This window comes from Bacillus sp. 01N45 (genome assembly GCF_056399205.1).
In genome coordinates, this window is the sequence record NZ_JBFTQW010000006.1 from 346,029 (window position 1) to 389,816 (window position 43,788).

Genomic DNA, 43,788 nt, shown 5'->3' on the forward strand with positions numbered 1-43,788 from the left:
GAGATTTACTATTAGAATTAAAAGCGGAAGGGTGAACAGAGTGAGCATAAGCAAGGATTTTATTGTCGTAAAAGGTGCTAGAGCACATAACTTAAAAAATATTGATGTAACCATTCCGAGAAATCAGCTTGTTGTTGTGACGGGATTGTCTGGTTCAGGGAAATCATCATTAGCGTTTGATACGATTTATGCAGAAGGGCAGCGCAGATACGTAGAATCGTTATCTGCGTATGCGCGTCAGTTTTTAGGACAAATGGATAAGCCGGATGTAGATACGATTGAAGGATTGTCACCAGCGATTTCAATCGATCAAAAAACAACGAGTCGTAATCCACGTTCAACAGTCGGAACGGTCACGGAGATTTATGATTATTTACGTTTATTATTTGCGCGAATTGGTACGCCAATTTGTCCGAATCATGGTATTGAAATTACGTCACAAACAGTAGAGCAGATGGTAGACCGTGTACTTGAATATCCTGAACGTACGAAATTACAAGTGTTAGCTCCTATCGTTTCTGGGCGTAAAGGTGCACATGTGAAAGTGCTTGAAGATATTAAGAAGCAAGGGTATGTTCGTGTACGTGTTGATGGTGAAATGTTAGATGTATCTGAAGATATTGCGCTAGATAAAAATAAGAAGCATTCGATTGAAGTTGTAATTGACCGTATTGTTGTAAAAGAAGGGATTGCAAGCCGTCTTGCGGATTCTCTTGAAAGTGCATTAAAGCTTGGCGGGGGCCGAGTGTTAATTGATGTAATGGGAGAAGAGGAACTTCTATTTAGTGAACATCATGCTTGTCCGCATTGTGGTTTTTCAATCGGAGAATTAGAGCCGCGCATGTTCTCATTCAACAGTCCATTCGGGGCATGTCCTTCTTGTGATGGACTTGGTTCAAAGTTAGAGGTAGATTTAGAACTTGTCATTCCGAATTGGGATTTATCATTAAATGAACATGCGATTGCACCTTGGGAACCGACAAGCTCACAATATTACCCGCAGCTTTTACAATCTGTATGTAATCATTACGGCGTTGATATGGATATGCCTGTGAAAGATATACCGAAAGATTTATTTGATAAAGTGTTGTACGGAAGCGGAGAAGAAAAAGTTTATTTCCGCTATGTAAATGAATTTGGTCAAGTAAAGGAAAATGAGATTTTATTTGAAGGTGTTATTCCAAATATCGAACGTCGTTATCGTGAAACGAGTTCTGATTATGTTCGTGAGCAAATGGAAAAGTATATGGCAGAGCAAGCTTGTCCGAAGTGTAAAGGTGGACGCTTAAAGCCTGAGAGTTTAGCTGTTTTCGTTGGTGATAAAACGATTGCTGATGTAACGAAGTATTCTGTTCAAGAAGTACAGGAATTCTTCTCGAATGTGGAGCTAACGGAGAAGCAACAAAAAATTGCTCATTTAATTTTAAGAGAAATCCAAGAGCGCGTTGGGTTCTTAGTGAACGTCGGTTTAGATTATTTAACGTTAAGTCGTGCCGCAGGAACTTTATCAGGTGGTGAGGCGCAGCGTATTCGTTTAGCGACGCAAATCGGTTCTCGTCTGACTGGCGTACTTTACATTCTTGATGAGCCTTCTATCGGTTTACATCAGCGCGATAACGATCGTCTTATTCGTACGTTGCAAGAGATGCGTGATTTAGGGAATACGTTAATTGTCGTTGAACATGATGAAGATACGATGATGGCTGCTGATTATTTACTTGATATCGGACCTGGTGCAGGTATTCACGGTGGTCAAGTTGTATCAGCGGGTACGCCAGCTGAAGTGATGCAAGATGAGAATTCGCTAACAGGGAAGTATTTAAGCGGTAAAGAGTTTATTCCGGTTCCACTTGAAAGACGTAAAGGTGACGGACGTAAAGTGGAAATTATCGGTGCAAAAGAGAATAACTTAAAGAATGCAAAGATGTCATTCCCGCTTGGTACGTTTGTAGCGATAACGGGTGTATCTGGTTCCGGTAAAAGTACGATGATTAATGAAGTACTATATAAATCATTAGCACAAAAGTTATATAAAGCGAAAGCGAAGCCAGGTACTCATAAAGAAATTAAAGGTCTTGAGCATTTAGATAAAGTAATCGATATCGATCAATCGCCAATCGGGCGTACACCACGTTCTAATCCAGCGACGTATACAGGTGTATTCGATGATATTCGTGATGTGTTTGCACAAACGAATGAAGCGAAAGTGCGCGGATATCAAAAAGGACGTTTCAGCTTTAATGTAAAAGGTGGACGTTGTGAAGCGTGCCGTGGTGATGGAATTATTAAAATCGAAATGCACTTCTTACCAGACGTATACGTTCCGTGTGAAGTTTGTCATGGTAAACGTTATAACCGCGAAACGTTAGAAGTGAAGTATAAAGATAAGAACATTTCTGAAGTGTTAGGGATGACAATTGAAGATGGAGTAGAGTTCTTCGCTAATATCCCGAAAATTAAGCGTAAACTTCAAACGCTTGTAGATGTAGGTCTTGGTTATATGAAATTAGGACAGCCAGCTACGACGTTATCTGGTGGTGAAGCGCAGCGCGTGAAGCTAGCTTCTGAATTACACCGTCGTTCTACTGGGCGTACGTTATATATTTTAGATGAGCCAACGACTGGTTTGCATGCACATGATATCGCGCGTCTTCTAGAAGTGCTGCAACGCCTTGTTGAAAGTGGCGAGACAGTTCTTGTTATTGAACATAATTTAGATGTAATTAAAACAGCTGACTATATCGTTGACCTCGGCCCAGAGGGCGGAGATAAAGGTGGGCAAATCGTTGCTTCAGGAACGCCAGAGCAAGTAGTAAAAGAAGAACGTTCGTATACAGGTAAGTATTTAAAAGAGATTTTAAATCGCGATAAAGCAAGAATGAAAGAGAAAATAAAAGAAGTAGAGTTATCTCAATAAGTGTATTACGAAAAACCGAGTGGAAATGACACTCGGTTTTTCGTTCATAGGGGGAAAAGATGGAGTTTACAGATGTTTTAAGAAAGAAAAACATGAAGGTAAGAGAGTTTCAAAGTTGGGGTGTTTATTTTCGGAAGCGCTGGGAGGATAACTTTGCAAATCATGTAAGTGATGAGGAAAAGGAAGACATCTTTCTGTATGGTGATAAGTATGCATGTGGGTTTCTTTGGCACATATTTAGTTATGAGAAAAAGAAGTGTTTAAAGGGTGAAGAAGCGGAGAATGCGTTTCATAATGAAGTGAAAAAGGATTACTATATATTCTAACAACATTGTGATGATGTACTGCTAATAAAAGATACGAGTTTATTACATATGGAGGATATATTGTGTGAGAGGGACGATATGTATAAAGGCGATATCTATATTGTAGATAAAGAGTTCACTTGGACTTTTGTAAAAACTCATGAACATAGATGGTATGGCCCTTATTTTGCGAGGAAATGTTAGTAGGTATACAAGCAGGAAGAGTAGAATAAGTTGATATAAGTGTTTGTATGATACTTGCGTTTATAATCTATTAGCGTATGATGAAATATATATGTCAAAAGGATGTGTAAGAAAATGAGATGGATTGTATCACTTCTTGTAAATAGCGTTGTGTTAATCGCTGTATCGGGACTTTTAAAAGGGATTGCGCCAGACGCGTTTTACGTAGCAAATATACAGACTGCAATTATTGCGAGTATTATCTTAGCTGTTTTAAATGTGTTCGTAAAACCGTTTTTAATTTTAATTACGCTACCAATTACTCTTGTAACTTTCGGGTTCTTCTTAATTGTTATTAATGCGATTACGTTAAAAATAGCAGATTCATTATTAGGAGATGCGTTTAATATATCAGGGTTTGGTGTAGCAATCGTTGCGGCAATTTGTATTTCAATTTTTAATATGATTATTGAAAAGGCAATTGTGGAACCTTTATATGAAAAAAAGAGAAAATGACAAAAAGAAAAACATTTCATGATGTGTATGAAATGTTTTTTTCTATTTATTAGAAACCGTATTTCTTGTTTCCAGAAAAAAATGGTACAATATCCGGTAGAATGGAATTTTACATCAAATGAGACTGAACCCGCAGCGGAGTGGAGGTTTATACATATGCCGAAAGTAAGGACAAAAGATTTAATTGAACAATTTCAATTGGAGTTAATAAGTGGTGAAGAAGGAATTCATCGTCCGATTGATACAAGTGATTTATCACGACCTGGAATTGAAATGGCAGGATTTTTCACATATTATCCAGCTGATCGCGTGCAGCTTCTTGGAAAGACGGAGCTTACGTTCTTTGACACATTAACGTCAGAGCAAAAACAAGAGAGAATGAAAGCGCTTTGTACTGAGGAGACGCCATGTATTATTATAACTCGGAATCAAGATGTACCAGATGAATTATTGCAAGCATCACGTGAATCAGGCATGCCTTTATTACGTTCTGCTCAAACGACAACAAGATTATCAAGTCGTTTAACAAATTATTTAGAAGGTAAGTTAGCACCAACAACAGCTGTACATGGTGTGTTAGTAGATATTTACGGTGTTGGTGTTTTAATTACAGGTCAAAGTGGTGTCGGTAAAAGTGAGACAGCTCTTGAGCTTGTAAAACGTGGTCACCGTCTTGTTGCGGATGATAGTGTAGAAATTCGCCAAGAAGATGAAGACACATTAGTAGGAAGCTCACCAGATTTAATTGAGCATTTATTAGAAATTCGTGGTCTAGGTATCATTAACGTTATGACGTTATTCGGTGCAGGGGCAGTGCGAAATTATAAGCGTATTACACTTGTTATTAATCTTGAAATTTGGGATCAAAAGAAAAATTACGATCGCTTAGGTCTTGATGAAGAGAAGATGAAGATTATTGATACAGAGCTTACGAAGATTACACTTCCAGTTCGTCCTGGTCGAAACTTGGCTGTTATTATTGAAGTAGCAGCGATGAACTTCCGTTTAAAAYGTATGGGAGTCAATGCAGCACAACAGTTCTCTGAACGATTAATGAGTGCGATTGAGTTAGGAAATCAGGAGTAAACTTTGGAGAGGGAGGTCATACATATGCTGTTAGGTTCTGTACCACAGCTTGACCGTGTAGCGATCCAACTTGGGCCGTTTCCTGTATATTGGTATGGGATTATTATCGGTACAGGCGTGCTATTAGGTCTTTGGCTAGCAACTCGCGAGGGAGAAAGACTAGGTATTCCAAAAGATACATTTGTTGACCTTGTATTAATTGCAGTACCGATCGCTATTCTATTTGCGAGAATGTACTATGTTATTTTTGAATGGGAATATTACGCGCAAAACCCGAGTCAAATTATTAATATTCGTCAAGGTGGCTTGGCGATTCATGGTGGTTTAATCGGGGCTGTTATTACAGGGATTCTTTTTGCGAAACGACGCGGGGTTTCATTCTGGAAGTTGGCTGATATTGCTGCGCCAAGTATTTTACTAGGACAAGCAATTGGTCGATGGGGAAACTTTATGAACCAAGAGGCGCATGGTGATGAAGTAACGAGACAGTTTTTAGAAGGACTTCATTTACCGGATTTCATTATTAATCAAATGTATATTGAGGGTGTGTACTATCATCCAACGTTTTTATATGAATCATTATGGAATTTTGCAGGTGTCATTTTATTACTTGCATTACGAAAAGTGAATTTACGACGCGGGGAATTATTCTTCACATATTTAATTTGGTATTCAATAGGGCGCTTCTTCGTAGAAGGCTTACGTACAGATAGTTTAATGTTAGGACCACTTCGTATCGCACAAGTAATGTCAATTGGACTTGTTGTTATTTCTATTATTTTCATTATCGTGAGACGAAAAATGGGGCAAGCTGATAAAAGATATTCGGAAAATTAGAGAAAAGTAGCATCTTATTATAAGATGCTGCTTCTTTCATATTCAGGAAAGAGAAAGGACTAAGGCAATGAGAATAAATACAGTGTTATTTGATTTAGATGGAACTTTAATTAATACAAATGAACTTATTATTTCTTCTTTTTTACATACGTTACATACATATTATCCAAGTCAATATAAGCGTGAAGATGTATTGTCATTTATTGGCCCTTCTTTACATGATACTTTCAGCAAGATTGATGAAAACAAGGTTGAAGAGATGGTTACATGTTATCGTCAATTTAACCATGATCATCACGATGAATTAGTGGAAGAATATGAAACTGTATATGAAACAGTTCAAGAGTTGAAGAAGCAAGGTTATAAAGTTGGTATTGTTACAACGAAAGCGAGACAAACAGTTGAGATGGGATTAAAGTTGTCAAAGCTTGATGAATTTTTTGATGTGGTCGTGACAATTGATGATGTGGAGCATGTGAAACCACATCCAGAACCACTTCAAAAAGCGCTTGAGTTATTAGATGCGAAACCGGAAGAAGCATTGATGGTTGGGGATAATCACCATGATATTGTTGGCGGACAAAATGCGGGCACGAAAACAGCTGCTGTCTCATGGACGTTGAAAGGTAGAGCGTATTTAGAGGCTTACAAGCCGGACTTTATGTTAGATAAAATGAGTGATTTGCTATCGATTTTGTCTGATATGAACCGTTCATAAAGGTCCAAGTAAGTTAGTAGGGGTCTGTTTCCCTACTAACTTACAGTTTCACTTTTTAGTAGAGGAGCGAGTTAAGTGCGACGGACAACGCGCTATCCTGTTTCGGGAGAAAATTCATTATGGAATGTGTATAAAACAGTTTCTTTTTGGAAGGTAATGAAAAACTTTATTATTATCCAAATTGCGCGTTATACACCATTTTTATCCGTCAAGAATTGGTTGTACCGTACATTTTTACGGATGAAAGTCGGAAAGAAAACATCAATTGCGCTTATGGTAGTGCCGGATATTATGTTCCCAGAAAAGATAACTGTGGGAGAGAATTCAATTATCGGCTATAATACAACGCTTTTAGCACATGAATATTTAATTCGTGAATATCGACTTGGAGAGATCGTCATAGGAAATGAAGTGATGATTGGAGCAAATACGACTATATTACCAGGTGTGAAAATTGGGGATGGCGCGATTGTTTCAGCTGGCACACTTGTTCATAGAGATGTCCCAAGTGGTGCTTTCGTGGGTGGAAATCCAATGCGTGTTATTTATACGAAAGAAGAAATGGATGCTAGAGAAGGTTGATGCTAAAAATGTAACATTTCTCTTCTTTTTTAATGAATAAAAAGGAAATAATTGAGTATAATATACTGTTTTGTTTTTTACGGAATCGTTTATACTTATAGATAGAAGAATGTGTGAACGAAGAAAACAAAAAACTGGAGGATATATGGGGAAAAATCAAGGAATATATAAGGAGAACGGACAAGTTATCTCTTTTAATCAATTATCGGACTTCTTTTATAAAAAAGGGATGAGGGCTTACAAAGGACAGAAATTGCAAGATGCAATTAAATATTTTCGAAGAGCGGCACAAAGTGAGAAGGAGCCGTTTATTTTATGCCAATTAGCAACAGTATTATCTGAGGCTGGTGAATATCAAGAGTCGAATCAAATCTTCTTTAAGCTTGTTAGATCTAATCCAGAACTTGAACAATGCTATTATTTTATTGCAAATAATTATGCATATATGGGGCTATTTCAGCAGGCGAAAAAGTATGCGGATCGCTATTTAGAAGTTGCAGAAGAGAAGGAATTTGTAGAAGATACATTAGAATTACTTGAAATTATGGAAGAAGAAGCGATGGGTGAGGAAGAGATTGAGGATGAAGACGATCTAATTGTTATGCAAGAAGAAGCGAATCGTTATATTCGTAACGGACAATTGGAAGAAGCAATTGCTACATTGGAAATTGTTACAAAAGATTATCCGGAATTTTGGTCGGGTCATAATAATTTAGCCATTGCACATTTTCAATCTGGTAATGTAGATAAAGCTCTGAAGTTAACGGAAATGATTTTAGAGAAAAATCCTGGTAATATACATGCGCTTTGTAATACGCTTATTTTCCTATATTCAATTGGAGAGCATAAACAAGTAGAAGCGTTAGCGGAGCAGTTAGTTTCAGTATATCCGATTTCGTTCGAGCATCGTTTGAAACTTGGAACGACACTTGCAACAATTGGTCATTTTGAGCCTGCATATAAATGGTTCAAAGTATTAAAGCGTCAAGGATATGAGGGAGACGTTAGTTTTTATTATTGGTTTGCATATTCTGCTTATATGGTGAAAGATCAGCAAGTAGCCGAAAAAATGTGGCAGCATGTTGTAGAATTGCACCCTGATAAAAAGGGAAAAGAACCGTGGAATGCGCTGAATTTAGCAGATGAAGGACAAAACGTATTATTTGAAGAATTACGAAAATCATTTCAACAAAGTACGACGCTAGAGGAACAAATGCTAGCTTTATATTTAATGAATGAATTGTCAACGCCAGAGAAGGTGGGATTCTTCTTTGATGTAACGCAGGCGAAGAACGGTGTTCCAATCGTATCGCAACTTGCAAAGTATTTCTTTTTACTTAATAGCCATAAGAGCATTCCAGCTGATTTACAGCAATTTGAACAGTGCGCGCAAATTGCGGATGCTTTATATAATTATACGAAAAAAGATGATGAATTAATCGAAGAGTGTTTACAATTTTGGTTTTGTACGTTCATACGTTTATATACATCTGGGGCAGTTTTTACAAATGTATACGGCTGGTCAGCTGCTGTTGAATATATCGTACGCAGCGAACAAGGAAATAAGATGACACAGTCGGAGCTTGGGGATGTATATAATGTATCTGTAGCGACTGTTCGAAAGTATGTGCAGGCTGTTAAACGTACGCACACATAGGGTAAGCAAATCATTGGGAAAAAAATGATGCTAACAGTATAATGAGGGTAACTTAATTGTGTAGGAATGAATAGGAGTGAATAGTGTGTCAGAAGAAAAAATTTATGATGTCATTATTATTGGTGCAGGACCAGCTGGTATGACAGCTGCAGTATATACATCTCGTGCGAATTTAAGCACATTAATGCTTGAGCGTGGTATCCCAGGTGGCCAAATGGCAAACACAGAGGATGTAGAGAACTACCCAGGTTATGAGTCTATTTTAGGACCAGACTTATCAAATAAAATGTTCGAGCATGCGAAGAAATTTGGTGCTGAATATGCATACGGTGATGTGAAAGCAGTCATCGATGGTAAAGAATACAAAACAATTATTGCTGGTAAAAAAGAATATAAAGCACGTGCAATTATCGTTGCAAGCGGTGCAGAGTATAAAAAAATTGGTGTGCCAGGTGAAACAGAACTTGGCGGCCGTGGTGTATCATATTGTGCAGTATGTGATGGGGCTTTCTTTAAAGGAAAAGAACTTGTAGTTATTGGTGGTGGAGATTCTGCTGTTGAAGAGGGTGTATTCTTAACACGCTTCGCATCAAAGGTAACAATCGTTCACCGTCGTGACACTCTTCGTGCACAGAAAATTTTACAAGATCGTGCTTTCCAAAACGAGAAAGTTGATTTCATTTGGAATCACACTATAAAAGAAATTAACGATGCAAATGGTAAAGTGGGAAGTGTAACACTTGTAGACGTAAACAGTGGAGAAGAGAAAGAAGTCAAAACTGATGGCGTGTTCATATACATCGGTATGTTACCACTATCAAAACCATTTGTTGAACTAGGTATTACAAATGAAAATGGTTACCTTGAAACAAATGAGCGTATGGAAACGAAAGTTCCTGGTATTTTCGCAGCTGGAGATGTTCGCGAAAAAATGCTACGTCAAATTGTAACTGCAACAGGTGATGGTAGTATCGCAGCACAAAGTGCACAACATTACGTAGAAGAATTATTAGAAGAACTAAAAACAGTATCAGAAAAATAAGGGATAATATGCCTTTTGAGAAGAAAGCTACCGATAGGAGCTTTCTTTTTTTTATGAAAATGTCAAAGTTTTGTCAAAAAATATTGGGATTATAAGCTTTCTTATTGATATACTGGACTTTACGGAAAAATCACTATAAGAAATGAGGAATTTATTCAGTATGGAATGGCGTAATATATATCGTGGATTTTGTATGGGTGTTAGTGATTTAATTCCTGGTGTGAGCGGCGGTACAATCGCTGTTGTGTTAGGGATTTATGAACAATTGCTTGCGGCAATTAGTGGATTCTTTAGTCGCGAATGGAAAAAACATTTAGGGTTTTTAATTCCCCTTGCAGCTGGTGTGGCAGCAGCGTTTTTAACGTTAAGTCACGTTATTAAATATTTACTTGCAAATCATTATGAACCGACTCAATTTTTCTTCCTCGGTTTAATTATTAGTATATTACCGATGTTAATGAGAGAAGCTGATGCAAAGTCGTCGTTTAAAGGTAAGCACATTGTTTTATTAATAGTTGCAGCAATTCTTGTTGCGATCACAGCTTTCTTTAAACCAGATAAGGCAGCAGATCCAATTACGACGTTAACAATTTTAAATGCAATTGGTTTATTTTTCGCGGGCTGGATGGCTAGTATGGCTATGTTGCTTCCTGGAATTAGCGGATCATTTATTTTATTAATTATTGGTGTGTATCCGACAGCAATTAATGCTTTAACTACACTGAACTTACCTTTAATCGTAGTTATCGGTGCTGGTGTTATGGCGGGGTTTGTTGTAAGTAGTAAAGGAATTAGTTTCTTGTTAGATCGTTATAAAAGTATGACATTTGCGGCAATTATTGGACTTGTTATCGGCTCGATTGTAATTGTGTTCCCTGGTATTCCAACTGGAGGATTTTCAATTATAAGTTCAATTATTACCTTTATTTTAGGATTTGCGATTGTTACTTATTTCGGTAAGAAATAAGGACTTTAATCCCCTTGGCGATAAAAATCGTTAAGGGGATTTTTCATGCTATTCATTGAAAGTCTAGGCATTTACATTGCTTGTTCTAGAAAGCTTTTTTAAAATTGTTGAGTAGCATGTGCTTAGCGAAAGAGGACTGGCTCCTTCGTTGTAGCAAACTGTTTTTGATAGTATAATGAAATGAGTATGCAGTGAGAAATTTACTGCAAGTAGCTGAGGTGAAGAAACATGCAAAGAGTGACAAACTGTGTGTTAATTAGAGATAATGAAGTACTCTTACTCCAAAAACCTCGCCGAAATTGGTGGGTTGCACCAGGCGGGAAAATGGAGCGTGGTGAGACAGTAAGAGATTCCGTTGTTCGCGAGTATCGTGAAGAAACAGGTATTTATTTAAAGAACCCAGCGTTAAAAGGGGTCTTCACCTTTGTCATCCAAGAAGGTGATAAAGTTGTTTCTGAATGGATGATGTTCTCCTTTTTAGCGACAGATTTTGCAGGAGAAAACAAACTAGAGAGCGAAGAAGGCATCATTGGTTGGCATACATTTGACAAAATTGATGATTTAGCAATGGCACCAGGAGATTATCACATTATTGATTATTTAATTAAAGGAAATGGCATAATCTACGGTACATTTGTATATACCCCAGATTTTGAGTTGCTTTCATATCGATTAGATCCGAGTTAAACCGTCAAGGAGAGGATACGATGACAGAGAATACGATGACAGAGAATAATGATATAAAAATGGTAATTATTACAGGAATGTCTGGAGCTGGAAAGACAGTAGCTTTACAAAGTTTTGAAGATTTAGGATATTTTTGTGTAGATAATTTACCGCCGATGTTATTGCCGAAGTTTATTGAACTTATGGCGGATTCAAAAGGGAAAATGAATAAAGTGGCACTTGGCGTTGATTTACGTGGCCGAGAGTTTTTCGAACATTTATGGGGAGCACTTGATGATTTATCAGAACGTACATGGATTATTCCTCATATTTTATTCTTAGATGCGAAAGATGGCACGCTTGTAACTCGTTATAAAGAAACGAGACGTTCGCATCCACTTGCACCAACTGGTTTGCCGTTAAAGGGAATTGAGATGGAGCGTGGCTTATTAACTGATATGAAGGCACGAGCGAATATTGTGCTGGATACATCGGATTTAAAACCGAAAGAATTACGTGAAAAAATTGTTCATCTGTTTTCAACTGAAACTGAGCAAGCATTTCGTGTAAATGTTATGTCGTTTGGATTTAAGTACGGTATTCCAATTGATGCAGATTTAGTATTTGATGTTCGTTTTTTACCAAATCCATATTACATTCCACATATGAAGCCATTAACAGGACTAGATGAAGAAGTTTCATCGTATGTGCTGAAATTTAATGAGACACATAAGTTTTTAGAAAAATTGACGGATCTTATTACTTTCATGCTGCCTCATTATAAAAGAGAAGGCAAGAGTCAACTTGTAATTGCAATTGGATGTACAGGTGGACAGCATCGTTCTGTTACGCTTACAGAATACCTTGGGAAACATTTGAAACCAGAGTATAGCGTTCATGTATCTCATCGTGATGTGGAGAAGAGAAAGGGCCATTAAGGGATGAAAAAAGAGAGAAAACCTAAAATTGTTATCATGGGAGGCGGTACTGGACTCTCTGTTTTATTAAGAGGATTAAAACAATATCCGGTTGATATTACAGCAGTTGTTACAATCGCTGATGATGGTGGCAGTTCAGGTAGATTACGTGATGAGCTCGAAATTCCACCCCCAGGTGACATTCGTAACGTACTTGTTGCGTTATCAGATGTAGAGCCGCTGGTGGAAGCTTTATTTCAGCATCGTTTCACAACGGGAGACGGGCTGAAAGGTCATGCGTTAGGAAATTTATTATTAGCGGGTATGACCTCGATTACAGGAGACTTCTTCCATGCGATTACGGAAACGAGTAAAGTGTTAAATGTCAGAGGACGTGTGTTACCTGCAGCGAACCAAAGTGCGGTACTTCATGCGGAACTAGAAGATGGAGAAATTGTAACAGGTGAATCAAAGATTCCTTATTCTGGGAAGAAGATTAACCGCGTCTTTTTAACTCCAGAAGATGTAGAGCCGTTACATGAAACGTTGGCTGAGATTAAACGAGCTGATTTACTTGTTTTTGGTCCAGGAAGTTTGTATACGAGTATATTACCGAATTTAGTTGTTAACAAAATCGGGGATGCTGTTCTTGCTGCAAAAGCGAAGAAGGTATATGTGTGTAATGTTATGACGCAAGCTGGTGAAACGATGGGATATACTGCGTTTGACCATGTGCAGGCGTTACATGATCATTTAGGTAAACCATTTATCGATACTGCAATTGTAAATAACCGTGATATTCCTTGTGAATTACGTCAGTTGTATGAGGAAGAAATGTCGGCACCAGTTGTAGTAGATGAAGAGCGTTTTACAGAGAGCAATATTGATGTCATTCAAGATCAATTAGCGAAGTATGATGATCGTGTTGTAAGGCACGATACATTAAAACTAGCTTCTATTTTATATTCACTGTTGTAGATGTGCGTTGCCTCGTTTGAGGTAACGCTCATCATTTCATATAGGACAAGATTTTTGTTCCAAAGTAATCGTATAAGGAGGTGTTGACTGTGTCATTTGCATCAGAAACAAAGAAAGAGCTAACGAATCTTGAGGTGAAGGAATGCTGTGAGAAAGCAGAATTATCAGCGTTACTTCGAATGAACGGATCGCTTTCTTTTTCAAACCGTCGTCTATCTATCGATATTCAAACGGAGAATGCGGCAATCGCAAGAAGGATTTATACGCTTTTGAAAAAAGGATATGACGTGACGGTAGAATTACTTGTTCGTAAAAAAATGCGATTGAAGAAAAATAATGTATATATTGTGCGGCTTGTTGAGAAGTCTCGCGAAATATTAGCTGATCTTCATATTGTTCGAGATGACTTTTCGTTAATTCGAAATATATCCCAGGAATTAATCGAGAAGAAATGTTGTAAACGATCGTATTTACGAGGTGCATTTTTAGCAGGTGGTTCAGTAAATAACCCAGAAACATCATCTTATCATTTAGAGGTCTTTTCGTTATATAAGGAACATAATGATGCTATATGTGAATTGATGAACGGATTTGATTTAAATAGTAAGACGTTGGAAAGAAGAAAAGGGTACATTACGTATTTGAAAGAAGCAGAAAAGATTACGGAGTTTTTAAATATTATAGGCGCTCATAATGCACTTTTAAGATTTGAAGACATTCGAATCGTTCGCGATATGCGTAATTCAGTAAATCGTTTAGTGAACTGCGAAACAGCCAATTTAAATAAAACAATTGGTGCAGCGCTAAGGCAGATTGAAAATATCCGTTATATTGATGAGACAGTTGGTCTTGATATATTACCAGATAAACTGCGAGAAATTGCACAATTACGAAGAGATTATCAAGATGTAACATTGAAAGAGTTAGGCGAGATGGTATCCGGGGGGAAAATTAGTAAATCGGGTATTAATCATCGTTTGCGTAAAATCGATGAGATTGCAGAGAAATTACGCGCGGGGGAAGCGGTAGCAAAAAAATAAGAGGTTAAAGGGGAAATGGAGCTGTGGTTCAAAAACGAGTTAAGGTTTCATTAAAAAACGGTTTACAAGCACGTCCGGCTGCGTTGTTTGTACAAGAGGCCAATCGCTTTCATGCGGATATCTTCATCGAGAAAGATGGAAAGACAGTGAATGCAAAGAGCATAATGGGGATTATGAGCTTAGCAATTGGAACTGGTAGCATGATAACAATTACAACAGAAGGTTCAGATGCAGAAGAAGCTTTAGAAGCATTAGCTGCATATATACAATAAGAAGCTATCGCGCATGTGCGATAGCTTTTTTGTTTTGTTATTTGGTGTTGGGAGTCGGGTATGTAGGGGGTGCATGCTTGTCGAGGATTGTCGGTAAGTCGATAAGTTGTGTCGAATCGTCGATATATTAAAATAATCGCCGATATAATTGGAGTTACGGTCGATATATTTGAAAAATCGCCGATATATTTAGGGTTATACTAGGTGGGGTATGTGAGCGGGGAACAATATATAAAAGAAGCGCCCAATTATAGGGCGCTTCCGCTTTTAGTCTATCCAGCTCCAGCGGCTAGAATCTCCGGTCGTTTCGCCCCTTCATTCGAGGCAAAAAGCGCCTCGGAATCAGGGGCTCCATCGCCCTGCGATTCTGAACGAGCCGCTTCCGCTTTTAAGTATTAACGATTTGTAAAGATCTTATCGATTAAGCCGTATTCTAGAGCTCTTTCAGCTGTCATGAAGTTGTCGCGGTCTGTGTCGCGTTGTAGTACTTCAAGTGGTTGACCTGTGCGGTCAGCAAGAATTTGGTTTAGTTTTTCACGTAAGAATAGGATACGTTTTGCAGCGATTTCGATTTCAGTCGCTTGACCTTGTGCTCCGCCAAGTGGTTGGTGAATCATTACTTCACTGTTTGGAAGTGCATAACGTTTTCCTTTTTCACCTGCTGCAAGTAAGAATGCACCCATAGATGCAGCCATACCGATACAGATTGTTGATACTTGTGGTTTAATAAATTGCATTGTATCGTAAATTGCCATACCTGCTGTGATAGAACCACCAGGGCTATTGATGTAGATGTGAATATCTTTTTCTGGATCTTGAGATTCCAAGAATAAAAGCTGGGAAACGATTGAGTTAGCTACGTTGTCATCAATTGCACTACCAAGCATAATGATGCGGTCTTTTAATAGTCGAGAGTAAATATCGTAAGCGCGTTCTCCACGATTTGTTTGTTCAATTACTGTAGGAATTAAATTCATCTGTTATTTCCTCCTTCTAAAGCTTTCTTAGTCTTATAATACAATTATGGTCAATAAAGGTCAAACGAAACCACTTTAAATCAAAAAAATATGTAGTTGTACCATGAATTATTCGCTATGTTTTTGAAATTCCCTGCTTATGTATCTTCAACATCATAACCGAATTACATAAATTTAAACGTCATGAAATCTGTAGTAAAAAGAAAAGAACGCCTTTTTACTGAAGCGTTCTTGTGATATCTATTCTTTTAAAAGATAGGTTACTTTATTTAAAATCTTTTCGATGTGTTTCGCGTTTTTACTATACATTTCGCTTGCTGATTTCGACTTTGTTTCTAGGGAAAATAGTTCAAGATCAGCATGACATTTTTTTAAAGATGCTAATAATAAAGGCTTGTTTTGAGGAGAAGGCATTTGTAGTTTGTCATTATAAATGTCGATAGTAAGTTGTCCGTATGAATCCACTTGACCGAGAAAGACATTTTCAATAACAACACCGAGCTTTTCTAGTTCAGAATGTAACCAAGCGCGGTTATGTCCACTAGAGGATAGAGGTTCATCTAAGACATTGCCATCCATAATAACAGTTTGTGGTTCTTTTTCATTCGGTACTTTTAAGCCAACGTCTTTTGCTGTAAGTGGTTGGCGATCTTTCTTTAATAATACATTTAATTCTCCGCTCGGTTCTAGTACGGCAAATTCAACATCAGCTACGCTGAAAGCATTTTTTCCACGGAGTAGTTCCAGTAATTCGTCACTTGTATATTTTTCTTTCTTTAAGTTATCTTCGAGTATTTTTCCATCTTTTATTAATACGGTAGATTTCCCTTCAAAGAAGTCGCGAGCTGTTTTGTTCTTTAAGGAGAGGATTCCTGTGAAAAAAGGTACCACAGCGAAAATGAGTATCGCAAAGACGCCGTGGAAAAATTTTGAATCGAGCCCTGTAGATACTTGGGCAGCGATGTCACCGATTGTCATTCCGGCTATGTATTCAAAAAAGGAGAGCTGAGAGATTTGTCTTTTCCCTAACCATTTCGTAATAGCGAATAAAATAATTAATATGAATACAGAGCGAAGAATGACAAGTGTCCATTCCGGCAGGTGAGACATAGTCATTTCCTCCAGTCTACTTAAAACCCTTTATATTGAGGTTCTTCACGTTCTAATAATGAAACTCTATTCTGTAAATCAGCGATGATGCTGTCCATTTCTAACATACATTCATGAAATACGCGTTTTGATTCCGCGTCCTGTGAATTTAGTGAAAGGGAGCTTAAACTTGCTTGAGCGCCCCTTACACTAGCAAGGCAGGTTTTAACGCTAGCGATAACTGTCATACAAACACCTCTTATCCTTTCGGTTTGAATAGTAATGCACCAATGAATCCGAATATGATAGCAGCAGAAATACCAGCGCTTGTTACTTTAAACATTCCGGTAATGACGCCAACGATGCCGTGTTTTGCAGCTTCTTCCATTGCGCCGTGAACGAGGGCATTACCGAAACTTGTAATAGGTACAGTTGCCCCGGCTCCAGCAAAGTCGATTAATGGTTCATACAGGTTGAATCCGTCCAGTATAGCACCGGCAACAACGAGTGTTGCCATTGTATGAGCGGGTGTTAGCTTGCCAACATCAAACATAAGTTGGCCAATTACACATATGAGTCCGCCGATGACGAAAGCCCAGAAAAAAATCATTGCGTTGCACCTCCAAATTCAATCGAAACGGCGTGAGCGATACACGGAATCGTTTCTTCTTGTTGGAATGTAAGTGGAGATAGTAAAGCGCCTGTCGCAACGACAAGTATTTTTTTGAACTCTCCTCTTTTCATTCGGTTTAATAAATGACCGTACACGACTGTTGCGGAACATCCCGGTCCGCTAGCACCAGCTATGACAGGTTGCCCTTCTCTATAAATGAGTATGCCGCAATCTTGAAACTGTTCGCTCGTTACTTTCGTTCCGTGTTTATGTAGTAAGTCATAAGCAATTTCGCGACCGACATGTCCAAGATCACCTGTTACAATTAAGTCGTAATAAGAGGCGTCAATTTGTCGTTCGCGTAAATGGGCCTCAATCGTATCGACAGCTGCTGGGGCCATCGCACCACCCATATTAAAAGGATCTGTTAATCCCATATCAATCACCCGTCCGATTGTTGCAGATGTTACTCTAGGACCATGTCCAGTGTCGCTTAAAATAGCTGCGCCAGCTCCAGTTACTGTCCATTGTGCGGTAGGAGGTTTTTGACCGCCGTATTCAGTTGGATATCGGAACTGCTTCTCTACAGCGGCGTTATGACTAGATGCCCCGGTTAATAAATATTTTGCGCCTTTTGCATTTACAATACTTGCCCCGAGCGCTAATCCTTCCATGGAAGTAGAACATGCTCCGAATAATCCGAGATATGGTGTTCCGAGTGTACGGCAGGCAAAGCTTGTTGGAGTGATTTGATTAATTAAATCTCCTGCAAGTACGAATTGAATATCGTCTTTACGAAGCTTGGCTTTTTCAGTAGCGCGGCTACAAGCTTCTTCGAATAAAATTTTATGGGCTTTTTCATAGGAATCCTGGCCGAGCCATAAATCTTCATGAAGGATATCGAAGTCTTCTGGAATGTTTCCTTTTGCTTCAAATGGCCCGCCAACGACTCCTGTCGAAATAATAACGGGTTTATTTTCAAATACCCACGTTCGGTGTCCTTGTAACATTTATAGCCCTCCCCATTGAACGAGAATCGTTTTAATAAGTGCGATGACGAAAGCTGAAAATACACCAAACAAAATAACAGAGCCGGCTAATTTAAACATATTTCCTCCAACGCCGAGTACGAACCCTTCTGTTCGGTGTTCGATACATGCGGCAATAACAGAGTTACCAAATCCAGTAACGGGTACAGCTGTGCCTGCTCCAGCAAACTGCCCAAAGCGGTCATATATACCGAAACCAGTTAGTAACATGGAAATGAAAATGAGAGTTGCGACTGTTGGATTTCCTGCTGAACGCTCAGTGAAGTCAAAATATGTGATATAAAACGTAGAAATGAGTTGTCCGATGAAGCAAATAAAACCACCGACGAAAAAGGCTTTAATACAATTTTTCAAGACAGGACGCTTCGGTTCGCGTTCTTGCTCGAATTTTTTATACTCTTGTTGCACAGGGGTTAAGTTCTTATCTTTACTAGACATTGCGATCCTTCCTTTTCTATTAAAAAGCGTTAAGTGTTAGACTCCATTTTTTTCCCAATGAGTTTTAATTGCTTATTGATCTCGTCTTTAGATACTTCTTTTTTCTTAATTTTGCTCTCAAGCTTTTCGAGTAACATAAAGATTTTTTTATCAGTACTTACACGAACATCGAAAGTAGGATGCTCATCACTTAGCTGCTTTTGAAGCTTCTTACGCAGAGGCTTTAATCCAAACCTTTCGTGATGCTCAGGTAGAACTGCTATGTAGAGATCCAAATTTGAATTCACTGCTGTGCTTTTTGTAATTTCATCCATAGCGAGAGCCCTTTTCTTGGCTCCTTGTGATATAGATTGATTAAAGGATTCCGTACTCGTCTTTGTTAGTTTGGGACCTTTTTCTTTCTCCGTTCGTTTTGCTTCTTCTTTCACTTTTTTATCTAAGGGACTATTATCACATCCGGTAAAAGAGCTAAATAGAAGGGCAAATAATGCGGTTATGAGACCGAGTTTTCGCATGATTATCATTCCATTTCTATTGCAATATGTAATGTGATAGAAAAAGGATGACTGCATATCATCCTTTTTCTATTTCACAGCATGACTAATCTGTTATTGCTGTGAGTATTGTGGTTCTTCTTGTTGGACTTCTTCAACGCGTGGATTTAAAGAATCGATAATCGTTTGCGTTTGCTCTGCAGCTGTTTGGAAAAGTTGCTTTGCTTGTTGGTTATCCGTATCAAGAGCGAATCCCTCTAAGCTAGCTTGTGCACTTTTTAATCCAGAAACAGTTTGCTTTAGTTTTGTAATTACAGTCATTGAATGAAGCCCCCTTTGGAATATCAATTCAAAGATTATAATTTGTGAGTTGGGATGAATTTATGATTGGAAAATTTAGGGGATAGTACTTTGTTAATATATTCCTAACTAAGGTTCATAAAGGATTACAGGGATATTTTTATTGATTTAGATGGATTTTATTGCTATTATTATGAAAAGAAAATGAACTATTTTCTATAATCATGCGCCCATAGCTCAGTCGGATAGAGCGGTGGTTTCCGGTACCACGTCTGCCGGGGGTTCGAATCCCTCTGGGCGCGTTATGTATTGTTGGTGTTACGTGTTGAAAATAAATAGTAAATTTAAAACAACCTCTTGTATGTGATTAGAAATAATCGTGTATAGGGGGTTTTTGTTATGGCCCTACAAGGTACTTCTGTTAATTTTGTAATGAGTTTATACTAAAATTATCTAAAAATTATAGTATGAGGGGATTGCAGGTGCGTAAAATTAGTGGATATTTAAGTATTTTAGGGGATAACGAACGTAGAACCGTTGCTGTGTCTGATTCTGGTGAAATTACAGGCGATGAAATGTTGAAATTCATGTTAAATATGGAAGTGCACTATAAAGAAATTAATAGGGATTGTTTTGGACCTAATCACTATTTGCCTAGCGGAGACTACCATAAGGATTTAATAGCGATTGTCTTTACGGCTGAAATGATGTTAGACGACATGGAATTAGAAGGTGAATGGCCTGCTGAAGAAGGGGATGTTATATTTAACGAAGCATAATGAATCTATCTGCATAAAAAGGTCTGCACTTACAAATATAAGTGCAGACCTTTTTTATTAATACTTGTTATATCTGATAATAAGATTTACTATTAGTATGTGGTAATAATTTTTATCGCGCTATTATTTTCTTTCAATATTATTCAAATTTCGGTTGTAAGTTGTAAATCTCATTAATACATATAAATTAATAATATTTTGGAATGGGTGTCTGTGATAGCATTCTCCTTTTACCAAACTTATTGTACAATAGAAACAAGGGGGAGATTAGTTTGAAGGCAAGTCTTTTACAAGAACAAAGCTTACGTTTGGCAATGACACAAGAGTTAAGGCAAGCGATTACAATGCTCCAGTATAATGTACAAGAATTATCGGAGTTTTTGTATGAGCAATCGTTAGAGAATCCCCTTATTGAGTTAGGTGGTTTTGAGAGGGAGAAGAAAAAGAGCTCTAACAACAGTAAAAGTACCAGCAAACAAATCGAGAATCAGATGGAAATCTACAGTGTGGATTCAACAACGATTCAGCAACATTTATTAAATCAAATACAGTATTATAAAATAGATGAAGAAGAGCGAAAAATAGCTTCTTTCATTATTATGAACATGGATGGAAATGGGTATTTACAAGAAACGAACGAAGAGTTAGCGGATCTCCTTTCCGCACCGATTCATGAAGTCGCCCGCTTTGTAGAGCTTGTCCAATCACTCGAGCCAGCAGGGGTAGGAGCGCGTAATATTCAGGAATGTCTAACTTTACAATTGAAGCGCTTACAAAGACGGAATGGATTAGCGGAAGAGGTTATAGAGGATCACTTCGCTTATTTCGTGAAGAAAGATTGGCGAAAGCTCGTTCAAGTGTTGAAGTGTAGTAATGAAGAATTGCAATCGGCGGTGAACTGTATTACGTCATTACAGCCGAAACCAGGTCTTGCGTTTTCTTCTGATAAACCGCTTTATATTGTGCCTGATATGGCGGTGAAAAAAGATGGTGATCGTCTCGTTTTACAAATGAACGAGAGAAATATGCCGAGAATTGAAATTCATTCTGAGTATAGTGCGCTTCTGAATAATAGTGAAAGTGAAGTAGCATCTTATGTATCAGAAAAGTATCAGCATGTGCAGTGGATTATGCGCAGTTTAAAACAGAGAAAACAAACGCTTCTGCAAGTGATGACTATTATTATGGAAAAACAACGTGATTTCTTCTGGGAAGGTCCAGAATATTTAAAACCGCTTGCTTTAAAAGAGGTAGCGGAAGAGTTAAGTGTGCATGAATCTACAATTAGTCGTGCAACGCGAAATAAATATGTGCAAACACCACATGGTTTATTTGAGATGAAATCTTTCTTTAGTAATGCTATTTCGACTACTGAAGATGAAGCAGTTTCTACAAAGCGTGTGAAACGATTTATCCAAACGCTTGTTGAGGCGGAGAATAAGAAAAAGCCACTTTCAGATCAAAAGATTTCAAAATTATTAGAAGAAGAGCATGAAATCGTTATTTCTCGAAGAACAGTGGCGAAGTATAGAGAACAAATGCACATTCCAGCGTCATCATTACGAAAAACGATCGGATAGGTGAAGAATATGAAAGTTGTACTGTATACAAAAAAAGATTGTGGCCTTTGCGTGCAGGCGAAACAAGTTTTAGAGGAAGTACAATGTGAATATTCTTTTCAAATCGAGGAAATAAATATATATGAAGATAATGACCTTTTAGAAAAATATCACCTAATGATTCCGGTGGTAGAAATAGGCGGAAAACAAGTAGAATATGGTAACATTCACAAAGGTGTCATAATAAACTATATAAAGAATGCAGTTAAGAGTTGAATAAGTTTCTATCTCCTGTTACAATAATACACGTAGCAGGGATTATTTTTTTAACCTATGTGGGACACAAAATGTCACTACGGGACGTAAAGTGACCACGAGGAAAAATGAACCAATGTAGTGAGGAGAAAAGATATGCGCTCATGGATTCAGAACACAAAAAAATTATTACCTGATCTGCTACCTGTTATGCAAACGAGAATGCAAATTCTTCAATACATTAGGCTCATGCAGCCGATTGGAAGAAGAAACTTGTCAGCAAGTCTCGGTATGACAGAACGAGTATTGCGAAGTGAAGTTCAAGTTTTGAAAGAACAAAACTTAGTTCACGTCGCTTCTTCTGGAATGACTTTGACAGAAGAAGGAACAGCTTTAGTTCTTGCTTTGGAAGACTTTATGAAAGAAATTTCCGGGTTAAAGGTTTTAGAAAAGCAACTTAAGGAAACATTAGACTTGGATGAAGTTTTCGTTGTCCCTGGTGATAGTGATGAATCACCTTGGGTCAAACTGGAGATGGGCCGTGCTTGTGTGACTTGTATAAAAGACCGTCTGACAGCGAATAATATCGTTGCTGTGGCTGGAGGAACTACGCTAGCTGCTGCTGCGGACATGATGCAGCTTGATTGCAAAGATTTACATATGCTATTTGTCCCAGCGCGTGGTGGAATTGGAGAGGGTGTCGAATTAGAAGCCAATACCATTTGTGCCAAGATGGCACAAAATACGATGAGTAATTATCGCTTATTGTATGTTCCAGACCATGTTAGTAGCGAAGCATATGCGTCTATTGTGACAGAGCCTTCCGTGAAAGAAGTTCTTGAGTTGATTCGATCTTCCAATATCGTCATTCATGGAATAGGTGATGCGTTAACAATGGCACGTCGCAGAAATACTTCAGAAGCAGATTGGTTAAAGATTCAAGCAAGCGAAGCAGTAGGCGAAGCTTTCGGTTACTACTTTAATGAACAAGGAAATGTTGTTCATAAAGTAAGAACAGTTGGTATGCAACTTGAGGATTTACAACATGTATCTCACGTTGTTGCAGTCGCTGGAGGTTCTTCAAAGGCAAAGGCAATACAGGCTGTAATTAAACAAGGGCACACTTCAATTCTAATTACAGATGAAGGTGCAGCAAAACAGTTAACAAAGGGTATTACCCTTTAATATAATCCCCCAAGGAGGAAATTCAAATGACTAAAATTGGTATTAATGGATTTGGACGTATCGGACGTAACGTATTCCGCGCAGCTCTTAACAACTCTGAGGTAGAAGTAGTAGCAATCAACGACTTAACAGATGCTAAAACATTAGCTCACCTTTTAAAATATGACACAGTTCACGGAACTTTAAATGCAGAAGTATCTGCTAACGAAAACAGCATCGTTGTTAACGGTAAAGAAATTAAAGTTATCGCTGAGCGTGACCCAGCTCAATTACCATGGAGCGACTACGGAGTAGAAGTAGTAGTAGAATCTACTGGCCGTTTCACTAAAAAATCAGACGCTGAAAAACACTTAGGTGGATCAGTTAAGAAAGTTATCATCTCAGCTCCAGCTTCTGACGAAGATATCACTGTAGTTATGGGTGTTAACCACGAACAATATGATGCAGCTAACCACAACGTAGTATCTAACGCTTCTTGTACTACAAACTGTCTAGCTCCATTCGCTAAAGTATTAAACGAAAAATTCGGCGTAAAACGCGGAATGATGACAACAATTCACTCTTACACTAACGACCAACAAATCTTAGACTTACCACACAAAGATTTACGTCGTGCTCGTGCAGCAGCTGAAAACATGATCCCAACATCTACTGGTGCAGCTAAAGCTGTAGCATTAGTATTACCAGAACTTAAAGGTAAATTAAACGGTGGCGCTGTACGTGTTCCAACTGCTAACGTTTCTCTTGTTGACTTAGTTGTTGAACTTGACAAAGAAGTAACAGTTGAAGATGTAAACGCAGCATTCAAAGCAGCAGCTGAAGGCGAATTAAAAGGTATCCTTGGATACAGCGAAGAGCCATTAGTATCTATCGACTATAACGGATGTACAGCTTCTTCTACAATCGATGCATTATCTACAATGGTAATGGAAGGTAACATGGTTAAAGTACTTTCTTGGTACGATAACGAAACTGGTTACTCTAACCGCGTAGTAGACCTAGCAGCATACATGACTTCTAAAGGTCTTTAATTCTTAATTATATAAGTAATCAATGACAAAACGAGGGAGAGGGTTTGTTCCCTCTCTCTCTTCTTTCGTTTTAAAAGCAAATGTGTTAAGCTTTTGAGTGGGTTTTGTCAATCCTAACTAGTAGTCGGAGGGAAATCCAATGAACAAAAAATCAATTCGTGACGTAGATTTAAAAGGTAAGCGTGTATTTTGCCGCGTTGATTTCAACGTACCTATGAAAGAAGGCAAAATTACAGATGAAACTCGTATCCGTGCAGCTCTTCCTACAATTCAATATTTAGTAGAGCAAGGTGCGAAAGTTATTTTAGCAAGTCACTTAGGCCGCCCAAAAGGTCAAGCAGTAGAAGAATTACGTCTTACTCCAGTAGCAGCACGTTTAGGCGAGCTTCTTGGTAAAGATGTTAAAAAAGCAGACGAAGCATTCGGACCAGTTGCACAAGAAATGGTTGCAGCAATGAACGAAGGCGACGTATTAGTTCTTGAAAACGTACGTTTCTATGCGGGCGAAGAAAAGAACGATGCAGAACTTGCGAAAGAATTTGCAGCTCTTGCTGATATCTTCGTAAACGATGCATTCGGTGCAGCTCACCGTGCTCACGCTTCTACAGCAGGTATCGCAGACTACCTACCAGCAGTATCTGGATTATTAATGGAAAAAGAGTTAGATGTACTTGGAAAAGCACTTTCTAACCCAGAACGTCCATTCACAGCTATCATCGGTGGTGCGAAAGTAAAAGATAAAATCGGTGTAATTCGTCATCTATTAGACAAAGTAGATAACTTAATCATCGGTGGCGGACTTGCTTACACATTCGTTAAAGCTTTAGGTCATGAAATTGGTCTATCTCTATGTGAAGACGACAAGATCGAACTAGCTAAAGAATTTATGCAACTTGCAAAAGAAAAAGGCGTAAACTTCTACATGCCAGTTGATGTTGTAATCACAGAGGAATTCTCTGAAACTGCAACAACTCAAATCGTAGGTATCGACTCTATCCCTTCTACTTGGGAAGGCGTGGACATCGGTCCTAAAACACGTGAAATTTATGCAGATGTAATTAAAAATTCTAAGCTTGTTGTATGGAATGGACCAATGGGTGTATTCGAAATGACTCCATTCGCAGAAGGTACAAAAGCAGTAGGACAAGCATTAGCAGATGCAGAAGATACATACTCTGTTATCGGCGGTGGTGACTCTGCAGCAGCTGTTGAAAAATTCGGTATGGCTGATAAAATGAGCCACATTTCTACTGGCGGCGGTGCGTCATTAGAATTCATGGAAGGCAAAGAGCTTCCAGGTGTAGTTTGTCTTAACGACAAATAAGTAGCAGCCAAAGAAAAAGGACGGTGCAAAGCATGCGTAAACCAATTATCGCAGGTAACTGGAAAATGAATAAAACTCTATCTGAAGCAGTTAGCTTCGTAGAGGAAGTTAAAGGTCAAATCCCAGCAGCTTCAGCTGTTGATGCAGTAGTTTGCTCTCCAGCTCTATTTTTAGAGCGTTTAGTAGCAGCAACTGAAGGAACTGATTTACAAGTAGGTGCACAAAACATGCACTTCGAAAAAAATGGTGCATTCACTGGCGAAATTAGCCCAGTAGCACTTAGCGACTTAAAAGTAGGCTACGTAGTACTTGGCCACTCTGAGCGTCGTGAAATGTTTGCTGAAACAGATGAGTCAGTAAACAAAAAGACTCTTGCAGCATTTGAACATGGTTTAACACCAATCGTATGTTGTGGTGAGACTTTAGAAGAGCGCGAAAGCGGAAAAACATTTGATCTAGTAGCAGGTCAAGTGACAAAAGCACTTGCAGGTTTAACAGAAGAGCAAGTTAAAGCAACTGTTATCGCTTATGAGCCAATCTGGGCTATCGGTACAGGTAAATCTTCTTCTTCTGCAGATGCAAACGAAGTATGTGCGCACATCCGTAAAGTTGTTGCAGAAGCTGTTTCTACAGAAGCTGCAGAAGCTGTTCGTATTCAATACGGCGGTAGCGTAAAACCAGAAAACATTAAAGAGTATATGGCACAATCTGACATCGACGGCGCTTTAGTTGGCGGTGCTAGCTTAGAGCCTGCTTCGTTCTTAGGTCTTCTGGGGGCGGTAAAATGAGAAAGCCAACAGCTTTAATCATTCTTGATGGTTTCGGACTACGTGAAGAAACTCATGGGAATGCTGTAGCACAAGCTAAGAAACCTAATTTTGATGGTTACTGGAACAAATTCCCTCACACAACGCTTACAGCTTGTGGTGAGGAAGTAGGCCTTCCAGAAGGTCAAATGGGTAACTCTGAGGTTGGTCACTTAAATATCGGTGCTGGCCGCATTGTATATCAAAGCTTAACACGCGTAAACGTTGCAATTCGTGAAGGTGAGTTCGATCAGAACGAAACTTTCCAAAATGCAATTAAAAGCGTAAAAGAAAAAGGTACTGCTCTTCATTTATTCGGTTTACTTTCTGATGGTGGTGTGCACAGTCACATGAACCATATGTTTGCTCTTCTTCGCTTAGCAGCAAAAGAAGGCGTGGAGAAAGTTTATATCCATGCATTCTTAGACGGCCGCGATGTTGGACCACAAACAGCAAAAGGTTATATCGATGCAACAAATGAAGTAATTAAAGAAACAGGAGTAGGACAATTCGCGACTATCTCTGGTCGTTATTACTCTATGGACCGTGACAAGCGTTGGGATCGCGTAGAAAAATGTTACAGTGCTATGGTGAATGGTGAAGGCCCTACTTATAAATCAGCAGAAGAGTGTGTAGAAGACTCTTATGCGAACGGTATCTATGATGAATTCGTATTGCCGTCTGTAATTGTTAACGAAGATAACACGCCAGTTGCAACAATCAATGATGATGATGCAGTTATCTTCTATAACTTCCGTCCAGACCGTGCAATTCAAATTGCTCGTGTATTTACAAACGAAGACTTCCGTGAGTTCGATCGTGGTGAAAAAGTACCTCACATTCCTGAATTCGTTTGTATGACACATTTCAGTGAAACTGTAGATGGTTACGTGGCATTCAAGCCAATGAACCTTGATAACACATTAGGTGAAGTTGTTGCGCAAGCGGGATTAAAGCAACTTCGCATCGCGGAAACTGAAAAGTATCCGCACGTTACATTCTTCTTTAGCGGTGGTCGTGAGGCTGAATTCCCAGGAGAAGAGCGTATTTTAATTAACTCACCGAAGGTTGCAACGTATGACTTGAAACCTGAAATGAGCATTTACGAAGTAACGGACGCTTTAGTAAATGAAATCGAAAATGATAAACATGATGTTATCATTCTTAACTTTGCAAACTGTGATATGGTTGGCCATTCTGGGATGATGGAACCAACAATTAAAGCAGTAGAAGCAACTGACGAATGTTTAGGAAAAGTTGTAGAAGCGATTCTTGCAAAAGATGGTGTAGCACTTATTACTGCTGACCATGGTAATGCTGATCAGGAGTTAACTGCTGATGGTGGACCAATGACAGCTCATACAACTAACCCGGTTCCTTTCATCGTTACAAAAAATGATGTAGAGCTTCGTGAAGGTGGTATTTTAGGAGATATCGCTCCAACAATGCTTACGCTTTTAAATGTGGAACAACCGAAAGAAATGACAGGTAAAACAATTATTAAATAATTTGCTTATATAAAAAGGAGAGAATTTATTATGTCAACAATTATTGATGTTTATGCTCGCGAAGTCCTTGACTCTCGTGGTAACCCAACTGTAGAAGTAGAAGTTTACACAGAAAGCGGCGCTTTCGGACGCGCTATCGTACCAAGTGGTGCATCTACTGGTGAGCACGAAGCAGTAGAATTACGTGACGGTGACAAATCTCGTTACCTTGGTAAAGGTGTTCTAAATGCAGTAAACAACGTTAACGAAGCAATCGCTCCAGAAATCGTTGGTTTCGACGTAACTGACCAAGCTGGTATCGACCGTGCTATGATCGAATTAGATGGCACTCCAAACAAAGGTAAACTAGGCGCTAACGCTATCCTTGGTGTATCTATGGCAGTAGCTCACGCAGCAGCTGACTTCGTAGGTCTTCCATTATACCGTTACCTTGGTGGATTCAATGCAAAACAATTACCAACTCCAATGATGAACATCATCAACGGTGGTTCTCACGCTGATAACAACGTAGACTTCCAAGAGTTCATGATCTTACCAGTTGGTGCTCCAACATTCAAAGAATCAATCCGTATGGGTGCTGAAGTATTCCATGCACTTAAAGCTGTATTACATGACAAAGGTCTTAACACTGCAGTAGGTGACGAAGGTGGATTCGCTCCAAACCTTGGTTCTAACCGTGAAGCATTAGAAGTAATCATCGAAGCTATCGAAAAAGCTGGTTACAAAGCTGGCGAGAACGTATTCTTAGGAATGGACGTTGCTTCTTCTGAGTTCTACAACAAAGAAACTGGTAAATATGACCTTGCAGGCGAAGGCCGTACTGGCTTAACTTCTGCAGAAATGGTTGATTTCTACGAAGAGCTTTGCAAAGACTTCCCAATCATCTCTATCGAAGATGGTTTAGACGAAAACGACTGGGATGGTCACAAATTATTAACTGAGCGTATCGGTGATAAAGTACAATTAGTTGGTGACGACTTATTCGTAACTAACACTCAAAAACTTGCTGAAGGTATCGAAAAAGGTATCTCTAACTCAATCTTAATTAAAGTTAACCAAATCGGTACTTTAACTGAGACTTTCGAAGCTATCGAAATGGCTAAACGTGCTGGTTACACAGCAGTTGTATCTCACCGTTCTGGTGAAACTGAAGATGCTACAATCGCTGACATCGCAGTTGCAACTAACGCTGGCCAAATCAAAACTGGTTCTATGAGCCGTACTGACCGTATTGCTAAGTACAACCAATTATTACGCATCGAAGACGAACTAGGCGAAATCGCTGTTTACGATGGTATCAAATCTTTCTACAACATCAAACGATAATTGTAGAAAATAACGACAGACCGTGAGAAATCACGGTCTGTTTTTTTATGTTAAAATTGCTCACCCGTCATAAGTGACATGAAATGTTTAAAGAAGCAGTTATAATCAAAATCAATTGCGATTTGATGACTCGGCCAATCAATAAATGGCTTAGATTCTCCTAAAGAACGAAATTCCCCTATGCTTGTTCCTTGTGCATAAGATTCTGTCATGACAACGATAGGTGACTTGTGATATGTAAACATAGAGTTATCAAGTAAAGCGAGTATTGGCATTGTGTCATGGAAGGGGCTCCCCTTTAAATGCGGTAAGGCGTCTTTATAATATCCGTAGTAATAATGATTGAATAACGGTTTGACGAGTGGGGCTTTTCCTTTTGCTTCAATGTATTCAGCCATTTCTGGTGTAATGATGGAATACTGAGTGACGTTTAATGGATAGATGTACATGTTAGGTGAGGATTGAAGGACTATATTAGCAGCAGTAGGATCGCCATAAAAGTTTGCTTCGGAAATAGGGGTAACATTACCAGGATGTAAAAAGGCACCGCCCATTACGTAGTAAGATTTAACTTGCTTCATGAGCTGTTTACATAAGATGAATAAAATTGCTAGGGAGGTAAGTCTGCCTAAACTAACAATGATTAATTCATCTTTATACTGTTCAATAAGAGGAATGACTTCGAAAAAATTCTCCATTTCTCCGTTAGTCACATGTCCCTTTGGAATAATTGGCCCGAGCCCTTGTTTCCCGTGTACTTCCGTAAAGAAAGCAGGAGGGGCGCCAGTAAGTGGGCGTTCTGATCCACCAAATATCTTGATATTTCTATCCTTTGCTTCGTTCTTAAGAAAATGAGCGTTTTGTACGGCCATTTCTTTTGGAACATTGCCGTAATCAGCAACAATGCCGACGATTTCTATTTCATCAATAAAGAATGCTAAGAGGAGAGCCATCGTATCATCAATCCCAGGATCACAAAAAATAAGAACTTTTTTTGGCATATGTTCACCACCTATCTTGTTTATCCCGTAAAAGCCTGATTGTAGGGATGAAGAAAACCACCACTAATGAAAGTTTCACTTTATATATATGTAAGCTTAAGGATAAAAAGATTATTTTATTGAAATAACAACGTTATAAATTCAGAAAATAAAAACTTTTTATATTAGGTCAAGGTTTTTGACTTAATTTCTATGCGGAAATCCAGTCATATCAAGGTTGTAAGCGTCTAACATAAGCTGTTTTTGCTGTCAAGTTGATAAATTGCAGCTTTTTACAATTTATACTATGATAAAGATATTAAGAGAAGATCGTATAAACATGAGGGATGATGAACATGAAATTTACAAAGATTCTTGTCCAAATTGCTGCTCTTTACGTCTTGTATATGGTTGGAACTTGGTTACAAGAAGTGTTAAATATTCCGATTCCAGGAAGTTTGATTGGAATGTTCCTCTTACTTGTTTTACTTAGCCTAAAAGTCCTTCCAGTGAAATGGTTCGATTTAGGAGCAGAAACACTCGTTGCTATTATGCCGTTTTTATTAATTCCGCCAACACTTGGCCTAATGAATTACGGTGCTTTTTTTATGAGTAAAGGAATTTCTCTTTTCATTACAATTGTAGCGAGTACATTTTTAATTATTATTGTCGCAGGACATACAGGACAATATCTTGCGAATAGAAAGGAAAGAGAGTCGCGATGAGCCAAATATTAATCGGAATCGGTTGGGTTCTTTTTACGGTGCTATTATACCAATTATCTAAAAAAATCTATAAATTATTTCCAACACCATTCACCATTCCAATGCTTGTAGCAACAGGATTAATGGCTTTCTTATTTATCATGCTTGATATACCATATCAACATTATATGGAAAGCGGTGGTGGCTGGATTGCAAAACTGCTCGGACCCGGTGTTGTAGCATTTGCAATTCCTCTTTATAAGCAACGTCACGTTCTGCAAAAATATGTTGTACCGATTGCTGGTGGCGTATTAGTAGGGACAACAGTTGCAATCGCAAGTGATTTTGCCATTGCATCACTTATGGGAACAGATAAAAGCTTAATTTTATCTTCTTTACCAAAGTCGGTGACAATGCCAGTTGCGATGAGTGTTTCAGAGCAAGTTGGTGGTGTACCGTCATTAACAGCAGCTTTCGTTGTTATCGCAGGTATTACTGGAACGATTACCGGCCCACTTTTATTAAAATGGAGCCGCGTTACAAACTCAGTTGGTAAAGGTATCGGATTTGGATGTGCTTCTCATATTATGGGTGTAATGAGAGCGATGAAAAATAATGAACATGAAGGTGTTATTGGATCGGTAACAATGACATTAACAGCAATTTTGACATGTTTGCTCGGGCCGTTATTTGCAATGATGTTTATGTAATAGAAGAAAAGCGAGAGCGACTCTATAGCTCTCGCTTTTCTATAGAATTTATGCTACAGTTAAAATAACTGAATCTTTGTAGGAGGTACGCCAAGTGCATACGTTATTATCCGTTTTACTTATTATTGTATCGATTTTAATGATTGTTATGGTACTTATGCAGTCTAGTAATAGCTCAGGCCTTTCAGGTGCAATTTCAGGCGGTGCAGAGCAATTATTTGGTAAGCAAAAAGCACGTGGAATTGAAGCGGTATTAAACCGTATTACAATTGTTTTAGCTGTTCTATTCTTCGTATTAACAATTGCTGTTACGTACTTAAATTTATAGAATTGAAAGAAGAAGCGTTAGTAAGATGTACTAATGGTTCTTCTTTTTTTATTTTGCCATTTGAAAGATGTTTCTAATTAGATTATAGAAATATAAATATGGTACACTAGATATAGAAAGAATACGACTAGATTACAGAAGAGAAAGAGGAGAAGTACATGATGAAATTAGCATCTCCGAAACCATTTACATTTGAGGGTGGAGACCGCGCTGTTTTATTACTACATGGTTTCACAGGAAACTCAGCTGATGTACGTATGTTAGGGCGTTTCTTAGAGAAGAAAGGCTACACTTGTCATGCGCCAATTTATAAAGGGCACGGTGTACCACCAGAAGAGCTTGTTCATACAGGTCCTGAAGATTGGTGGCAAGACGTAATGGAGGCATATCAGCTTTTAAAAGATAAAGGCTTTGAGAAAATTGCTGTTGTTGGATTATCACTTGGCGGCGTATTTTCTTTAAAATTAGGTTATACAGTACCTGTTTTAGGTGTAGTACCAATGTGTGCACCAATGTATATTAAGAGTGAAGAAACGATGTACCAAGGTATATTGGCATATGCCCGCGAATATAAAAACCGTGAGCAAAAATCACCAGAGCAAATCGAACAAGAAATGTTGGAATTCCAAAAGACACCGATGAATACATTAAAAGCATTACAACAATTAATTGCTGACGTACGTAACAATGTGGATATGATTTATGCACCTACATTTGTTGTACAAGCACGTCATGATGAAATGATTAATACAGATAGTGCTAACATTATTTATAACGGTGTAGAATCTACGTTAAAAGACATTAAATGGTATGAAGACTCTACGCATGTCATTACACTTGATAAGCAACGTGACGAGCTACATGAGGATGTATATAACTTCTTGGAGCAACTAGATTGGTAAGATCTAGTTGCCTCTTTTTTTCATAAGGAATTTTTTGTGAAAACTGTAAAAATCATTAGGGGAGTATTAAATTTTCGCTTTATACATCCCCAGTCTTTCGGATACACTAAATAATATAAGGGTTTAAAGGAGGTATTTCTGCTTGGAAGAAATCATACAAGAAAATATTGATAAGTTGTTGTTATTTATGAGAGAAGAAGCGTATAAACCGTTAACAATACAAGAGTTAGAAGAGGCATTTGGAATTGAAGGGTCTGAGGGCTTTAAAGATTTTGTAAAGGCACTTGTAATGATGGAAGAGAAGGGACTTGTTATTCGCACACGTAGTAACCGTTACGGTCTTCCTGAAAAGATGAATTTAGTACGCGGTAAATTAATTGGACATGCACGTGGCTTTGCATTCGTTGTACCAGAAGAGAAGAAAACGGGAGATGATGATCTTTTCATCCCACCTACAGAGTTAAACGGTGCACTTCATGGCGATACAGTATTAGCGCGTGTTAGCGCACAATCAAGTGGATCACGCCAAGAAGGTTCAATTGTACGTATTTTAGAGCGCGGCACGAAAGAACTAGTTGGTACATATACAGAATCGAAAAACTTTGGATTTGTTGTACCTGACAATAAGCGCTGGACGAGTGATATCTTTATCTTGAAAAGTGCATCAATGGGTGCTGTAGAAGGCCATAAAGTAGTTGTGAAAATTACGAGCTATCCAGAGAATCGTTTAAGTGCAGAAGGTGAAGTTATTCAAATTCTAGGTCATAAAAATGATCCAGGAGTAGATATTTTATCAGTTATTCATAAACATCATCTACCTTTAGCATTCCCTGAAGAAGTGATGGAGCATGCAAACAGTGTACCAGAAACGATTTCAGAAGAAGATTTAAAAGATCGCCGTGACCTGCGTGACCAAATGATTGTAACGATTGACGGTGCAGATGCGAAAGATTTAGATGACGCTGTTACAGTAACGAAGCTCGAGAACGGTAACTACAAGCTTGGCGTTCATATTGCGGATGTAAGTCATTACGTTCAAGAAGGTTCTCCAATTGATGTAGAAGCAGCGGAAAGAGCAACGAGTGTATATCTTGTTGACCGTGTAATTCCGATGATTCCGCATCGTCTATCTAACGGTATTTGTTCGTTAAACCCGAAAGTAGACCGTCTGACGTTATCTTGTGAAATGGAAATCAACAACTTAGGTGATGTTGTAAAGCATGAGATTTTCCAAAGTGTGATTAAAACGACAGAGCGTATGACGTATGCTGACGTAAGAAGCATTTTAGAAGATGAGGACGAAGAGTTAATCAAACGCTATGAGCCGCTCGTACCGATGTTTAAAGAGATGGGTCAATTGGCGCAGATTTTACGTGAAAAACGTATGCGCCGCGGTGCAATCGACTTTGACTTTAAAGAAGCGAAAGTATTAGTAGATGAAGAAGGTAAACCGACAGATGTTGTCATGCGTGATCGTTCTGTATCAGAGAAGTTAATTGAAGAATTTATGCTTGTTGCGAACGAAACAGTAGCAGAGCATTTCCACTGGATGAACGTACCATTCATGTACCGTGTCCATGAAGATCCGAAAGAAGATAAGCTGGAACGTTTCTTCGAGTTTGTAACAAACTTCGGATATGCAGTAAAAGGACGTGCGAATGAAATACATCCTCGTGCGCTGCAACAAATTCTTGAAATGGTTCAAGGACAGCCTGAAGAAGTAGTTATTTCAACAGTAATGCTTCGTTCAATGAAGCAAGCGCGTTACGATGCGGATAGCTTAGGACATTTCGGTTTATCAACTGAGTTCTACACACATTTCACATCACCAATTCGTCGTTACCCAGATACAATCGTTCATAGATTAATTCGTGAATACATCATTAACGGTAAAGTTGACAACGAAACACAAGCAAAATGGCGTGAAAACTTACCTGAAATTGCAGAGCATTCTTCTAATATGGAACGCCGTGCAGTTGAAGCAGAACGTGAAACAGACGAAATGAAAAAAGCAGAGTATATGGTTGATAAAATCGGCGAAGAGTATGATGGTATGATTAGCTCTGTAACAAACTTCGGTTTATTCGTAGAGCTTCCAAATACAATTGAAGGTCTTGTACATGTTAGCTACTTAACAGATGATTACTACCGTTATGACGAGAAACATTTTGCAATGATCGGAGAACGTACAGGTAACGTATTCCGCATCGGAGACGAAATTACAATTCGCGTTATTAACGTAAATAAAGACGAGCGTGCAATCGACTTTGAAATCGTTGGCATGAAAGGTACGCCTCGTCGTAAGTTCAAAGATCGTCCAGTCGTTATCGAACAGCCAAGAACAGGCAGAAAGAAACGCGGTGGACGTAGCGAGCGCAGTGATGAGCGCGGCGGAGAACGTGGTACAGGTAGAAAATTCGACCGTGGTGGCAAAGGAAAAGGAAGAGGATCAGCTTCTGCTTCCACTTCCACGTCCGCTAGTCAGCCAGGGAAAAAAGATGGTAACGGTAAGAAGAAAAAAGCATTCTTCGAAAATGTACCAGGATTCAAGAAGAAAAAGAAAAAGCGTAAGTAAGAAAAGGAGGGCTTCGCTTTGATGAAAAGCGGGGCTTTTTCTTTTTTATTGGTGGCTTGAGAGCGGGCCACTTTCGCTTTTTGTTGGAATCCAGCTACAGTGGCTAGAATGTTCGGCGGCTTCGCTTCTTCCCGAGAGGCAAAGAGCGCCTCAAGGTCAGAAGCTCCATCCACCTCACATTCTGAGCGAGCCACTTTCGCTTTTTATTAACATTTGTTACAATAGTAAAAATAGAGGAGGGACGTTATATGCCAAAAGGTACAGGTAAGGTTATTGCACAAAATAAAAAAGCATTTCATGATTATTTCATCGAAGAAACATACGAGGCAGGGCTTGTCCTTCAAGGAACGGAAATTAAGTCGATTCGCGCTGGACGCGTGAACTTGAAAGATGCGTTTGCACGTGTGCATAATGGTGAAGTATGGGTACATAATATGCATATTAGTACATATGAGCAAGGGAATCGTTTCAACCATGATCCGCTTCGCACGAGAAAGTTACTTCTTCATAAAAAAGAAATTGAGAAGTTAACGGGTGCTTCAAAAGAAACAGGCTATGCATTAGTTCCAGTTAGAATTTATTTAAAAAATGGATTCGCGAAAATGGCACTTGGTTTAGCAAAAGGTAAAAAGCAATATGATAAGCGTAACGATTTAAAAGAAAAAGAAGCAAAACGTGAAATTGCACGCGCGTTCCGTGATCGTCAAAAGATGTAATACAGATATTTACATTTGTAAAACGACGCGCGTATGTTATAATAACTTATGTAAGATTGTTGCACATTGAAAAACAGCTCTTAGTAGCTATCACGATATTTCTTCGTATGCTCCATTTTTATCATGGGGACGTTACGGATTCGACAGGGATAGTTCGAGCTTAGGTTGCGAGTCGAGGGGATCGGCCTCGTTAAAACGTCAAAGCCTATAATTGGCAAACAAAACAATCTTTCTTTAGCTGCTTAATTGCACTAAAGGTTCCTCCCTCCATCGTCCATGTGGTAGGGTAAGGGACTCAAACTAAGTGGACTACGCCGGAGTTCGCCGTCTGAGGGCGAAGGAAGAGAACAATCAGACTAGCAACTTGGAAGCCTGTCGATAGGCCGAAGAGTTCGCGAAATGCTAATATATCGACTACACTCGTAGAAGCTTAAGTGCCGATATTTTTGGACGTGGGTTCGACTCCCACCGTCTCCACCAATACATATTTGGTGGTTTTTTTATTTTGTATGATATGAACCATAACTTTTCCAAATTGGCGAGGTTATGGTTCTTTTTGTTTTGTGGTTTTATAAAATGCTTAAGTTGATGAGGGGGAGGGCGGTACCCCTGAAACAGAAAATGAAGAAATAGTTATTGCTGATAAACAGGTATATACTATAGCTACCTTTAATGATTACATAATATGTATTTAAATCTTCATATCCTTTGTGTTTCTATTCACATCTATTGTAAGATTATATAGAGTTCTCCTAATAAGCTGTTACAATGGCCTTTTTTAGGGGTTTCATATTTATAAATTTAAAAATGTTTTTTTGAGATAAATTGAAGTAGAGGTGAACCATCGGTGAGGCAGGTGTTAGTAATTAAGAATGAACGGTCTTTAGCAAAAAAAATCGTAAGCGGTTTAACGCAAGAGGGCCATTTCATTTTAAAACTTCACAATGAAAACCAAGGTTTAAATATAGCATATGAACAAGATTGGGATATTATCATATTGGATTGGGATTCATTAAGTATATCGGGACCAGAAATTTGTAGACAAATACGACTTGTTAAAACGACACCGATCATTATTGTGACTGACAATATTTCTAGTAAGGATTGCATAGCAGGGCTACAAGCAGGAGCAGATGATTATATTAGAAAACCATTTGTGAAAGAAGAATTAGTAGCAAGGGTTCAAGCTATTTTAAGGAGAACTGACTATATCCAGCAAAATGAGACAAACTTTTTTCAATTTAAAGATCTCTTTGTTGATACATCTAGCAATATTGTGAAAAAAGGTAGCGAAAATCTCTCGCTTACGAAGCGCGAGTACGATTTACTTGTATTTTTAATTAAGAATAAAAATACAATATTGAGCCGTGAAATGCTTTTAAATCAAGTTTGGGGATATAACGTAGTAGTGAATCCAAATGTAGTAGACTTATATATTGGGTATGTAAGAAAAAAGTTAAAGTGTGAGAAGAGAGACAGGTATATTCAAACGATACATGGCAGAGGCTATTCAATGGTTGAATGATAAAAATAAGATAATAAAATAGTTTCTGTGAAATATGAAAAGAAGGAAACTATAAAAAGAAGATTGCTATTAGGAAATGGTCATTGTTTTGCAGTAGAAATCATGGTTCATAAGGTGCTCAATCTATTGATTAGCACGTGTGTGGACTGACTCTGGTGCGCATTAGATGAGGTTGTATCTAATTTATGTTTAATTTGATTAACTCACACCATTCACAAGATTTTCACAGAATTAATGACTATACTTATTTACAGGATGTTCAAATGAAAATGATTATCAATAGCAATTTAGATACATGAAAGTTACTATCTAATTCAATCTATGGACGTCATCATTTTCGAACTAAATTACATAATAAGGAGTATACGTATGAAAAAAACTATGCTTTTAAAATTAGTAAGTATTCTAGCAATTTTCACTTTAATGTTAGTAGCTTGCTCAGATTCAAGTAAGGAAACTTCGAAAGCTAATAAAGGTGATAGTAGTGATAAACCAAAAACGGTTGAAATCACTGATGCTCATGGAACTGTTAAAGTCCCTGTAAATCCAAAGAATGTAGTTGCTTTAGATAATAGAACGTTTGAAACTTTAGCTGATTGGGGAATTAAATTAGCGGCTGCTCCAAAGGATATCATGCCTGCGGATTCAGCATATAAAAAGGATGATTCAGTTAAAAATATCGGGAATCACCGCGAACCAAATCTTGAAATTATTGCAGCGGCAAACCCTGACCTTGTAATCGTTGGTCAAAGATTTGCTGATCATTACGAAGAAATCAAAAAATTAGTGCCAAATGCAGCTGTTATTGATCTTAATTTTGATGTTTCTGAGAAGGCTACTAAGCCTGGAGAAAACTTAGTAAAAGGACTTAAAGATTCTACAACTACTTTAGGAAAAATCTTTGCTAAAGATAAAGAAGCTAAACAATTAGTAGCTGATTTCGATAAATCTATTGAAAAAGCAAAATCTGCTTATAACGGAAAAGATAAAGTTATGAGTGTTATCGTTACTGGTGGAAATATTGGCTTTGCTGCGCCGCACTCTGGTCGCGTTTGGGGACCTATGTATGAAATTTTCGGTTGGACTCCAGCATTAGAAGTTTCGAATTCTACTGCAGGTCATAAAGGTGATGACGTTTCTGTTGAAGCTATCGCACAAACAAATCCTGATTGGCTTTTCGTATTAGATCGTGATGCTGCAACATCTGATGCAGCTAAGTCAGCTCCTGCTCAGGATGTTATTTCTAAATCACCAGCTCTTCAAAATACAACTGCTGTTTCTAAAAAACAAGTTATTTATGCACCAGCAGATACTTACACAAATGAATCAATTCAGACTTATATAGAGTTATTTGGAAATCTTGCAAAAACTTTAGCTAAGTAGTGTAAAGGGGTACGAAACAGTGTCAAAAAATATGATTTCTAGGGTTGAGAATATTTCTCAACCCCAGTTTTATAATCACAATAAAATATGGACAAAACCTTTTATAATAGCGGTTATAGTTGTTATAATTTTAGGGATTATATCACTGTTTACTGGAGTTTATGATATACGTGGACAAGAGGACGGAATGGAGATGTTTTTCATCACTCGTGTTCCGAGAACAGTTGCATTAATGCTTACTGGAGCTGCAATGGCAATGGCAGGGCTCGTAATGCAATTAATTACACAGAATCGTTTTGTTGAACCTACTACAACGGGGACGATTGAATGGTCAGGCTTAGGCCTGCTTTTTGTATATTTATTATTTCCTGCCCCGACTTTAGTTCAAAGAATGACTGGTGCAATCATTTTTTCTTTTATAGGAACTATGATTTTCTTTTTATTTTTAAGAAGAGTTAAACTTCGTTCTTCTTTAATTGTTCCAATTATTGGATTGATGCTTGGAGCAGTTATTTCTGCAGTGTCTACTTTTTTGGGACTCCTTTTTCAAATGACGCAAAGTATTGAAACTTGGTTCGTAGGTTCATTTGCTACTGTTCAGGTGGGAAGATATGAATATTTATGGCTGATTGTTATCGTTACTTTGTTTATTTTTATGTATGCTAATAGATTGACTTTAGCTGGACTAGGAGAAGATGTCGCAACAAGCCTTGGAGTTAATTACAATAGAATTGTTCTTTTTGGGACTGGTCTTATCTCTGTTGCTGTTGGAATTGTTGCAGCTGTTATTGGAAACTTACCTTTCTTGGGATTAATTGTTCCAAACATTGTTTCCATGTTTAGAGGGGATGATCTTAGGAGTAATTTACCTTGGGTATGTGTGATCGGAATGGGGACAATCACTGCCTGTGACATCATTTCTCGAACAATTATAAAGCCGTTTGAATTACCTGTTTCTTTAATACTTGCAACAGTGGGAGCGGTCGTGTTTATTACTATTCTATTGAGACGAAGAAAACCAAGGAGGCTGCGATGATCACATTAGATTATAGAAATAAAGAAAATGTCGAAGTCGATTCTAGCCTTCATAATGAAAGTAGATCAGCTAGTGCTTTTCGTTCTAAGAAGGAGGCAAGACGTTATTGGATTGTACTGACAACATTGATTGCTTTAGGTCTCCTTTCTTCATATGGACTTTTAGTTTATAACAATCCAGTTCCGATAGATTCACCTTCTTTTATCCCGGTTGTTAAGAGAAGGATAGTAGCTATTGTTGCAATGATTATTGCTGCAGTTTGCCATAGTTTATCGACAGTCGCTTTCCAATCTATTACAAATAATAAGATTATTACTCCTTCACTTTTAGGTTTCGAATCACTTTATTCAGCAATTCAAACGAGTACAATATTCTTCTTTGGTGCTAGTGCATTAATAAACTTTAATGGAATTGGATCATTTTTATTTCAAGTTGTTGTGATGGTCTTCATGAGTTTGATACTTTATGGGTGGTTACTTTCCGGTAAATACGGGAATTTACAACTTATGCTTTTAGTTGGAATTATTATTGGTACCGGGCTAAATTCTGTGTCAACTTTTATGAGAAAACTACTTGCGCCTTCAGAATTTGATATTTTACAAGCGAGATTATTTGGTTCTGTTAATCATGCAGACCCTGCATATTTTCCTGTTGTAATTCCTATGATCATAATTGTAGCGTTATTAATTTTTGCTCATTCTAAGAAGTTGAATGTTTTGTCACTAGGAAAGGATGTTGCTACTTCTTTTGGGGTTAAATATCAACCTAGTGTAATTTATACGCTTGTGTTAGTAGCTATTTTAATGTCTATCTCAACAGCTCTAATTGGGCCACTTACTTTCTACGGCTTTTTAGTAGCAACTTTGAGTTATCAGGCGGCGTCAACTTATGATCATAGATATATTTTCCCAATGGCTTTTGCTATAGGATTTTTAATAATGACGAGTGCATACTTTTTAATGTATCATGTATTCCATGCTCAAGGTGTAGTTTCAGTTATTATTGAATTATTTGGTGGAATCATATTCTTAACTATAGTTTTAAGGAAGAGGGCTTTATGATAAAAATCGATAATGTTAAAAAGTTCTATACTGATAAGGTGAAAATAGGACCTTTGGATATTGAAATACCAAAAGCGGGCTTTACTTCTTTAATTGGACCAAATGGTGCTGGAAAGTCTACGACACTATTGATGATTGGAAGACTTTTAGATATGGATGAAGGCCAAATTCAAGTAGCGAATATGGATGTTTCTGAATCCAAATCAAAAGACTTAGCAAAAATTTTGACTATATTGCGACAAGAAAATCATTTTGTAACGAGGCTTACCGTTAGACAACTAGTTGGATTTGGGCGCTTTCCTTATTCAAAAGGAAGATTAACTAAAGAAGATGAGGTTATCATTTCTAAATATATCGATTTCTTAGATTTAACTAGTTTAGAGAATAGATATTTAGATGAGCTTTCTGGTGGTCAAAGACAAAGGGCATATGTAGCGATGGTATTGTGCCAAGAGACTGAATATGTGCTATTGGACGAGCCTCTGAACAACCTTGATGTTGCGCGCTCTGTTCAAATGATGGAGCATTTGAGGCGTGCAGCTAATGAATTCGGAAGAACAATTTTGACTGTTATGCATGACATAAATTTTGCAGCTAAATACTCTGATAAAATTTGTGCTATGAAAGATGGGCAAATTGCTGCTTTTGGAACAGTAGAAGAGGTTATGGACCCAACACTTTTGACAGATATTTTTGAAACAAAAATAGAGATTATTAATGGTCCTTATGGGCCGATCGCTGTTTATTAGTTACAAAATGAGTATGCAAAAAAAAGCTGCTGTCTATATTTTATAGGCAGCAGCTTTTTTAATGCGGTTGCCCATGATAACTCTTAATATTTCTGGCTGCTCGTAACAGTTCTGCATGTATTTCATTACTTCCGGTCCTGCGATGCTTCCAACAATAAACTTGTAAATTACTTATGAAATGCAAAGGAATGTTTCGTGTTTTCAAGTATTTACCAAACGAAAAATTTATCTCTGTATAACTTTTTATAAGAATTCAGCTTGTTTTTTTGTATGTAATATTGCATATAAGAGTGTATTGATAAAAGTGTAGGGGGTCACTATAATGAGGGCATAAAGATAAATCACATTTTCGTAGCAATAAAAAAGGAGGAAATAATATGGAAATCGCAATGGCAGTTTTGAAATTTATAGGTGGCGTAATCCCGTTAATTCAAGAACTTTTGAAAGCATTTATGTAGGTTTATTAGTTAGCTATCATTTATCAATCATTATCATATCTTACTAAAAAAAGAACGGGGTGATTTTTCTGAATATTAAGAAAAACACTAAAAGAAGAAAGTTCCTTGCGTGTTTATTAGTTAGTCTATGCACTATTAATTATTCATCTATTTCCTTCGCAGAAACACAAGTAGGTAATGCAACTGATGTAACCAAAAATGCTAGTGGCATTGATACTGGTATAGCAAATCTTAAATATAATAATCAAGAAGTTTTAGCTGTAAATGGTGATAAGGTAGAGAGTTTTGTTCCGAAAGAAAGTATCAATTCAAATGGTAAATTTGTAGTAGTGGAACGTGAGAAAAAATCAATTACAACTTCACCAGTCGATATTTCGATTATTGATTCTGTGGTGAATCGTACGTATCCAGGAGCGGTACAACTTGCAAATAAAGCTTTTGCAGACAATCAACCGAGTTTATTAGTGGCTAAGAGAAAGCCTTTGAATATTAGTATAGACTTACCTGGCATGAGAAAAGAAAATACAATTACTGTCCAAAATCCGACATATGGTAATGTGGCTGGAGCAGTAGATGATTTAGTATCTACTTGGAATGAAAAGTATTCTAAAACACATACGTTACCTGCAAGAATGCAGTATACAGAATCTATGGTTTATAGTAAATCACAAATCGCAAGTGCCCTTAACGTTAACGCTAAATATCTCGATAACAGTCTAAATATCGATTTTAATGCGGTTGCAAATGGAGAGAAGAAAGTGATGGTAGCGGCATATAAGCAAATATTTTATACCGTAAGTGCTGAACTACCTAACAATCCATCCGATCTTTTTGATAATAGTGTTACTTTTGGTGAGTTAACTCGTAAAGGTGTAAGCAATTCGGCTCCACCTGTTATGGTTTCAAATGTAGCTTATGGTAGAACTGTTTATGTAAAATTAGAAACAACATCTAAGAGTAAAGATGTACAAGCTGCTTTTAAAGCCTTACTTAAGAATAACAGCGTCGAAACGAGTGGACAGTATAAAGATATTTTTGAAGAAAGTACCTTTACTGCTGTAGTATTAGGCGGAGATGCGAAAGAGCATAACAAGGTTGTTACTAAAGATTTCAATGAAATCCGAAATATCATTAAAGATAATGCTGAATTAAGTCTTAAAAATCCAGCATATCCAATTTCATATACAAGCACTTTCTTAAAAGATAATGCAACTGCTGCTGTTCATAACAATACAGATTATATCG

45 protein-coding genes, 1 tRNA gene, 1 other RNA gene and 1 pseudogene (1 of these 48 cut by a window edge) are annotated in these 43,788 nt (G+C 37.9%); 39 read left to right on the plus strand and 9 right to left on the minus strand.

The annotated features are described in order from the left end of the window. The 16 genes and pseudogenes from uvrB to AC1DMU_RS16950 form a co-directional block, all read left to right on the plus strand. Nucleotides 1-35: the 3' end of an excinuclease ABC subunit B gene (uvrB, locus tag AC1DMU_RS16875; protein ID WP_048542497.1), read on the plus strand. 1,942 nt of this gene lie to the left of the window's left edge; 35 of the gene's 1,977 nt are visible here — the last part of the coding sequence; its start codon lies off the left edge, out of view; it ends in the stop codon at nt 33-35. Between the two features lie 11 nt (nt 36-46). Next, nucleotides 47-2,917, plus strand: coding sequence for an excinuclease ABC subunit UvrA (gene uvrA, locus AC1DMU_RS16880; protein WP_141542780.1), 2,871 nt, complete (start codon nt 47-49; stop codon nt 2,915-2,917). Nucleotides 2,918-2,976: 59 nt separating this feature from the next. After that, nucleotides 2,977-3,426: pseudogene (locus tag AC1DMU_RS16885) on the plus strand (DUF4275 family protein). A gap of 114 nt (nt 3,427-3,540) precedes the next feature. Beyond that, nucleotides 3,541-3,921, plus strand: coding sequence for a phage holin family protein (locus tag AC1DMU_RS16890; protein WP_001267307.1), 381 nt, complete (start codon nt 3,541-3,543; stop codon nt 3,919-3,921). A 156-nt stretch (nt 3,922-4,077) separates the two neighbouring features. After that, complete coding sequence (gene hprK / locus AC1DMU_RS16895; RefSeq protein ID WP_476941535.1) at nt 4,078-5,007, plus strand: HPr(Ser) kinase/phosphatase; 930 nt, start codon at nt 4,078-4,080, stop codon at nt 5,005-5,007. Nucleotides 5,008-5,031: 24 nt separating this feature from the next. Then, nucleotides 5,032-5,844, plus strand: a complete 813-nt coding sequence (gene lgt, locus AC1DMU_RS16900; RefSeq protein ID WP_000924234.1) for a prolipoprotein diacylglyceryl transferase — start codon at nt 5,032-5,034, stop codon at nt 5,842-5,844. A 67-nt stretch (nt 5,845-5,911) separates the two neighbouring features. Then, the gene (gene ppaX, locus AC1DMU_RS16905) at nt 5,912-6,562 is read left to right on the plus strand and encodes a pyrophosphatase PpaX (RefSeq protein WP_088064789.1); all 651 of its coding nucleotides are present in this window, start codon (nt 5,912-5,914) and stop codon (nt 6,560-6,562) included. A 75-nt stretch (nt 6,563-6,637) separates the two neighbouring features. Further along, nucleotides 6,638-7,144 (plus strand): acyltransferase, encoded by a 507-nt coding sequence (locus AC1DMU_RS16910; RefSeq protein WP_048542491.1) that lies wholly within the window; start codon nt 6,638-6,640, stop codon nt 7,142-7,144. Between the two features lie 145 nt (nt 7,145-7,289). Further along, nucleotides 7,290-8,801, plus strand: a complete 1,512-nt coding sequence (locus AC1DMU_RS16915) for a tetratricopeptide repeat protein (RefSeq protein WP_088064788.1) — start codon at nt 7,290-7,292, stop codon at nt 8,799-8,801. A gap of 85 nt (nt 8,802-8,886) precedes the next feature. Then, nucleotides 8,887-9,843: a thioredoxin-disulfide reductase gene (gene trxB, locus AC1DMU_RS16920; protein ID WP_001288065.1), complete on the plus strand. Its 957-nt coding sequence runs from the start codon at nt 8,887-8,889 to the stop codon at nt 9,841-9,843. A 160-nt stretch (nt 9,844-10,003) separates the two neighbouring features. Then, nucleotides 10,004-10,810, plus strand: a complete 807-nt coding sequence (locus AC1DMU_RS16925; protein WP_000455195.1) for a DUF368 domain-containing protein — start codon at nt 10,004-10,006, stop codon at nt 10,808-10,810. A gap of 228 nt (nt 10,811-11,038) precedes the next feature. Further along, nucleotides 11,039-11,497 (plus strand): NUDIX hydrolase, encoded by a 459-nt coding sequence (locus AC1DMU_RS16930; RefSeq protein WP_001190080.1) that lies wholly within the window; start codon nt 11,039-11,041, stop codon nt 11,495-11,497. Between the two features lie 35 nt (nt 11,498-11,532). After that, a complete protein-coding gene (gene rapZ / locus AC1DMU_RS16935) occupies nt 11,533-12,414 on the plus strand; it encodes an RNase adapter RapZ (protein WP_000138461.1) in 882 nt (293 codons plus the stop codon). Nucleotides 12,415-12,417: 3 nt separating this feature from the next. Beyond that, nucleotides 12,418-13,371: a gluconeogenesis factor YvcK family protein gene (locus AC1DMU_RS16940; protein WP_000712182.1), complete on the plus strand. Its 954-nt coding sequence runs from the start codon at nt 12,418-12,420 to the stop codon at nt 13,369-13,371. Between the two features lie 89 nt (nt 13,372-13,460). Next, the gene (gene whiA / locus AC1DMU_RS16945) at nt 13,461-14,411 is read left to right on the plus strand and encodes a DNA-binding protein WhiA (RefSeq protein WP_000006569.1); all 951 of its coding nucleotides are present in this window, start codon (nt 13,461-13,463) and stop codon (nt 14,409-14,411) included. A gap of 23 nt (nt 14,412-14,434) precedes the next feature. Continuing rightward, nucleotides 14,435-14,683: an HPr family phosphocarrier protein gene (locus AC1DMU_RS16950; protein WP_000250305.1), complete on the plus strand. Its 249-nt coding sequence runs from the start codon at nt 14,435-14,437 to the stop codon at nt 14,681-14,683. A 395-nt stretch (nt 14,684-15,078) separates the two neighbouring features. On the opposite strand, the gene clpP is transcribed toward AC1DMU_RS16950, so the two are convergent. From clpP to AC1DMU_RS16990, 8 genes are all read right to left on the minus strand, one after another. Continuing rightward, entirely contained in the window at nt 15,079-15,660 is a 582-nt protein-coding gene (clpP, locus tag AC1DMU_RS16955) for an ATP-dependent Clp endopeptidase proteolytic subunit ClpP (protein WP_001049163.1), read from the minus strand. A gap of 240 nt (nt 15,661-15,900) precedes the next feature. Next, nucleotides 15,901-16,770, minus strand: a complete 870-nt coding sequence (locus tag AC1DMU_RS16960) for a DUF421 domain-containing protein (protein ID WP_046955590.1) — start codon at nt 16,768-16,770, stop codon at nt 15,901-15,903. 20 nt (nt 16,771-16,790) lie between these two features. After that, nucleotides 16,791-16,997 carry a DUF1657 domain-containing protein gene (locus AC1DMU_RS16965; RefSeq protein ID WP_088064786.1) on the minus strand — a complete coding sequence of 69 codons (207 nt, stop codon included), beginning with the start codon at nt 16,995-16,997 and terminating at the stop codon, nt 16,791-16,793. An 11-nt stretch (nt 16,998-17,008) separates the two neighbouring features. Then, a complete protein-coding gene (spoVAE, locus tag AC1DMU_RS16970) occupies nt 17,009-17,359 on the minus strand; it encodes a stage V sporulation protein AE (protein ID WP_000575918.1) in 351 nt (116 codons plus the stop codon). Next, a complete protein-coding gene (gene spoVAD, locus AC1DMU_RS16975) occupies nt 17,356-18,372 on the minus strand; it encodes a stage V sporulation protein AD (RefSeq protein WP_046955591.1) in 1,017 nt (338 codons plus the stop codon). Before spoVAD ends, spoVAE begins: the two co-directional genes overlap by 4 nt. Further along, nucleotides 18,373-18,849 (minus strand): stage V sporulation protein AC, encoded by a 477-nt coding sequence (gene spoVAC / locus AC1DMU_RS16980; protein ID WP_000095399.1) that lies wholly within the window; start codon nt 18,847-18,849, stop codon nt 18,373-18,375. 29 nt (nt 18,850-18,878) lie between these two features. Then, entirely contained in the window at nt 18,879-19,364 is a 486-nt protein-coding gene (locus AC1DMU_RS16985) for a YhcN/YlaJ family sporulation lipoprotein (RefSeq protein ID WP_046955592.1), read from the minus strand. 93 nt (nt 19,365-19,457) lie between these two features. Continuing rightward, complete coding sequence (locus AC1DMU_RS16990; RefSeq protein WP_000216160.1) at nt 19,458-19,664, minus strand: DUF1657 domain-containing protein; 207 nt, start codon at nt 19,662-19,664, stop codon at nt 19,458-19,460. Nucleotides 19,665-19,869: 205 nt separating this feature from the next. On the opposite strand from AC1DMU_RS16990, the gene AC1DMU_RS16995 reads away from it, so the two are divergent. The 10 genes from AC1DMU_RS16995 to eno all read left to right on the plus strand — a co-directional run bounded on the left by AC1DMU_RS16995 (nt 19,870) and on the right by eno (nt 29,416). Continuing rightward, a tRNA-Arg gene (locus tag AC1DMU_RS16995) sits at nt 19,870-19,945 on the plus strand. A gap of 180 nt (nt 19,946-20,125) precedes the next feature. Further along, the gene (locus tag AC1DMU_RS17000) at nt 20,126-20,422 is read left to right on the plus strand and encodes a hypothetical protein (RefSeq protein ID WP_088064785.1); all 297 of its coding nucleotides are present in this window, start codon (nt 20,126-20,128) and stop codon (nt 20,420-20,422) included. A 272-nt stretch (nt 20,423-20,694) separates the two neighbouring features. Continuing rightward, nucleotides 20,695-22,002, plus strand: a complete 1,308-nt coding sequence (rpoN, locus tag AC1DMU_RS17005; RefSeq protein ID WP_088064784.1) for an RNA polymerase factor sigma-54 — start codon at nt 20,695-20,697, stop codon at nt 22,000-22,002. Between the two features lie 9 nt (nt 22,003-22,011). Further along, complete coding sequence (locus tag AC1DMU_RS17010) at nt 22,012-22,257, plus strand: glutaredoxin family protein (RefSeq protein ID WP_000869731.1); 246 nt, start codon at nt 22,012-22,014, stop codon at nt 22,255-22,257. Between the two features lie 135 nt (nt 22,258-22,392). Further along, nucleotides 22,393-23,421, plus strand: coding sequence for a gapA transcriptional regulator CggR (cggR, locus tag AC1DMU_RS17015; RefSeq protein WP_001258183.1), 1,029 nt, complete (start codon nt 22,393-22,395; stop codon nt 23,419-23,421). A 26-nt stretch (nt 23,422-23,447) separates the two neighbouring features. Continuing rightward, entirely contained in the window at nt 23,448-24,452 is a 1,005-nt protein-coding gene (gene gap / locus AC1DMU_RS17020; protein WP_000161234.1) for a type I glyceraldehyde-3-phosphate dehydrogenase, read from the plus strand. Between the two features lie 139 nt (nt 24,453-24,591). Then, nucleotides 24,592-25,776 (plus strand): phosphoglycerate kinase, encoded by a 1,185-nt coding sequence (locus AC1DMU_RS17025; protein WP_001036333.1) that lies wholly within the window; start codon nt 24,592-24,594, stop codon nt 25,774-25,776. A 32-nt stretch (nt 25,777-25,808) separates the two neighbouring features. Continuing rightward, nucleotides 25,809-26,564 (plus strand): triose-phosphate isomerase, encoded by a 756-nt coding sequence (gene tpiA, locus AC1DMU_RS17030; protein WP_001231043.1) that lies wholly within the window; start codon nt 25,809-25,811, stop codon nt 26,562-26,564. After that, a complete protein-coding gene (gene gpmI / locus AC1DMU_RS17035) occupies nt 26,561-28,090 on the plus strand; it encodes a 2,3-bisphosphoglycerate-independent phosphoglycerate mutase (RefSeq protein WP_001231145.1) in 1,530 nt (509 codons plus the stop codon). The genes tpiA and gpmI overlap by 4 nt, the downstream gene beginning before the upstream one ends. Nucleotides 28,091-28,120: 30 nt before the next feature. After that, nucleotides 28,121-29,416, plus strand: a complete 1,296-nt coding sequence (eno, locus tag AC1DMU_RS17040; protein WP_000103948.1) for a phosphopyruvate hydratase — start codon at nt 28,121-28,123, stop codon at nt 29,414-29,416. Nucleotides 29,417-29,466: 50 nt separating this feature from the next. Here the strand turns inward: eno and AC1DMU_RS17045 are convergent, their stop codons facing one another. Next, complete coding sequence (locus tag AC1DMU_RS17045) at nt 29,467-30,417, minus strand: nucleoside hydrolase (RefSeq protein ID WP_088064783.1); 951 nt, start codon at nt 30,415-30,417, stop codon at nt 29,467-29,469. A 335-nt stretch (nt 30,418-30,752) separates the two neighbouring features. Between AC1DMU_RS17045 and AC1DMU_RS17050 the strand changes: the two genes are divergently transcribed. The 13 genes from AC1DMU_RS17050 to alo all read left to right on the plus strand — a co-directional run. After that, the gene (locus tag AC1DMU_RS17050) at nt 30,753-31,121 is read left to right on the plus strand and encodes a CidA/LrgA family holin-like protein (protein WP_075309614.1); all 369 of its coding nucleotides are present in this window, start codon (nt 30,753-30,755) and stop codon (nt 31,119-31,121) included. Continuing rightward, the gene (locus AC1DMU_RS17055; RefSeq protein WP_000078299.1) at nt 31,118-31,810 is read left to right on the plus strand and encodes an LrgB family protein; all 693 of its coding nucleotides are present in this window, start codon (nt 31,118-31,120) and stop codon (nt 31,808-31,810) included. The genes AC1DMU_RS17050 and AC1DMU_RS17055 overlap by 4 nt, the downstream gene beginning before the upstream one ends. 94 nt (nt 31,811-31,904) lie before the next feature. Beyond that, the gene (gene secG, locus AC1DMU_RS17060) at nt 31,905-32,138 is read left to right on the plus strand and encodes a preprotein translocase subunit SecG (RefSeq protein ID WP_000557263.1); all 234 of its coding nucleotides are present in this window, start codon (nt 31,905-31,907) and stop codon (nt 32,136-32,138) included. A gap of 161 nt (nt 32,139-32,299) precedes the next feature. Further along, nucleotides 32,300-33,040 carry a carboxylesterase gene (gene estA / locus AC1DMU_RS17065; RefSeq protein WP_000761972.1) on the plus strand — a complete coding sequence of 247 codons (741 nt, stop codon included), beginning with the start codon at nt 32,300-32,302 and terminating at the stop codon, nt 33,038-33,040. Nucleotides 33,041-33,182: 142 nt separating this feature from the next. Next, the gene (gene rnr / locus AC1DMU_RS17070) at nt 33,183-35,615 is read left to right on the plus strand and encodes a ribonuclease R (protein ID WP_088064782.1); all 2,433 of its coding nucleotides are present in this window, start codon (nt 33,183-33,185) and stop codon (nt 35,613-35,615) included. Nucleotides 35,616-35,863: 248 nt separating this feature from the next. Beyond that, nucleotides 35,864-36,331 (plus strand): SsrA-binding protein, encoded by a 468-nt coding sequence (smpB, locus tag AC1DMU_RS17075; RefSeq protein WP_001123922.1) that lies wholly within the window; start codon nt 35,864-35,866, stop codon nt 36,329-36,331. A gap of 125 nt (nt 36,332-36,456) precedes the next feature. Then, nucleotides 36,457-36,811, plus strand: a transfer-messenger RNA (tmRNA) gene (gene ssrA / locus AC1DMU_RS17080). Between the two features lie 367 nt (nt 36,812-37,178). Beyond that, on the plus strand, nt 37,179-37,856 hold the full coding sequence (locus tag AC1DMU_RS17085) for a response regulator transcription factor (RefSeq protein ID WP_087983994.1): 678 nt from the start codon (nt 37,179-37,181) through the stop codon (nt 37,854-37,856). A gap of 369 nt (nt 37,857-38,225) precedes the next feature. Continuing rightward, nucleotides 38,226-39,239 (plus strand): siderophore ABC transporter substrate-binding protein, encoded by a 1,014-nt coding sequence (locus AC1DMU_RS17090; protein WP_087983993.1) that lies wholly within the window; start codon nt 38,226-38,228, stop codon nt 39,237-39,239. 19 nt (nt 39,240-39,258) lie between these two features. Continuing rightward, nucleotides 39,259-40,275, plus strand: a complete 1,017-nt coding sequence (locus tag AC1DMU_RS17095) for an ABC transporter permease (protein WP_046955599.1) — start codon at nt 39,259-39,261, stop codon at nt 40,273-40,275. After that, nucleotides 40,272-41,336, plus strand: coding sequence for an iron chelate uptake ABC transporter family permease subunit (locus tag AC1DMU_RS17100; RefSeq protein ID WP_000631136.1), 1,065 nt, complete (start codon nt 40,272-40,274; stop codon nt 41,334-41,336). Before AC1DMU_RS17095 ends, AC1DMU_RS17100 begins: the two co-directional genes overlap by 4 nt. Continuing rightward, on the plus strand, nt 41,333-42,085 hold the full coding sequence (locus AC1DMU_RS17105) for an iron ABC transporter ATP-binding protein (protein ID WP_000590056.1): 753 nt from the start codon (nt 41,333-41,335) through the stop codon (nt 42,083-42,085). The genes AC1DMU_RS17100 and AC1DMU_RS17105 overlap by 4 nt, the downstream gene beginning before the upstream one ends. Before the next feature lie 517 nt (nt 42,086-42,602). After that, a partial coding sequence (alo, locus tag AC1DMU_RS17110) for an anthrolysin O/cereolysin O family cholesterol-dependent cytolysin Alo (protein WP_476941536.1) occupies nt 42,603-43,788 on the plus strand: 1,186 nt, incomplete at its 3' end.

What these genes read in the sequence shown, in the direction of transcription:
- AC1DMU_RS16890 (WP_001267307.1), top strand. Translation starts at nt 3,541, where the DNA reads ATGAGATGGATTGTATCACTTCTTGTAAATAGCGTTGTGTTAATCGCT.
- lgt (WP_000924234.1), top strand. Translation starts at nt 5,032, where the DNA reads ATGCTGTTAGGTTCTGTACCACAGCTTGACCGTGTAGCGATCCAACTT.
- ppaX (WP_088064789.1), top strand. Translation starts at nt 5,912, where the DNA reads ATGAGAATAAATACAGTGTTATTTGATTTAGATGGAACTTTAATTAAT.
- AC1DMU_RS16915 (WP_088064788.1), top strand. Translation starts at nt 7,290, where the DNA reads ATGGGGAAAAATCAAGGAATATATAAGGAGAACGGACAAGTTATCTCT.
- AC1DMU_RS16925 (WP_000455195.1), top strand. Translation starts at nt 10,004, where the DNA reads ATGGAATGGCGTAATATATATCGTGGATTTTGTATGGGTGTTAGTGAT.
- AC1DMU_RS16930 (WP_001190080.1), top strand. Translation starts at nt 11,039, where the DNA reads ATGCAAAGAGTGACAAACTGTGTGTTAATTAGAGATAATGAAGTACTC.
- rapZ (WP_000138461.1), top strand. Translation starts at nt 11,533, where the DNA reads ATGACAGAGAATAATGATATAAAAATGGTAATTATTACAGGAATGTCT.
- AC1DMU_RS16940 (WP_000712182.1), top strand. Translation starts at nt 12,418, where the DNA reads ATGAAAAAAGAGAGAAAACCTAAAATTGTTATCATGGGAGGCGGTACT.
- clpP (WP_001049163.1), bottom strand. Translation starts at nt 15,660, where the DNA reads ATGAATTTAATTCCTACAGTAATTGAACAAACAAATCGTGGAGAACGC.
- AC1DMU_RS16960 (WP_046955590.1), bottom strand. Translation starts at nt 16,770, where the DNA reads ATGTCTCACCTGCCGGAATGGACACTTGTCATTCTTCGCTCTGTATTC.
- AC1DMU_RS16965 (WP_088064786.1), bottom strand. Translation starts at nt 16,997, where the DNA reads ATGACAGTTATCGCTAGCGTTAAAACCTGCCTTGCTAGTGTAAGGGGC.
- spoVAE (WP_000575918.1), bottom strand. Translation starts at nt 17,359, where the DNA reads ATGATTTTTTTCTGGGCTTTCGTCATCGGCGGACTCATATGTGTAATT.
- spoVAD (WP_046955591.1), bottom strand. Translation starts at nt 18,372, where the DNA reads ATGTTACAAGGACACCGAACGTGGGTATTTGAAAATAAACCCGTTATT.
- spoVAC (WP_000095399.1), bottom strand. Translation starts at nt 18,849, where the DNA reads ATGTCTAGTAAAGATAAGAACTTAACCCCTGTGCAACAAGAGTATAAA.
- AC1DMU_RS16985 (WP_046955592.1), bottom strand. Translation starts at nt 19,364, where the DNA reads ATGCGAAAACTCGGTCTCATAACCGCATTATTTGCCCTTCTATTTAGC.
- AC1DMU_RS16990 (WP_000216160.1), bottom strand. Translation starts at nt 19,664, where the DNA reads ATGACTGTAATTACAAAACTAAAGCAAACTGTTTCTGGATTAAAAAGT.
- AC1DMU_RS17010 (WP_000869731.1), top strand. Translation starts at nt 22,012, where the DNA reads ATGAAAGTTGTACTGTATACAAAAAAAGATTGTGGCCTTTGCGTGCAG.
- cggR (WP_001258183.1), top strand. Translation starts at nt 22,393, where the DNA reads ATGCGCTCATGGATTCAGAACACAAAAAAATTATTACCTGATCTGCTA.
- gap (WP_000161234.1), top strand. Translation starts at nt 23,448, where the DNA reads ATGACTAAAATTGGTATTAATGGATTTGGACGTATCGGACGTAACGTA.
- AC1DMU_RS17025 (WP_001036333.1), top strand. Translation starts at nt 24,592, where the DNA reads ATGAACAAAAAATCAATTCGTGACGTAGATTTAAAAGGTAAGCGTGTA.
- tpiA (WP_001231043.1), top strand. Translation starts at nt 25,809, where the DNA reads ATGCGTAAACCAATTATCGCAGGTAACTGGAAAATGAATAAAACTCTA.
- gpmI (WP_001231145.1), top strand. Translation starts at nt 26,561, where the DNA reads ATGAGAAAGCCAACAGCTTTAATCATTCTTGATGGTTTCGGACTACGT.
- eno (WP_000103948.1), top strand. Translation starts at nt 28,121, where the DNA reads ATGTCAACAATTATTGATGTTTATGCTCGCGAAGTCCTTGACTCTCGT.
- AC1DMU_RS17045 (WP_088064783.1), bottom strand. Translation starts at nt 30,417, where the DNA reads ATGCCAAAAAAAGTTCTTATTTTTTGTGATCCTGGGATTGATGATACG.
- AC1DMU_RS17050 (WP_075309614.1), top strand. Translation starts at nt 30,753, where the DNA reads ATGAAATTTACAAAGATTCTTGTCCAAATTGCTGCTCTTTACGTCTTG.
- AC1DMU_RS17055 (WP_000078299.1), top strand. Translation starts at nt 31,118, where the DNA reads ATGAGCCAAATATTAATCGGAATCGGTTGGGTTCTTTTTACGGTGCTA.
- estA (WP_000761972.1), top strand. Translation starts at nt 32,300, where the DNA reads ATGAAATTAGCATCTCCGAAACCATTTACATTTGAGGGTGGAGACCGC.
- smpB (WP_001123922.1), top strand. Translation starts at nt 35,864, where the DNA reads ATGCCAAAAGGTACAGGTAAGGTTATTGCACAAAATAAAAAAGCATTT.
- AC1DMU_RS17090 (WP_087983993.1), top strand. Translation starts at nt 38,226, where the DNA reads ATGAAAAAAACTATGCTTTTAAAATTAGTAAGTATTCTAGCAATTTTC.
- AC1DMU_RS17100 (WP_000631136.1), top strand. Translation starts at nt 40,272, where the DNA reads ATGATCACATTAGATTATAGAAATAAAGAAAATGTCGAAGTCGATTCT.
- AC1DMU_RS17105 (WP_000590056.1), top strand. Translation starts at nt 41,333, where the DNA reads ATGATAAAAATCGATAATGTTAAAAAGTTCTATACTGATAAGGTGAAA.